At 43.4% G+C, this 57,671-nt stretch carries 48 protein-coding genes (1 of these 48 running past the window's edge); 23 read left to right on the top strand and 25 right to left on the bottom strand.

Features of this window, described 5'->3' with window-relative positions; all coding sequences use genetic code 11:
• Window positions 1-604 carry the 3' portion of a chloride channel protein gene (locus J3U75_RS00710; protein WP_267390053.1) on the top strand. 620 nt of this gene lie to the left of the window's left edge, so 604 of the gene's 1,224 nt are visible here — the last part of the coding sequence; the start codon falls outside the window, past its left edge; its stop codon occupies window positions 602-604.
• A 24-nt stretch (window positions 605-628) separates the two neighbouring features.
• Here J3U75_RS00710 and hemF read toward each other — a convergent pair whose 3' ends face one another.
• A complete protein-coding gene (hemF, locus tag J3U75_RS00705; RefSeq protein ID WP_267390052.1) occupies window positions 629-1,555 on the bottom strand; it encodes an oxygen-dependent coproporphyrinogen oxidase in 927 nt (308 codons plus the stop codon).
• 236 nt (window positions 1,556-1,791) lie between these two features.
• On the opposite strand from hemF, the gene grxB reads away from it, so the two are divergent.
• The gene (grxB, locus tag J3U75_RS00700) at window positions 1,792-2,439 is read left to right on the top strand and encodes a glutaredoxin 2 (RefSeq protein WP_100139904.1); all 648 of its coding nucleotides are present in this window, start codon (window positions 1,792-1,794) and stop codon (window positions 2,437-2,439) included.
• A 274-nt stretch (window positions 2,440-2,713) separates the two neighbouring features.
• Complete coding sequence (locus J3U75_RS00695) at window positions 2,714-4,426, top strand: thiamine pyrophosphate-dependent enzyme (RefSeq protein WP_267390051.1); 1,713 nt, start codon at window positions 2,714-2,716, stop codon at window positions 4,424-4,426.
• Between the two features lie 841 nt (window positions 4,427-5,267).
• Here the strand turns inward: J3U75_RS00695 and J3U75_RS00690 are convergent.
• The 6 genes from J3U75_RS00690 to J3U75_RS00665 all read right to left on the bottom strand — a co-directional run bounded on the left by J3U75_RS00690 (window position 5,268) and on the right by J3U75_RS00665 (window position 13,620).
• Window positions 5,268-7,271: a DUF3488 and transglutaminase-like domain-containing protein gene (locus J3U75_RS00690; RefSeq protein ID WP_267390050.1), complete on the bottom strand. Its 2,004-nt coding sequence runs from the start codon at window positions 7,269-7,271 to the stop codon at window positions 5,268-5,270.
• Complete coding sequence (locus tag J3U75_RS00685) at window positions 7,271-8,206, bottom strand: hypothetical protein (RefSeq protein ID WP_267390049.1); 936 nt, start codon at window positions 8,204-8,206, stop codon at window positions 7,271-7,273. Before J3U75_RS00685 ends, J3U75_RS00690 begins: the two co-directional genes overlap by 1 nt.
• Window positions 8,190-9,101 carry an AAA family ATPase gene (locus J3U75_RS00680; RefSeq protein WP_267390048.1) on the bottom strand — a complete coding sequence of 304 codons (912 nt, stop codon included), beginning with the start codon at window positions 9,099-9,101 and terminating at the stop codon, window positions 8,190-8,192. Before J3U75_RS00680 ends, J3U75_RS00685 begins: the two co-directional genes overlap by 17 nt.
• Before the next feature lie 193 nt (window positions 9,102-9,294).
• A complete protein-coding gene (gene greB, locus J3U75_RS00675) occupies window positions 9,295-9,798 on the bottom strand; it encodes a transcription elongation factor GreB (RefSeq protein ID WP_100139899.1) in 504 nt (167 codons plus the stop codon).
• A gap of 78 nt (window positions 9,799-9,876) precedes the next feature.
• Window positions 9,877-12,147, bottom strand: coding sequence for an NADP-dependent malic enzyme (locus J3U75_RS00670; protein WP_100156808.1), 2,271 nt, complete (start codon window positions 12,145-12,147; stop codon window positions 9,877-9,879).
• A gap of 636 nt (window positions 12,148-12,783) precedes the next feature.
• Complete coding sequence (locus J3U75_RS00665; RefSeq protein WP_267390047.1) at window positions 12,784-13,620, bottom strand: HNH endonuclease; 837 nt, start codon at window positions 13,618-13,620, stop codon at window positions 12,784-12,786.
• A 335-nt stretch (window positions 13,621-13,955) separates the two neighbouring features.
• Here J3U75_RS00665 and J3U75_RS00660 point away from each other — a divergent pair, with 335 nt between their 5' ends.
• Window positions 13,956-14,324 (top strand): hypothetical protein, encoded by a 369-nt coding sequence (locus J3U75_RS00660; protein ID WP_267390046.1) that lies wholly within the window; start codon window positions 13,956-13,958, stop codon window positions 14,322-14,324.
• Between the two features lie 68 nt (window positions 14,325-14,392).
• Here J3U75_RS00660 and J3U75_RS00655 read toward each other — a convergent pair whose 3' ends face one another.
• The 12 genes from J3U75_RS00655 to pcnB all read right to left on the bottom strand — a co-directional run bounded on the left by J3U75_RS00655 (window position 14,393) and on the right by pcnB (window position 27,507).
• Window positions 14,393-14,869 carry a GNAT family N-acetyltransferase gene (locus tag J3U75_RS00655; protein ID WP_267390045.1) on the bottom strand — a complete coding sequence of 159 codons (477 nt, stop codon included), beginning with the start codon at window positions 14,867-14,869 and terminating at the stop codon, window positions 14,393-14,395.
• Window positions 14,870-14,880: 11 nt separating this feature from the next.
• Window positions 14,881-15,546: an HAD family hydrolase gene (locus J3U75_RS00650; RefSeq protein WP_267390044.1), complete on the bottom strand. Its 666-nt coding sequence runs from the start codon at window positions 15,544-15,546 to the stop codon at window positions 14,881-14,883.
• On the bottom strand, window positions 15,543-16,211 hold the full coding sequence (hda, locus tag J3U75_RS00645) for a DnaA regulatory inactivator Hda (protein ID WP_100139895.1): 669 nt from the start codon (window positions 16,209-16,211) through the stop codon (window positions 15,543-15,545). The genes J3U75_RS00650 and hda overlap by 4 nt, the downstream gene beginning before the upstream one ends.
• Before the next feature lie 140 nt (window positions 16,212-16,351).
• On the bottom strand, window positions 16,352-19,081 hold the full coding sequence (gene glnE, locus J3U75_RS00640; protein ID WP_416384686.1) for a bifunctional [glutamate--ammonia ligase]-adenylyl-L-tyrosine phosphorylase/[glutamate--ammonia-ligase] adenylyltransferase: 2,730 nt from the start codon (window positions 19,079-19,081) through the stop codon (window positions 16,352-16,354).
• Window positions 19,082-19,256: 175 nt separating this feature from the next.
• The gene (locus J3U75_RS00635; RefSeq protein WP_100139894.1) at window positions 19,257-19,739 is read right to left on the bottom strand and encodes an FKBP-type peptidyl-prolyl cis-trans isomerase; all 483 of its coding nucleotides are present in this window, start codon (window positions 19,737-19,739) and stop codon (window positions 19,257-19,259) included.
• 95 nt (window positions 19,740-19,834) lie between these two features.
• Window positions 19,835-21,835 (bottom strand): DNA helicase Rep, encoded by a 2,001-nt coding sequence (gene rep / locus J3U75_RS00630; protein WP_267390043.1) that lies wholly within the window; start codon window positions 21,833-21,835, stop codon window positions 19,835-19,837.
• 84 nt (window positions 21,836-21,919) lie between these two features.
• Window positions 21,920-22,579 carry a uracil-DNA glycosylase gene (gene ung / locus J3U75_RS00625; RefSeq protein WP_267390042.1) on the bottom strand — a complete coding sequence of 220 codons (660 nt, stop codon included), beginning with the start codon at window positions 22,577-22,579 and terminating at the stop codon, window positions 21,920-21,922.
• Between the two features lie 85 nt (window positions 22,580-22,664).
• A complete protein-coding gene (gene thiD / locus J3U75_RS00620) occupies window positions 22,665-23,489 on the bottom strand; it encodes a bifunctional hydroxymethylpyrimidine kinase/phosphomethylpyrimidine kinase (RefSeq protein WP_267390041.1) in 825 nt (274 codons plus the stop codon).
• Window positions 23,490-23,662: 173 nt separating this feature from the next.
• Entirely contained in the window at window positions 23,663-24,454 is a 792-nt protein-coding gene (panB, locus tag J3U75_RS00615; RefSeq protein WP_267390040.1) for a 3-methyl-2-oxobutanoate hydroxymethyltransferase, read from the bottom strand.
• Between the two features lie 569 nt (window positions 24,455-25,023).
• Window positions 25,024-25,656, bottom strand: a complete 633-nt coding sequence (locus J3U75_RS00610) for a deoxynucleoside kinase (protein ID WP_267390039.1) — start codon at window positions 25,654-25,656, stop codon at window positions 25,024-25,026.
• A 13-nt stretch (window positions 25,657-25,669) separates the two neighbouring features.
• Window positions 25,670-26,176: a 2-amino-4-hydroxy-6-hydroxymethyldihydropteridine diphosphokinase gene (gene folK, locus J3U75_RS00605; RefSeq protein WP_267390038.1), complete on the bottom strand. Its 507-nt coding sequence runs from the start codon at window positions 26,174-26,176 to the stop codon at window positions 25,670-25,672.
• Window positions 26,173-27,507, bottom strand: coding sequence for a polynucleotide adenylyltransferase PcnB (pcnB, locus tag J3U75_RS00600; protein ID WP_267390037.1), 1,335 nt, complete (start codon window positions 27,505-27,507; stop codon window positions 26,173-26,175). The genes folK and pcnB overlap by 4 nt, the downstream gene beginning before the upstream one ends.
• Before the next feature lie 205 nt (window positions 27,508-27,712).
• On the opposite strand from pcnB, the gene J3U75_RS00595 reads away from it, so the two are divergent.
• The 4 genes from J3U75_RS00595 to purE are packed head-to-tail and all read left to right on the top strand — an operon-like array spanning window position 27,713 to window position 29,806.
• Window positions 27,713-27,898 (top strand): DUF3460 family protein, encoded by a 186-nt coding sequence (locus J3U75_RS00595; protein WP_100139888.1) that lies wholly within the window; start codon window positions 27,713-27,715, stop codon window positions 27,896-27,898.
• A 17-nt stretch (window positions 27,899-27,915) separates the two neighbouring features.
• Window positions 27,916-28,584, top strand: coding sequence for a class I SAM-dependent methyltransferase (locus tag J3U75_RS00590; RefSeq protein ID WP_267390036.1), 669 nt, complete (start codon window positions 27,916-27,918; stop codon window positions 28,582-28,584).
• Window positions 28,585-28,614: 30 nt separating this feature from the next.
• The gene (locus J3U75_RS00585) at window positions 28,615-29,283 is read left to right on the top strand and encodes a tetratricopeptide repeat protein (RefSeq protein WP_267390035.1); all 669 of its coding nucleotides are present in this window, start codon (window positions 28,615-28,617) and stop codon (window positions 29,281-29,283) included.
• Window positions 29,284-29,308: 25 nt separating this feature from the next.
• Window positions 29,309-29,806 (top strand): 5-(carboxyamino)imidazole ribonucleotide mutase, encoded by a 498-nt coding sequence (gene purE / locus J3U75_RS00580; protein WP_100139885.1) that lies wholly within the window; start codon window positions 29,309-29,311, stop codon window positions 29,804-29,806.
• A gap of 240 nt (window positions 29,807-30,046) precedes the next feature.
• On the opposite strand, the gene J3U75_RS00575 is transcribed toward purE, so the two are convergent.
• The 3 genes from J3U75_RS00575 to gltX form a co-directional block, all read right to left on the bottom strand.
• Window positions 30,047-31,711: an AMP-binding protein gene (locus J3U75_RS00575; protein ID WP_267390034.1), complete on the bottom strand. Its 1,665-nt coding sequence runs from the start codon at window positions 31,709-31,711 to the stop codon at window positions 30,047-30,049.
• Between the two features lie 151 nt (window positions 31,712-31,862).
• The gene (gene mnmA / locus J3U75_RS00570) at window positions 31,863-32,969 is read right to left on the bottom strand and encodes a tRNA 2-thiouridine(34) synthase MnmA (protein ID WP_267390033.1); all 1,107 of its coding nucleotides are present in this window, start codon (window positions 32,967-32,969) and stop codon (window positions 31,863-31,865) included.
• Window positions 32,970-33,227: 258 nt separating this feature from the next.
• Window positions 33,228-34,619, bottom strand: coding sequence for a glutamate--tRNA ligase (gltX, locus tag J3U75_RS00565; RefSeq protein ID WP_267390464.1), 1,392 nt, complete (start codon window positions 34,617-34,619; stop codon window positions 33,228-33,230).
• 113 nt (window positions 34,620-34,732) lie between these two features.
• Here gltX and J3U75_RS00560 point away from each other — a divergent pair, with 113 nt between their 5' ends.
• The 7 genes from J3U75_RS00560 to J3U75_RS00530 all read left to right on the top strand — a co-directional run bounded on the left by J3U75_RS00560 (window position 34,733) and on the right by J3U75_RS00530 (window position 44,922).
• On the top strand, window positions 34,733-35,734 hold the full coding sequence (locus J3U75_RS00560) for an asparaginase (protein WP_267390032.1): 1,002 nt from the start codon (window positions 34,733-34,735) through the stop codon (window positions 35,732-35,734).
• A gap of 350 nt (window positions 35,735-36,084) precedes the next feature.
• Window positions 36,085-37,290: a sugar efflux transporter gene (locus tag J3U75_RS00555; protein WP_267390031.1), complete on the top strand. Its 1,206-nt coding sequence runs from the start codon at window positions 36,085-36,087 to the stop codon at window positions 37,288-37,290.
• A 422-nt stretch (window positions 37,291-37,712) separates the two neighbouring features.
• The gene (gabT, locus tag J3U75_RS00550; RefSeq protein ID WP_267390030.1) at window positions 37,713-38,987 is read left to right on the top strand and encodes a 4-aminobutyrate--2-oxoglutarate transaminase; all 1,275 of its coding nucleotides are present in this window, start codon (window positions 37,713-37,715) and stop codon (window positions 38,985-38,987) included.
• A gap of 80 nt (window positions 38,988-39,067) precedes the next feature.
• Window positions 39,068-40,525, top strand: a complete 1,458-nt coding sequence (locus tag J3U75_RS00545) for an NAD-dependent succinate-semialdehyde dehydrogenase (protein ID WP_267390029.1) — start codon at window positions 39,068-39,070, stop codon at window positions 40,523-40,525.
• 155 nt (window positions 40,526-40,680) lie between these two features.
• Window positions 40,681-42,060 carry an amino acid permease gene (locus tag J3U75_RS00540; RefSeq protein WP_267390028.1) on the top strand — a complete coding sequence of 460 codons (1,380 nt, stop codon included), beginning with the start codon at window positions 40,681-40,683 and terminating at the stop codon, window positions 42,058-42,060.
• Between the two features lie 149 nt (window positions 42,061-42,209).
• Window positions 42,210-43,460 (top strand): kynureninase, encoded by a 1,251-nt coding sequence (kynU, locus tag J3U75_RS00535; RefSeq protein ID WP_267390027.1) that lies wholly within the window; start codon window positions 42,210-42,212, stop codon window positions 43,458-43,460.
• An 82-nt stretch (window positions 43,461-43,542) separates the two neighbouring features.
• Entirely contained in the window at window positions 43,543-44,922 is a 1,380-nt protein-coding gene (locus tag J3U75_RS00530; protein WP_267390026.1) for an amino acid permease, read from the top strand.
• Between the two features lie 342 nt (window positions 44,923-45,264).
• On the opposite strand, the gene J3U75_RS00525 is transcribed toward J3U75_RS00530, so the two are convergent.
• Window positions 45,265-45,678, bottom strand: a complete 414-nt coding sequence (locus J3U75_RS00525) for a DUF2628 domain-containing protein (protein WP_267390025.1) — start codon at window positions 45,676-45,678, stop codon at window positions 45,265-45,267.
• Window positions 45,679-45,997: 319 nt separating this feature from the next.
• Window positions 45,998-47,896, bottom strand: a complete 1,899-nt coding sequence (htpG, locus tag J3U75_RS00520) for a molecular chaperone HtpG (RefSeq protein ID WP_267390024.1) — start codon at window positions 47,894-47,896, stop codon at window positions 45,998-46,000.
• Window positions 47,897-48,109: 213 nt separating this feature from the next.
• Between htpG and J3U75_RS00515 the strand changes: the two genes are divergently transcribed.
• The 6 genes from J3U75_RS00515 to J3U75_RS00490 all read left to right on the top strand — a co-directional run bounded on the left by J3U75_RS00515 (window position 48,110) and on the right by J3U75_RS00490 (window position 52,576).
• Entirely contained in the window at window positions 48,110-49,210 is a 1,101-nt protein-coding gene (locus tag J3U75_RS00515; protein ID WP_267390023.1) for a conjugal transfer protein, read from the top strand.
• A 1-nt stretch (window position 49,211) separates the two neighbouring features.
• Window positions 49,212-49,694 carry a low molecular weight protein-tyrosine-phosphatase gene (locus J3U75_RS00510; protein WP_267390022.1) on the top strand — a complete coding sequence of 161 codons (483 nt, stop codon included), beginning with the start codon at window positions 49,212-49,214 and terminating at the stop codon, window positions 49,692-49,694.
• A gap of 166 nt (window positions 49,695-49,860) precedes the next feature.
• Window positions 49,861-50,589 carry a YebC/PmpR family DNA-binding transcriptional regulator gene (locus J3U75_RS00505; RefSeq protein ID WP_267390021.1) on the top strand — a complete coding sequence of 243 codons (729 nt, stop codon included), beginning with the start codon at window positions 49,861-49,863 and terminating at the stop codon, window positions 50,587-50,589.
• Window positions 50,590-50,658: 69 nt separating this feature from the next.
• A complete protein-coding gene (locus tag J3U75_RS00500; RefSeq protein ID WP_100139870.1) occupies window positions 50,659-50,868 on the top strand; it encodes a dioxygenase in 210 nt (69 codons plus the stop codon).
• On the top strand, window positions 50,865-51,251 hold the full coding sequence (locus J3U75_RS00495; RefSeq protein ID WP_267390020.1) for a VanZ family protein: 387 nt from the start codon (window positions 50,865-50,867) through the stop codon (window positions 51,249-51,251). The genes J3U75_RS00500 and J3U75_RS00495 overlap by 4 nt, the downstream gene beginning before the upstream one ends.
• Window positions 51,252-51,253: 2 nt before the next feature.
• Complete coding sequence (locus tag J3U75_RS00490) at window positions 51,254-52,576, top strand: aminopeptidase P N-terminal domain-containing protein (RefSeq protein ID WP_267390019.1); 1,323 nt, start codon at window positions 51,254-51,256, stop codon at window positions 52,574-52,576.
• 74 nt (window positions 52,577-52,650) lie between these two features.
• Here the strand turns inward: J3U75_RS00490 and hslO are convergent, their stop codons facing one another.
• The gene (hslO, locus tag J3U75_RS00485; protein ID WP_100157074.1) at window positions 52,651-53,565 is read right to left on the bottom strand and encodes an Hsp33 family molecular chaperone HslO; all 915 of its coding nucleotides are present in this window, start codon (window positions 53,563-53,565) and stop codon (window positions 52,651-52,653) included.
• A gap of 614 nt (window positions 53,566-54,179) precedes the next feature.
• Here hslO and J3U75_RS00480 point away from each other — a divergent pair.
• Window positions 54,180-55,814, top strand: coding sequence for a calcium-binding protein (locus J3U75_RS00480; protein ID WP_267390018.1), 1,635 nt, complete (start codon window positions 54,180-54,182; stop codon window positions 55,812-55,814).
• A gap of 534 nt (window positions 55,815-56,348) precedes the next feature.
• The gene (locus tag J3U75_RS00475) at window positions 56,349-57,218 is read left to right on the top strand and encodes a hypothetical protein (RefSeq protein WP_267390017.1); all 870 of its coding nucleotides are present in this window, start codon (window positions 56,349-56,351) and stop codon (window positions 57,216-57,218) included.
• Window positions 57,219-57,671 lie beyond the last annotated feature (453 nt).

Raw genomic sequence — 57,671 nt, 5'->3', positions numbered from 1 at the left:
CAGTTCAACTTCCTATCAGCTACCGACACTTACTCTTAATAGTACATTATTAGTTTGGGCGTTATTACTCGGCCCTATTATCACCGCCAGTTCTTGGCTGTTACAACAGCAATTAGCTTACTGTAAACCCGCAAACCGCAGCACACCGCGCCTAATTTTTATCAGTGTTGCCGCTTTTGTACTAATAGGTGTACTGGCAATGTGGCTGCCGGAAATACTGGGCAACGGAAAAGCAGGTAATGAATTATTATTTAATGACAGCATTAGTTGGCAATATGCAGCAGCTCTGCTTATTGGCAAGTGGCTTGCCTTGTTAATGGCTACACGAGCCGGTGCTTATGGCGGTTTTATTACACCCTCAATGATGATTGGTGGCCTTGTTGCCTTACTTGCGGCTACCGCATGGAATAGTATATTGCCTCCTGTGCCCTTGATAGCAGCCGTAGTAGTTGGAGCAACAGTTTTTCTGGCGGTACAGCAAAAAATGCCGCTGACCGCAATATTATTTGTACTAGAAATAACCAACATCACGCCTGATATTATTATGCCAGTCAGCTTGTGTCTGCTGACTGCTCTTCCAGTTCAGCAGGCACTAAACAAATAGAAAAACTGCGCCGAATTCCCTCATTTACACTGAGCAAGTTTCACTCTCTGCCAGCCAGTCGTGTATCTGTAAATACTTGGCTAACTGAGCTTCTGCAGAACCCGTTTCAGGCTCATACTGATATTCGAAACGGGCAGCAGGCGGCATAGACATCAGGATAGATTCCGTACGTCCGCCAGCATTTAAACCAAACTGTGTGCCTCGGTCACAGAGTAGATTAAATTCTATATAACGTCCGCGCCGGTAGAGTTGAAATTGTCGTTCACGCTCGCCATATGATGTATTCTTGCGCCGCGCCACAATTGGCAAATATGCTTGTGTATAGGCTGAGCTCACCGCCTTTATAAAAGCAAAACATTGAGCAAAATCCCATTGGTTTAAGTCATCAAAAAACAAACCGCCCACCCCCCGCTGCTCTCGCCGGTGAGGCAAATAAAAATAGCGGTCACACCACTGTTTGAATTCCGGATACACTGCTTCTCCAAATGGCAGACAAGCTGCCTGAGCTACCCGATGCCAGTGTAAAACATCTTCTTCAAACGGATAAAACGGTGTTAAATCAAAGCCTCCACCAAACCACCATACAGGACTGGCGTGCTCAGGATAGGCCACAAACAGACGCACATTGGCATGGCTAGTAGGCACATAGGGATTACGCGGATGGACTACCAGTGATACCCCCATAGCTTCATAAGGTGCTCCAGCCAGATGCTGACGTTGCCGAGTAGCAGAAACCGGCATTGCTTTACCCTTTACATGGGAAAAATTTACTCCTGCCTGTTCAAATACCGCCCCGTCTTTTAAAACCCTCGTACAACCAGAACCTAAAGCACCAGACCAATTATCTATTACAAAACTGCCCGTTCCATCAGCTCCTGCCAAAGTATCAGCTAAATCGATCTGTAAATTTTTAAAAAAATCTAAAACTTGATTAAATACATCACCACTCATGAAAAAACCACAAACTTTGATTAATTAATATATGTATAATGTTAATTAATTTACAGCACAAAACAACCACAGCAACAGAATTTTTAAATCTGTGGATTATTGTGTAAGAAAAAGTATTTTACTGCACATTTATCAACTGCAATACACCAGTAAAAATATCAATAAACCGATAAATGTCTGAATTGTGTCTTCGGCACTAAATTTATTACGCACACTATTAAAATAAGGAAATTTCAATGCAACTTTATCTTTACGACCATTGCCCTTTTTGCGTCCGTGCGCGGATGATATTTGGAAAAAAAATAGTACCAGTTGAAAATATTTTTCTGCTAAATGATGATGAAAACACACCCATAAAACTCATTGGCAAAAAAATGGTACCCATACTAGTCAAAGATGATGGCAGCGCCATGGGTGAAAGTCTGGATATTGTGCAATACATCGACAATCTTTCAGACAGTACACATTTAAGCCCTACTGTCCGACCAGAAATTCAGGGCTGGATCAAAATCGTTGATACTTACCGAAACTTCCTCACCGCGCCACGTTGTACACAGATTAATCTGCCTGAATTTGCCACCCAAAGTGCCATTGATTATTTCGTCAACAAAAAAACTGCCATCTACGGCGATTTTCAACAGCATCTACTAAACAGCCAAACCTACATCGAACGTCTGAACGCCGACTTAATTGCCTTATCACCACTCATTCACAGCGACCGTGGTGCGAATGGAACTTTTGGCATGGAAGACATCCTGTTGTTCCCGATTCTGCGCAATCTTACTATGGTTAAAGGTATTGAATGGACTGCACCTGTATTAGACTACATGCATAGCATGAGCCGCATTACTCGTATTCCGTTGTTTGATGACCGCGCCATCTGAAACAACCTCTCCCAAAAGTGCAGCCGCTAAATACAGCGGCTGCTTTTTTATTTAAATAATATTTAAAATTATAAACTTATAATGAATTTTATTAACATTATTGTATTGTGTATTTCACAATACTACAATAGATTAAATATTGATAAAGAATTAACATACCTTTAATTTGAATATTTTGAATATAAATTACAGGCATGATATTTAAATGAATATTCAGCCTACTCTATATTTATTCAAAGCATTAATAAGTAATCAACTTTAGAGGAAATACATCATGTCTAAAACCAAAACCGTTTCAGAAATACTTGTTGATGTACTCACCGCAGCAGGAGTAAGCAACTGTTATGGCATCATCGGCGATACTTTGAATTTTGTCGGCAAAGCCATCCAAAAAAGCAGTATAAACTGGGTACATACCCGTCACGAAGAAGCTGCAGCCTTTGCCGCTGGTGCGGAAGCCATGATTACCAACAAGCTTACAGCTTGTGCCGGTTCCTGTGGACCAGGCAGCCTGCATTTGATTAATGGCCTATATGAATCAAATCGAAACAATGCACCTGTGATTGTCATTGCTAGCCAATTAGCCGCTACTTCAATGGGAACTGGCTTTCCGCAAGAAGTTGATTTTCTTAAAGTCTATCAGGATACCAGTGTATTTTGTCAGATGGTAAATCAGCCACAGGAAGCACAACGCATATTTACGCAAGCAGCTCAGGCTGCCATCAATAAACGTGGTGTAGCCGTGGTCATCCTGCCTAGTGACATCAGCAAGATGGAAATAGCCGAACAACCCATACAGATTTGGCAGCCACAGCCGGTAACCAGACCAAATGATCAAGAAATCGAAAAACTAGCTGAAGCCATTAATCAGGGTAAAAAAATCACCATCTACGCCGGCTATGGTAGTAAAGATGCTCATGACGAAGTGATTGCTCTGGCAGAAAAACTAAAAGCGCCGGTGGTACACACTTCACGAGCTAAAGACAGCATTGCCTGGGATAACCCTTATCAAGTAGGCATGACGGGTATGTTCGGCACCAAAGCCGGCTATGAAGCAATCAAGGAATGCGATACGCTTTTATTATTAGGCTGTGGCTTTGCATGGTCTGAATATTATCCTGACCACACCAGCATCATTCAAATTGACCATGATGCGACTCAGCTGGGGTTACGTCATCCAATCAATCTAGGACTAGTTGGAGATGTAAAAACCACTTTGCAAACTGTGCTCCCAAAAATTCAAGCAAGAAGCGACAGCAGCTTTCTGGATCACTACACTGCACTATTTGCCAAAATCATGGAGAAATTTCAATCATTTGCCACCCCGGATGATAAACACCCAATACATCCACAGCAATTAGTTGAATTAATTGATAAATATGCAGATGATGATGCTCTGATTACGGCAGATGTCGGTACACCGATGCTCTGGGGTGCCCGCTATCTAAACATGAACGGTAAACGGCGCTTTCTCACCAGCCTGAAACACGGCACTATGGCTAACAGCATGCCTCAGGCTTATGGCTTTCAAAAAGCATTTCCAGGCCGGCAGGTGATTTCTTTATCAGGTGATGGCGGACTAGCCATGCTGATGGGTGACTTACTTACTGCCAAACAAGAAAATCTGCCCATTAAAATTGTCGTTTTTAACAACAGCTCCCTTAACTTTGTTGAGCAGGAACAAAAAGGTGAAGGACTGGTTGAAGTGTATGTAGACCTGAAAAACGGCGATTTCAAGACTATAGCCGAAGGTTGTGGCTTCAGCGCTCAAAGTGTAAGCAAATCTTCCGAACTGGAAACATCCGTTCAAAGTTTTCTGGCACACAAAGGACCAGCTTTGCTGGACGTGGTTATCAGCGACAAAGAACTGATTATGCCTCCTTCAATCAGCTATGAGAATGTTAAAAACATGGTTTGGTATGGTTCTAAAGCCATTCTTGAAGGCAAAGGTAAAGATGTTATCGACATGATAAAAAATAATATTTAAACCAAAACGAACAAACTTACTGCTCAGCATCCAATTGAGCAGTAAGTTTTATTATATCGGTCAGATTTTGGTAAACCATATAAAATATCTATCTTAACGAAACTGCATCTAAATCAGCCTAAGTTTAGAGTTTGGAATTTTCCCAAATATCACATTTACTAAATACAAAAATAATCAGAAAAAAATAATAACCAGCTAATATCCCAAAAAATATCACTAAATAAACTTAAAATAGCGCAAGGTATCTGACACACCTTGGCTCAGAATCATCAGCTACCTTATAGCCTAGACTCATTCTCAATCGAGCTTTGCCCTAAATTGGTTTTGAGAATTCTGTTTTGAAAATCATTGCGGTTTACAGAATTCACACAGTCTAACAACACTTTATAATTAAAACGTTAACTTATTATGTTCAATAATAGCTTCTTTTTAACAATCCCTTTCAAACAGCAAACATCAAATAATCAATCATCAGTTAATTAACTACGCATAAAAAAAGATATTTCGTTTTTAACAACACTTTATTAAAAATTTATAATTATTAAAATCAAATAGTTAAATATTAACAATAATTAATTCTTTTCAATCAAAATGATTTAACGTATTGTTATTTCATAGCTTTTAATCAAATTGATTAAAAGCTATCTGTCTGCGGGAATTTTGTACGGACTGTTTCACAGACCACACAGAAAAACTTCAGGCTAGAAATTAATATGATCATTCACAGCTGTAATAAGCTACCCAGCGATTGAGTTAAACTCAATAGTTGGGTAGTTTTCGTTTAAAAATCGATTTTAATCCGCATCAACGGAGATATATAAACGGATATACCCGTTTATTCCTATTTATTTAGCTGGCGGACAGCTTTTTTCATCTTACGATACCAAATACGCTGCTGTCGCTTGTCTGGCAATCCACCTGCACCATATTGCCAATCAATATATTGCATCAGCAAAGCTGCCAAATCTGCATTAAGGAGATTATGTTCGGCCAGAAGAGCTTGCAGCTCCAGCGGTCCCATTGCCGCTAATTCATCTTCTTCACCTTCTATTACGGATTGCTTCAGCAAATTAATGCCGTCAATAAGCGGCTGTGACTGCACATCTCCCTGCCGCCGCAACCAAAAAACTAACGGCAATGCCATAATGATGATGACAATAACAATCATCACAACCAGTACCGATACAGGTAAATTTTTCAAATTTAGCCACGTTAGAATTGATTTCTGGCTTCCTGTATCATAATTGACAACCCATTGCTGCCAGTAAAACTGGCCATTATCCAAATATTTCTGCAATAAAGGATAAGAAGATGTCAAACTGGCACGCTGAGCTTCGGGAAGGGCATCTTCAACTCCCTTTTCTACCCTTGAGGCAGCAGCAGCGGTAGTCGGATCCACACGTTGCCATCTGCCTTTTTCTGCAATCCAGATTTCAACCCATGCATGTGCATCCTTGCTTCGAATCTGCCAAAATTTCCCTTCAGGATGATATTCACCCCCCTGATATCCGACTACCACTCGTGCTGGGACACCCACTGCTCTTGCCAGCCACACAGTAGCATCTGCATAATGCTCACAAAACCCCTCCCTACTTTGAAATAAGAAAAAATCTGTACGATTTATAGGTTCATCACTGGTTTGAGGAGTGAGTGTGTATTGAAAGTGATTATTACGAAAATAATCCATTATATGACGAATAAATTCTTCACTACTACCAGATTGTCTGGCCAGCTGCTGTGCCAATTGACGAGTTTGCGGATTTAATCCATCCGGCAGCTGAGTGTAATAATTCAGTAAAGCCTCATCCATCTGCTGATATAAATATGGCGTCAACTGAGAATACAAATGAATACGACGTAAACCTTCTCTGCTACGATTTACCCGCACCACATTGCCAACGCGTCGGTTTAAATCTGGCTGACCGTCAGCCAAGGGTTGATCTAACGCTGGAATACGGCCATGGTCATCCTGAATAATCAGCTGGTAACCCAAAAGCCGATTATTGCTTTGCCGAGCCAAATTATCCTTAGACGGCAATTGCAATGAGTCTTCATCTGTGTATTGTTCTTTTACTGCCCGCCATTCACCATCATAATTTCTACCCATTACCAATACACGCCAGTAAAGATCGGCTTGTCTGGGTTTAACATCATTATCAAAGGTAGCATTGAAAATCAACGCATTGTCTAGGACTAAATTACTGACACTACCCGCAACCAGCGTATCGGATATACCTGTTGTAGCAGCTGATTGCTGCGGCTGGGGTATTCCCCATAAGGGCTTATCCTTACGTGGGACAACTAGAAACAGAATCACCGCCAATGGAAAAGACAGTAACAGAATCAATGCACCCTGACGAATAGCGGCTGATGGCTGAGTAGCAGCGAGTAAACCTAGAGCCGAAATAAGGCAGAATAAAGCCACAATCAGCCAGGGCGCCATCAGTATGCTCTGATTAAACAGTAGGCCGCCACCCATTAAAATCAATTGAGCCAGAAGCAGAATTTGCCAGTCACGCAAGGTTTCTCCCTCGAAGGCTTTCAGCATAATCATCAGCATCAGCAAGGAAACACTAGCATCACGTCCAATGATGGTACCCAGTCGAAAATATATCCATACCGTCGAACCCAGCAATAATATTACCAATGCCCATAATGGCAGCTTTTTGATTTTAGTAAAAAGTAAACCCACTCGTATCAGCCAGAGCAAGGCAAATGCTGCACCAACACTCATAGGTAAATCAAACAGCAATGGTAAAGCTATCCAAGCCAGCATCAGCAACAGAATTAACTGCGTACGCTTAGGGGGAGATTTACGCAAAAATACCGGATCAGCTAGCCACATTACCATCTACCCAGAGCATTCAGACATTGTGTTCGTTGTGCAGTCGCTGCTTCATAGCGCTGACGCGGTAATTCGAGAATATACTTTTCACCACGGGCATCTGCGGCCAATACTCTGAAGCACATTTTACTGGCCATCTGTTCTACACTGGTGCCCTGCGGATAATCGCGATAGGAAATCAGCAATGGATCTGCCAGCGGAGCACCTTGGTCAAAATACTTATCCAATAAATCACCACTTTTAGCATAATGCTTCCATGCAATCTGCCGTGCTGAAATAGCATTTTGGTGTGGAAGTAGATAAGCCGGATCTTGTCCACTCTGGCTGATTTGGCTGTTTTGCTCACCACTAATGCTTTTTACTGACGAAATAGTATGTTCGATCGGTTGTGGAAAAATAACAATTTCATCTGTAAATTCCCACTGTGTTTTAATCATTACCAGACCAAACGGAGCCATACTGGCACCTGCTAACATTAGTGTTGGCAAAATGCCGCGCCGTTGTGGTGGTAAAGTCCAGACAAAATCAGTATTCTCAGGTGTAATTTTCCACAGCTGCCAGTCCTCTGGAGTACCGCTAATTTCCTGTGCCGTCTGTAACCATAACCAACGTGTTCGTTTACTATTGTCACAGGCACGTAAAGTCAGTACACAATCTTTACCGGCAAAATATTCTGATTGCGGCACAACAGCCAAAATCAGACCACTTAGCTGCCGGAAACTGGCCAGCGCCCCAAACACCAATATACCCAGCAGCCAAAATACCAGCGCATAAGCTATATTGATCTGATAATTCACCGCCATAATCCACAGCAGAATACAGGCAATAGCCAATCCCCATCCCATGCGTGTCAGATTAAAACGTATATTTCGAGCACGCAAAGCCGTATGCCCGTCTATCAACGTGGGTATAGACACCTCAGACCACGGCAACATGGTCCAGCATCCCATTAAGCAGCGTACTGCTTCTGGATTGACTCTGCACTGGTTGCAGGCGATGTGCGCCCACAGACACCCAAACCGCTTTTACATCTTCCGGTACCACATGCGCTCGCCCATGTATCCAAGCATAGGCCTTGGCTGCCTGTACCACTGCCAGACCTGCACGTGGACTCAGACCAAGAGCAAACATGCCCGGAGTCCGTGTAGCTGCCACCAGTCGATACACATAATCAGCAGCGGCAACAGATAAATTAACTTTAGCTACTTCTGCCTGCCACTGCTGCAATGTTTCCCCATTACAAACGGCTTTTAGGCGTGGTACAAACTGGCGGCGTCCGCCAGAAACATAAAGCTGCTTCTCTTCTTTTTCAGCAGGATAGCCGATACTCAGACACATCATAAAACGATCAAGCTGCGATTCAGGCAAAGGATAGGTACCGAGCTGTTCGGTCGGATTCTGTGTAGCCACTACCAGAAAGGGCTTAGGCAGTGTATAAGTTTTCCCATCTACAGAAGCCTGCCCTTCTTCCATCGCCTCTAATAAAGCGGATTGCAGCTTGGGTGAAGCACGGTTGATTTCATCGGCCAGTAAAAAGGAATTGAAGACCGGTCCCGGATGAAACACAAATTCGCCACTTTTAGGCTGGAATATACTCACACCAAGCAAATCAGCCGGCAGCATATCGTTGGTGAACTGAACACGCTGGTATTTCAATCCCAGTACTGCAGCCAGTGCATGAGCGAGCGTGGTTTTGCCGACTCCTGGGACATCTTCTAGCAGAATATGCCCGCGAGCTAAAACACAGGTCACAATCTGAATCAGTAATTGTTGTTTACCCAGAATCAGGGCATTAAGCTGTTTGAAAATTGGTTCTAGTTTTGGATTCATGTATTAAAATAGTAGATAAAGGGTATTTGGCAGCAATACTGATAATAGTTACAATGCATTTCTCAAAGATAATAAACACAACAAAAGTTGTTTATTATGTTTTCATGCAAAAAGCATTGATAAAAGTACAGACTGAAAACACAAACTGTATGATTAATAACTAAGTTTAACATTATGTATGCTAAATAGTAAATTAATCAATGCGAATATATTCCACAGCCAGTATCTCAATATTTTCCACCCCATCCGGACCATGCAGGCGTACTTCATCACCTTCATGTGCTTTAAGCAATGTACGTGCCAGCGGCGATACCCATGAAATCTTATTACGACTAGTATCAATCTCGTCGGTACCTACGATGCGTACCGTTTGTTCTATTCCATTGCCGCGTAGAATGGTTACCGTTGCACTGAAAAATACCTGATCACTTGCCTCACGTGTTTCTGGGTCAATCACCTGAGCAGCCTCAAGCCGTTTAGTCAAAAACCGAATACGCCGGTCAATTTCTCGCAACCGGCGTTTACCATACAGATAATCACCATTTTCACTGCGGTCTCCATTACCGGCTGCCCAGTTAACCACGTTCACGATTTCCGGCCGTTCCTTGTGTACCAGTTGATAAAGTTCGTCCTGTAAAGCCTGATGACCGGCTGGTGTAATGTAATTGGGCGCAGGTTGCGTCTGCACATCAGACATAATCTGTCTCCATATTTAACACAAAAAGGCTGTCTGAAAAATACAGACAGCCTGCTTCATTTTCAGCTAAGTCAGTGGTTATTTACGCTGCGCATCCACTGCTGCCAAAGCAACCATATTTACAATACGGCGTACAGAAGCCATAGGCGTAACAATATGCACGGATTCATTCATGCCCATCAGAATCGGGCCAATGGTTACACCATTAGAAGAAGTACGCAACAAATTGTAGCTGATGTTGGCTGCCTCAACATTAGGCATCACCAGCAAATTGGCTGCACCTTTAAGCTTGCAGTCCGGCATTAATTTCTGACGCAGTTTTTCATCCAGAGCCAGATCACCTTGCATTTCACCATCAACATTCAGTTCTGGATCTGCTTCTTTAATCAGAGCCAGAGCTTCCTGCATTTTGCTGCTGCTGGGCTGATCCAGTGAACCAAAGTTGGAATTAGACAACAGCGCTACTTTAGGTTCGATACCGAAACGTTTGATCTCATTCACACACATCAGTGTGTTTGCAGCAATTTGCTCGGCAGTAGGTTCAGGATTGACGTAAGTATCAGCAATGAACATATTGCCTGAAGTCATAATGAGTGCATTCATTGCACAAGCATTCTGCTCAGCATTGTTATAGCCAATTACTTCTTCCAGAATATTGAAATGATCATGGAAGCGGCCAACTGTACCACAAAGCAAGGCATCAGCACTGCCCATTCGTACCATCATGGCACCAATCAGTGTAGAGCTGCTAATCATTCGGCGACGTGCCATCTCTTCAGTAACACCGTGACGTTTGCGCAGCTCATAATAAGCCTGCCAATATTCACGGTAGCGCGGATCATCCTGATTATTGACGATTTCAAAATCCTTGCCTGACTGAATAGTCAGACCTAGCTTTTTCGCCCGTGCTTCAATAACGGCCGGACGGCCGATAAGAATTGGGTAAGCCAGTTTATGATTGACTATATGCTGCGTAGCATGCAAAACGCGCTCATCTTCACCTTCACACAATACCACACGTTTTACATCTTTCTTCGCCTGTGAGAATACCGGTTTCATAAACAGACTGGATTTGTAAACAAACTGACTCAGTTTTTCTACATAAGCATCCATATCTGCAATCGGACGGGTTGCCACACCTGAATCCATCGCTGCTTTGGCAACAGCCGGAGCAACAACCGCAATCAGGCGCGGGTCAAAGGGTTTCGGAATCAGATATTCACGACCAAAAGACAGCTCGGCATTACCATATGCTGCAGAAACTTCGTCACTCAGCTCGGCTTTTGCCAGCTCAGCAATAGCGTGTACACAGGCTAATTTCATCTGTTCATTAATAGTGGTAGCACCGACATCCAGCGCGCCACGGAAAATGAACGGGAAGCACAATACATTGTTTACTTGATTCGGGAAATCAGAACGTCCTGTACCAATTACAGCATCCGGCCGCGCTGCTTTGGCTTCCGGCGGCCATATTTCTGGTGTCGGATTGGCCATAGCCAAAATAATCGGGTCTTTAGCCATGGTTTTGAGCATGTCTACGCTCAGAACATTCGGGCCGGACAAGCCAAGGAAAATATCCTTGCCATGTACGGCATCAGCCAGCTTGCGCTGACCATTATCAGGAATGGCAAATAGTTTTTTCGATTCCACCATGTTTTCTTCGCGATTCTGGTAAATTACACCTTTAGAATCACACACAGTGATGTTTTCGCGTTTCATGCCCAGCGCTACCAAGAGCTCCAGACAAGCAATAGCCGCAGCACCCGCACCAGAGCAGACTAGCTTAACCTGACTGATATCTTTACCTACTACTTCCAAACCATTTTTAATCGCAGCTGCGGTAATGATAGCAGTACCATGCTGATCGTCATGGAATACCGGAATATTGCAACGTTCACGCAGTTTTTTCTCAATATAGAAACATTCCGGTGCTTTGATATCTTCCAGATTGATACCACCGAAAGTGGGCTCTAGAGAAGCAATAATATCAACTAATTTATCTGGGTCAGTTTCGTTTACTTCAATATCGAATACATCAATACCACCAAATTTTTTGAACAGTACCCCTTTGCCTTCCATTACCGGTTTGCCGGCTAATGCACCAATATTGCCCAACCCTAGCACGGCTGTACCATTGGAAATTACAGCCACCAGATTACCGCGAGCAGTATAACGATATGCATTCAAGGGATCACGGTGAATTTCCATACATGGTGCAGCCACACCCGGTGAATAAGCCAGTGACAAATCATATTGAGTAGCCAGCGGCTTGGTTGGCGTAATCTGAATTTTACCGGGACGGGGTTCTTCGTGAAAATGTAATGCTGCTTCTTTGATTAATTCATCCATATCTGTTCTCAGTCTTAGGTTTTTCAACACCAATAAGCTGTTCTTGAAAGAGCACGCTAAAAGTCACTTCTATCAGAGCAATTTATAAATCATAGGCATTGATAAAAGTAGTTCACATTATAGCGTTATTTAACAAAATCATGCACCGTTTTATTATCAGTATAATCAACTGCCATGTGGGATAAATAACAGATTCGGCTCTTGCAAACGTTAATAAAACAAATAGCTGACCAAATTTAGCCAAATTTGAAATTACATTTTTATTTCAAATGCTTATCTAAAATTAACCTAAATCATTTATTTTTATTCATTTATATACTAGCTAAAAACTAAATTTTAACTTTTGCAATTAAGGAAATGATTAGCGCTCACCTTTTACACTGTAACCATAATTGCTTTTCAGTTTTTTGTCATGCAACTTGTAATAAATATTTTCTAATTTGAGTATGAGGGTGTTTATAAACAAATTAAATTTGGAAAGAGGCATAATTCACAATTTAATTGTGAATAAATATAATGGATTTTTTTAAGATCATCTGTTGCAAATAAAAATTAAGAGATTTTTTATTGTATATCTTTTGGTAAGTTAATAGTTTTTATCCTGCTTCATTTCTAATTCAATCATTGTTCCAAGAATCAGTTATTTTCGTTGAATAAGAACAAACGCTTGAAAGCAATTTCTGTTAATTTATTAATATCATTTTTATCTTGTACAATATGCATTTTTCGATGGCAATTGGGGCATAAGGCGACCAGATTGTCTAAAGTATCTGGGCCATTTTGTGATAGCCATACGACATGATGGCATTCTAAATACGGTTGTTGTTCTTGATTGACAAAGGGCGCAAATTGTCCACATAAATCACAATAACCACGCGCTTGGCGTTTTACATATTCCACTAATTCCATACTACGTCGATAGCGCGGTGTTTTTACGGTTATTTTACTGGTTTGTTTAGTTTCTTGATTTTGGCGTTGAATTTTAGCTATGAGCTTTTTATCTGAAAATCTGGATAATGCGGTTAATCTATCTTGCTCAAAATGATTCACCATTTCTACCGGTAATCCACCTTGTTTCAAGCGTAGTGGAAAAATATATACTTGTCGCCATTGGTTTTTAGCATCTAACTGTTGAGTACAATAAGGCTCTCCCGCTTTAAGCATTTCGCCAATATAAGTATATTGATATTCTGCTAACACTTCGAAATAATGTACTTGTACGCCATTATTATCTATATTTGCTAATGTTTTATTTTGAGCAAAATCTAAAGATTGATCACCAATCTGGCCCATTCCGGTGTAATGTAAAATGTCATTTTTCCACACATCTTTATAGACCGACTCAAGATGATTGGTTATCAGAACTAATGTGTTAGTTCGATTTGATTTACGCATGCCCCCTTGTGGTGAACATTGAAATACATCACATAATTGCTCGTTATTTAAAATTGTTCCTTGGGTTAACGTAATCATGGGTTTAGATGGAAGCAAAAACTGATGTTTAACACTTTAAAACAAATTATTTAAAATGCCAACACAATGGTTTAGGTGCAAGCTATATCAATCGACAAATAATTTTTTTAGGATTATGTGTCTATATTTGCTTGTATAAGCTAAATAAAATTTTTATCAATTTATTCTATTAACTGGCATAATTTTTATAATTTTTCTAAAAATATATTGACATATCAACAAGTAAAGGCGGTATTATTTTACAGCTTTTTGTTTAGCAGTCAGTCTTAGCGGACTGGATTTAATGTAGCCAACCGCATAATTTTAATATTTGTGCGGTATTTGCTTATTCCCAAATGCTATTCATAAGCCATATCATTGCCGTCACGCTTTTACTCAACGCTCAAGTCGTTGCTATTATCTGTAATCCCGATTTACCTGTAGCTGAACAGGCGCGCCAACTTAGTGCGCAGGGTTTGACTTTGTTACTTGAGTATTATGAATCTGAAGATTATATCTTTCAGGAAATAACGCAAACTTTGGGCAAACTGATGATTGAACGTGAAAATCTGGGTATTATTGCTGGTGTAGCCATGGATGAAATGTTGAATTTTGCCGGTAATCTGAATGCTTTGATTAGCGGATTAAGGTGTTATCTGGCGGAAATCAGTAAATATGCTGAAATCATCAGCCAGTATCATGCTTATAAGCTCATTCAAGAATAATTTCATTTGAAAAAGCCAGCGGATTTATTGAGCAAATTCACTGGCGTTTGCGCCTATGTTTGATTGTTTTATAGGGTCAGTTCCATCTGGATGTTGACTCTGTTGAATGTACTATGAAGGTTGGTAATTTCTTTAAATCCGGCTTGCTGATAAAGATGGATGGCTGGTTTCAGGCTAGTATGGCTTTCTACATAAAGTTTTTTTGCGCCCTCTTCTCTGGCTTTGGCAATGATTGCCTCTATCAAATGTCTGCCAATATGTTTGCCCTGTGCCTCTGGGGCCACTGCTAATTTGGCTAGCTCATAATCATATGGGTCACCATGCAGCTTTATCAGGGCACATACGCCTACTGGTTTCCCGTTTTCCAGTGCCACCAGTATGTGGCCGCCTTTGTCGAGGATGGCTTGTCTAGGATTATCCAGTAGCTGATAATCACTGTCTTCCATTTCGAAATATTTAGCTATCCACGCTGCATTCAAATCACGAAAAGCAGAATGATAGCGGTCACTGTAATCAACAATTTGCATATTTTCTGCGACATTCATGATGCATCCTTTTACATGAAGTTGAGTATCGGCCAGCCATGGCGGTGGGCATACTTTGCTAGTTTTTCATCAGGATTGACGGCTACTGGGTCAGTTACTAGTTGCAGGAGCGGTAAATCGTTATGTGAATCGCTGTAAAAATAAACTTTGGTAAAATCGCTCAGTTGTTGCCCTCGTTGTGCCAACCATTGTTGCAGACGGATAACTTTGCCTTCTTTAAAGCTGGGTGTGCCTACGTAGCGTCCGGTATAGTTACCTGCTGCATCTGTTTCTAACTGTACGCCGATAATATTCTGAATACCAAATGTTTTTGCAATTGGGGCGATAATAAACTCATTGGTAGCCGATAATAGCAACATTTCATCTCCAGCATCACGATGCCCCTGTACCAGCATTTTTGCCATAGTGGAAATATGCGGTACGATAAAGTCATGCATGTATTCGCTATGCATGCTGTCCAGTTCGGCACGGGTAAATCTTGCCAGCGGTGCAAGCTGGAATTGCAGGAATTCATCTATATCAAGACAGCCATTTAGGTAATCCTGATAGAATTTATTGTTTTTCATGTCAACAAACGCTTTGTCGACCAGTCCTTTCTGCATCAGGTACTTCGGCCATTCGTTATCCGAATCACAATTAATCAGAGTATGGTCAAGGTCAAAAATAGCCAGATTCATGCATGTTCCTGTTGTTTAAGTAGCTGCCGCAGTAAGGTAAGAGTGATGCGCCGCCCCTGCGCAAGTGAATAATCATTTAAGGTATTGAGCATTAGCAATAGACTGTCCAAATCACGGCGCCAGTGAGCCAGCAGGTAACGGATAACTTCAGCATCCACCGGTATTTGCCGTGCCCGTGCCATGCCTACCAATGCGTTAAATTTCTCTTCGTCGCTTAATGGTTTGATTTCATATACCAAACAAAAAGCCATACGGGTACGTAAATCTTCGCGAATCATAAGCTGCTGGGGGGGGATGGCTGAGCTTAAAAGCAGATTGCCCTGACGGGTATTGCGAAAGTGGTTGAATAAAGAAAAAAGCTGCTGCTGCTCGGCAGGGCTGAGTAATTCAATCTGATCCACAGCAACGCAATCGAGGTCAAACAGCCAATAACCAAGGCCTTCGCTCGCAGCGTCAACATATTCGGCTTTCAGACCGCGCGATTGCGCCTGCGCTACCCATGCTTTTAGTAAATGGCTTTTACCGCTACCGGCTTCGCCCCAAACAAAGATAAACGGGTCTGCCTGCTGCTGTAAAACATAAATCAGTTCGGCGTTGGTATGGCCGAGAAATTTGTCAAATCCGGGATAGCTGCGATCATCAAAGTCAAATATCAGTTGGTTCACTACGTTAGACCAGTTTGAAAAGGTAGTGCGGCCTTTGATTGTACGCTGTCTGCTTTGTTTCTTTCAAGCAGCACATTGGAGTAATGCTACTGAGGAATAAGGATTTTACGTTTGCACTTGTCCATGGCAAAAAGATGAAATTATTCTTTTGGCTTTACTCCAAATACTTGTGTCCAAAGCTGCTTTACAACCTGATAATTGGAGAGCAAAGTTGCGTCTATGTTGGTGTTGACAGCGTCGCGCAAACGAGTGTTGTGCTGTTGCTGGCGATAATACCGATAAGCCATGCGACTGCCTTCGGCCATACAGCTGTCTACTAGCCCCAATTCGGCAGCGATGCTAAGCAAAGCAATATTACCGTAATTGTTTAGTAATTGCGGATACTGATGCGCATGTGCCAGTATCAGATACTGCACGATAAATTCCACATCCACTACTCCGCCGCGGGCATATTTTACATTTGTGTCTACGGGTGGATGTGTAGGAAACATTTTTTCGCGCATGGCGATGATTTCGTTGCTTAAAGAGACGGTATCACGTTTGCGGCATAATATTTCGCTACGTACCCCATCAAAACGTATGCCCACGTTGCTGTCGCCACCAATGAAGCGGGCTCGGGTTAGGGCCTGATGCTCCCAAGTCCATGCACTTTCACGTTCATAGCGTTCGAATGCCTGTATATGGGTAACAGTAAAACCTGAATCGCCATTCGGGCGCAGCCGTAAATCAATATCGTAAAGGGTACCTGCACCGGTTGGGACTGTTAGCCAGCTGGTGAGACGGCGGGCCAGACGTGTATATGTATCAATAGCATCGGGATGGTTATCATCAAATACATAAACCAAATCCAAATCTGAGGTATAACCTAATTCTTTACCCCCCAGTTTGCCATAACCAATCACAGCAAAATGCGGGGTTTCAGTGTGACGTCGTGGTAATTGCGCCCATACTCTATTCAGTGCATTTTGTATAATTAAGTCTGCCAGTGCAGAAAGCTGATCTGACAACCCTTCTACTGTCCACAAACCGGCCAAATCCTGTACCGCCAGACGAAAAGTCCATGCATGCTGAAACCGGCGCAGAACATCCATTTGCGCCTCGACATCATCATGGCAATCATCCAACAAATTTGTCAGCTCCTGCGCATGTACTGTCCAATCAGTATCCTTGCGCATTAGTTCATTGCTAAGCAGTTCGTCCAATAATACCGGATGCCGCTGTAAGTATGTAGCAACCCAGCTGCTTTGACTCATGAGTCCGGCCAGTTTATCTAAAGCTTCGGGATGTTCATGCATAAAGGCCAAATATGAACTGCGCCGAGCAATGGTTTCTACAAAATCAAGCAATCGGGTTAATGTAGTATCTGGTTGCGGATATCTGGCTGCTACGCTCAGTACAGACGGAATCATGTCATCAAAACGCTGTTGCGCAGATGACGATAGCTGCCGGTACTGACTACCGTGATGTAGTTGTTGCAGACGCTGAATTACATTTTGAGCATTAAAGCCATGTGCTGTTAGTAAAGAAGTTTTTTCTTCACTATCACTGTCAACCTGCCAAACGCGAACCATATCAGGATCTTGTGCTTTGGCCTTATCGTCCGGCTCAGTGAAAATGGCATTGAAAATCTGGTTAACAGCACAACGGTGCTGATTCAATGCAAAAAGGTAGTGCTCGTAATCGGCATAGCCCATACTTTTCGCTAGCATTTGTTGCTGCTCAGTGCCGGCCGGCAGCATCTGCGTTTGCTGATCATCCCAATATTGTAAGCGGTGTTCGGTATCTCTCAGAAAATGGTAAGCCTGTAGCAAGATATCAACATTTTCTGCTGACAGCATGCCTTGTTCCTGCAAAGCATGCAGGGTTTCCTGTGTGCCTTTTAGTTGCAGGCTGCGTATCTGACCGCCGCGTATCAACTGGAAAATCTGGGCAATAAATTCCACTTCACGAATGCCACCGGCACCCAGTTTGATATTGTCCGCCATGCCTTTGCGGGTCACTTCACGCTGAATTTGCTGATGCAGATTGCGCATGGCATCGTAAGCATTGAAATCCAGATATTTACGGTAAACAAACGGCCGTACAAGTGCAGCGATATGATTCGGATAGTCGGTTACTAATCGGGCCTTAGTCCATGCATAGCGCTCCCATTCGCGTCCTTGCTGTATCAGATATTGTTCCAGTGCGGTTTCATTTATTACCAATGCACCAGCATCACCATCTGGACGCAATCGCATATCTACGCGGAAAACCTGCCCGTCACCAGTAATATCATTCAGTAGCGATATGATTTTCTGGCCAACTTTGGTGAAAAATTCCTGATTGCTTTTCTGGCGTTTACCGTTGGTGTCACCAGCCTCCGGAAAAACAAAAATTAAATCTATATCAGAGGAAACATTCAGTTCATATCCACCCATCTTGCCCATGCCCACTATACTCAGCCGCTGAAATGTATTGCTGTGGGCGCCAATTGGTTCGCCATAAAGTCCAGCATAATAAGCATGTGCATACTGTTCAGCGATATTGATGGTGAAATCAGCTAGATGAGTTATGGTGGTGGTGACTTCCTGTAAATCACTTACCCGTGCCAGATCGCGCGCCATGATATGTGCAACTACATAGCGGCGCAGCAGGCGCAACTGGCGTTTCAACTCTGCCTCATTTTCACCAGCCTGCAATTGTGTCCAGTTGGCAAAACCGTGAAAATCTTCCAACTTCAGGCGTCTTTCCAGCCATGGAAAAAGTTTGTTCTGGTCGAGCAAATGGTTATCTAGCAGACGACTGAGAAACAATGAATATGGACGGGCTGTGGCGAGAATGTGTGCAGGTGTCATGTTGCTGTTGAATTGGTAACAGTTGTGTGTGAGCATGATACCGCCAGACCTAAATACTGTGAACTGACAACTTTCAGATAATTAACAATGGCTCATCCGTACAATACTGTTGGCATCACCCATTAAATACTAATAAAGGGAATATTCATACCATAATGAATATTCCCTTTTCTTTATACAGATTCAGTTACAATTGTATTGATGTAATGTATTAGTGATGATGGTGGTCGTGGGCACCATGTACATGGCCGTGTTCCAGCTCTTCTGCAGTAGCTGGGCGGATGTCTTTTACAGTTGCTTTAAAGCGAATGCGCTGGCCGGCTAAGGGATGATTACCATCCACTACGGCTTTACCATCAGCCACATCGGTGATACGGTATACCATCACTTCACCAGTTTCTGGATCGTCAGCTTCGAACATCATGCCCACTTCTACTTCTACCGGAAACACATCCAGTGGTTCGATGCGAATCAGATCTTCCTCCTGCTCGCCAAAAGCATCATCCGGAGACAATGTAACATCTACTACATCGCCAACTGCTTTATCGTGCAACTGTTCTTCCACCAACGGGAAAATACCATCATAACCACCATGCAGATAGCTGATAGGTTCTTCCGTTTTATCTATCAGCTGGTTATCTGCATCAAACATTTCATAATCCAGCGTCACTACAGAGTTTTTGGCGATTTTCATAATTTTTCCATAATCAATAAACTGCACGAGCAGCAAACAGGATGTAGTTTAACATGGAACCAGTAACATCACATGCCGCTGATGTTAAGGCACCATCAGGATTGCAGACTGTCCAGTCGCGCCATCATTCCGGCCAATATACTTTTGCCTTCCGAGTGACTGACAATGGGTTCACTACCTTTACGCCCAAGCAAACGTATATCATCTGCCGGCATTTCATCTATGAAACGGCTGGGTTCATGAAATTCCCACGTTCCGGCACGTTTGCGCTTATGACAATGAGTCAGCGTGAGCGTCTGGCGAGCACGGGTAATACCAACATACATCAGCCGGCGCTCTTCATCGATATTGCCTTCCTCCACGCTATCCGCATGCGGAAAAACGCCTTCTTCACAACCAACCAGAAACACATATGGGTATTCCAATCCTTTCGAAGCATGAAGTGTGGACATACTCACCATATCCGCATCTTCGTCTTCCTTTCCATCCAGCAAGGTCATCAGTGCAATGGTCTGGGCTATTTCAAGTATATTTCTACCGTCTTCCTCTCCTTTTTTACTAATCCAGCCGAGCAAATCCTGTACATTACGCCACTTGATTTCACCTGCACGCCCTTCTTCTGTGTTGAGTAGATGTGCTTCATAAGCAATATCAGACAACAGATTGTGTAGCAAGTTGCCAGCTGCTTCAGTACGTGCGCGTATTTGATAATCCGCCAGCATCGCCATAAACTGCTGTAAAGGCTCACGACTCTTGGCAGATAGTTCTGCCAAAGCACTCATACTGCGCGCCGCTTCGTACAGGCTGCATTGCGCCACTTTGGCATAATTATTCAGCTTTGCCAGTGTCGTTTCGCCCACTCCACGCCGCGGAGTAGTCACCGCGCGTAAAAAAGCCGGATCATCATCGGGGTTGGCGAGTAAGCGCACATAAGCGAGCACATCCTTAATTTCAGCTTTGTCAAAAAAACTCTGCCCACCAGAAAGACGGTAAGGAATCCGTCTGCTGCGCAAAGCTTCTTCAAATACTCGCGCCTGATGATTACCCCTGTACAGGATGGCAAAATCGCGATAATGCACCGCATCTCCGCCTACCAGTTTCTGGTGCGCAATGCGGCTAACCACCAAATCGGCTTCATGGGTTTCGTTTTTACAGGCAATCACATCAATCATATCGCCAAGCCCATATTCACTCCATAAAGTTTTGGCGAATAACTTAGGGTTATGGGCGATTACTTGATTGGCCACACGCAGAATACGCGCAGTAGAGCGATAATTTTGCTCCAGCTTGATGATTTTTAAATCTGGATAATCCTGCTGCAACAGACGCAGATTTTCCATATTGGCACCACGCCAAGCATAAATGCTCTGGTCATCATCGCCTACAGCAGTAAATTTTCCTTCCGCTCCTGTGAGCAAACGCATTAGCGCATACTGGCAAGTATTGGTATCTTGACATTCATCCACCAGCAGATAACGCAGGCGCAGCTGCCACTTATAGCGGATGTCTGCATCTGATTGCAGCAGCTCAACCGGTATGCGGATTAAATCATCAAAATCAACTGCCTGATAACTTATTAGAGTATCCTGATAAGAGGCGTATAGCTGCCCTATCTGATGTGTCCAGCTATCATCTGCCTGCCGAATAATAGTTTCTGGTGACAATAGGCTGTTTTTCCATAATGAAATTTGGTGCTGTGCCTTAAATACCATTTCACGGCCACTGCTACCCAGCAACTCGCTGATAATTTTGCCCGCATCGGCACTGTCGAGAATAGAAAACTGTTTTTTATAACCAGCTGCGGCCGCTTCTTCGCGCAGAAAACGCATACCCAATGAATGGAATGTGCTGATGTTTAAACCACGGGTCTGCGATTTGTGCAACAAATGCCCTACACGCTCTTGCATTTCCCGAGCCGCTTTATTCGTAAACGTAATCGCGGCAATCTGATGCGGTGGATAACCAGCCTGCTTGATTAGAAAGGCAATTTTTTCAGTAATCACACGCGTTTTACCGCTGCCAGCACCAGCAAGTACCAGTAACGGCCCATCCAAATAATGGATAGCCTGATGTTGTTGTGGATTAAGATTCAACATGATTTACTAGATACTTTCCGGCGCAATAGATGAGACTTCTGCCTAAAACAGCTAATCCTGACATCTGTGAATCGGATAGTAAACTTAAATTTGCCAATCGATTGGCGCCATACCGTGCTGTTGCAGATATGCATTGGCTTTGGAAAAATGCTTACAACCAAAAAAACCACGGTAGGCGGATAAAGGGGAAGGATGGGGCGCAGTCAGTACCAGATGCTTTTGGCGATTTATCATCGCTCCTTTTTTTTGTGCATGACTACCCCAAAGCATAAAAACAACGTTCTGACGTTCTGCATTCAGTGCAGCAATCACATGGTCAGTAAATGTTTCCCAGCCCAGCTCAGCATGAGAATGTGCCTGACCAGCGCGCACGGTTAAAACTGTATTGAGGAGCAATACACCTTGTTCCGCCCAGTGTTGTAGATAGCCATGCTGTGGTATACGAAAACCAGCAATATCGTCAGCTAATTCTTTGTAGATATTAACCAAAGATGGTGGAATAGCAATTCCCTGTCGAACTGAGAAAGATAGGCCATGAGCCTGTTGCGGACCATGGTAAGGATCTTGCCCTAGAATCACCACTTTTACCTGTGCAAACTCAGTAGCCTTAAATGCATTAAAGACATCTGGAGCAGGCGGATAAATAATTTTACCGGCCATTCTTTCGGCACGGACAGTTTCCAGAATATGCTGAAAATATGGTTGCTGTTTTTCTGCACCAATTGCCTGATGCCATGTCTGCATATGTTCTCCCCTATACGATTAGGATAATTTCTGCTTTACCCTGATACTCACTCATGCAGCCAATTTTAGCATACAGATACAACCACTAATCATGCTTGAAACGCCAGAAATGAGCCAGAGGACCATAACCGTGTCCTAAATGCCAATGCTGTCCAGCCTCAATGGCGCCGTGCACATAGCATTTAGCCACAGCTACTGTATTAGCTAAAGTTTCATGCTGTGGACGTAAAGCGGCAATTGCTGCTGAAAGCGTACATCCAGTACCATGTGTATGAGATGTTTTAATACGCAGACTCTTAAAGCAAACTGGTTCGCAATCCTTTTCCAGTAACCAGTCTATGGCTTCTTCATCTTCACTGAGATGCCCGCCTTTGACCAGAACAGCCTGACAACCTTCATCCAGCAGAATTTGCCCCTGCTCCAGCATTTCATCACTAGAAGTAGCCATCGTTTTCTGAGTCAGCAACGCCAGCTCAAACAAATTAGGAGTAAGTATATCGGCAAGCGGCATGAGCATTTGCTTCATAGCTTGCACGGTATTTTCTATAGACAGTGCCGAACCAGAGGTGGCTACCATTACTGGATCTAATACAGTAAAAGGCAGATGAAATTGCTGCAAAGACTCTGCAACGACACGTATACTTTCAATATCCGCAAGCATACCAATTTTGAGCGCATCAATACGGATATCCGACATCACAGCCGAACATTGTGCCTCAATCATATCCGGTGTTACCACCATTACCTTTTGCACACCAAAAGTATTTTGTGCTGTTATTGCAGTAATGACACTGGTACCGTAGGCACCAAGTGCGGCAAAAGTTTTTAAATCCGCTTGTATACCTGCACCACCGCCGGAATCCGAACCGGCTATAGTCAATGCACGAGGGTAAGGCTTGGCCAGGGCCATAAGCGACTCCCAAAATAATTTTTATTAGTCAAGGATTTAATTTATATATACATCCTGCAAAAAAAACAAGCCCATACAAATAAACTAATCAGTTTAAGCAACCTTGTTTGTAAAGGGAAAAACCGCCAGAAATATAATATTTGCAATTAAAAACAGAAATTTAATTCAAACAATCAGTCAGTAAAACTGTGTTCCGCATCAGGAAAAATCTTAGCTTTAACTTCCTGTACATAGGCTCCGACAGCAGCCTGAATACTGGTTTGATTGTGCATGAAATTCTTCACAAATTTTGCTGTTTTGCCTGGATAAATTCCCAGCATATCATGCATCACCAGTACCTGACCGTCACAATCGACACCGGCACCAATACCTATGGTTGGACAGCTTACAGATGCGGTTACTTTTGCTGCCAGAGCAACTGGCACACACTCCATCAGCACCATATCCGCTCCGGCTTGAGCATGTGCCTGAGCATCGGCTAGCAATTGTGCCGCAGCTTCACCGCGACCCTGAACTTTATAACCGCCAAGCGTATGTACTGACTGCGGCGTCAGGCCGATATGTGCACACACAGGAATACCGCGTTGCTGTAAAAATTGCGTAGTTTCAGCGATCCATTCACCGCCTTCCAGTTTTACCATGTGTGCTCCGGCCACCATCAGCCGAACAGCTGCCGCAAAAGCCTGCTCTTTACTTTGCTGATAAGCGCCAAATGGCAGATCTGCCAGTATCAGCGCCTGCTGATTGCCTCGCGCCACAGCCGCAGTGTGATAACAAATATCGTCAACACTAACCGGAATAGTTGAAGCTTGTCCCTGCACTGCCATACCCAAGGAATCACCAATCAGCAGTACGTCAACACCAGCATCGCTCATCAGACGAGCAAAACTGGCATCGTAACAAGTTAGCATAGCGATTTTTTCGCCTGCGGCTTTCATTTTTTTTAAAGTGTGAATGGTATGCATAAATTGATAAATCAAATAATATTAATTAGAAAACACGGCCGGTAGTTATACACAGTCTGTTTCTGCAAGGAAACAACAAATTCATCAATCAGTAAAACTGATAAACAAACGGCCAAATTGAATGTGCGGCAAAATACCACAGACAACCTTTTTACCCGAGCAGATTAACAAATATTTTGCTATAGATAAATTTAACCGGCACGATGATACGTGCGCTTGTCCTCAACATTACTAATCATCCGTATCTGCTCATCTAGCAATCACGCCAAGCATCATTTTTTTACGCTTGAAACCAAACCATGCAAATTGTGTAAATGTGTATACTGATTTTCAATCCAATAAACAAAAACCGTACTTTTTCTACCAAAAAGTACGGTTTCCAAACTGAATAACACATCCATCAGTATGCAAAAAATATCAAACAAACATCATAATGGCATTGATATTTTTTTACCCCGATTAAACTGCGCTGCATACTGAAATAGCAAAATTACTACAGAAAAAATGGCTGAAACTTACTTTCTTACGCAAAAAAATATTCAGCTTTACTCGACAGCACAACACATCAGTTATTCGCTTAAGTTCAGATAATTACGACTTCCCTGCATATTAGCAATGGTATTAAGCAACAACTCAAAATGATCTTCATTACCCAGAAAATCCAGCTCATTGGTATTGGCAATCAGTAATGGAGCATGCTGGTATAAATGGAAAAAACGGCGATATTCAGCATGAATCTGCTGTAAATAACCAGCAGGAAACAAATTAATCATACCATCCTCACGCTGGCGCAGACGCTTGTCCAGCAATTCATCATCCGCTTCCAGATAAATCACCAAATCCGGTACCGGAAATTTAGGCATCACCTTTTGCTTGATTTGCCAATACAACGTCTGCTCTTCTTCACGCAGAATTACCGGTACATATATCTGGTCTTTCTCCAGCAGAAAATCAGCAACAATACGTGAACGCCGTTCATCTTCAGCATAGATAACATTGATGGCTTCACAACGGCGCATTAGAAAATGCATCTCTGTAGCCAGCCCGTGATTGGCAGCATTTAGATAGAATTTTTCTAAAAACGGATTGCTTTCAGGTATCTCTGATAACAGTAAAGCATCAAAATACTGTGCCAGACGACGGCTCAAAGCTGATTTGCCACTGCCAATAGATCCTTCTACGACAATGTAGCGATAATCCATATTTTCCCCTGACTTAGTTTTGATCGCCTTCAATAATCGTGGCTGCATCCGGCTGTGCTTTAAGTAATTTTGCCGCCAGAGTAGAGGCACTGCCATGAGTGCCGATTACATAGTATGGTGCAATAGCAGCTAGTGGGGCCATTACGAATGCACGTTCATGCGCACTTGGATGAGGCAATTTCAAATCAGGTTCATTAATGGTCTGATGATTGTAATCAATTACGTCCAGATCAATCATACGCGGACCATTTGGCACATTGCGCACACGTCCCAGCTTATTTTCCAGTTCTAGCATGGAATGTAGCAATGCCTGTGCACTTAAAGTGGTATGAACCAAAACCACCGCATTGACAAAATCAGGCTGGTCAGTCAATCCCACCGGTTTGGTAAGATAAAGTGGTGAAATTGCCTTTACACGGATACCACTAACCTGATTCAATGCAGCCATAGCCGCTTCAACCTGTTTGCGCGGATTTCCTAGATTAGCGCCCAAAGCAATAACCGCTGTTACTGTTTTCATGCTCCCTCCTGCTTGGATTTGTTAGTGCGTTTATTACGATTTCGTTTTGATTTTGTAGAGGTTGTTTTTACCTGCATCGCAGTGTGAATCAGCTCTTCACGCTCTGCATCCGTTCCCTGCTGAAAATTCTGCCACCACTGCACAGTTTCCTGAGCCACTTCGCCCAGATTGGCGCGAAGACACAGAAAATCAAAAGCAGCACGAAAGCGCGGCTGAGCAAGTAGACGATATGGCCGTCCACCGCGCATTATTTCAAATTGCGGTTGCAGAGACCAGATTTCACGCATAGTAACACCATAGCGCTGTGGTACACCCCAGTGTTTATCTATGTGCTGACGTTCGGAAGCCATGGCAGCATGCATGGCCCCATTACTGCGCATACCGCGCGCCTGTTGTTGTATCCATGCTTCACGCATATGCGGCCACAATACTGCCGCCAGTACAAATCCCATGGAAACGGACTTATCCGCACGCAGACGCTCATCAGTATTTTGCAGAGCCAGCGCAGCTATGTGCCCACTGCCGCCTGCTCCAGGCATCAGTGCATCCAAGAGCGGATGAATATTTTTTAAACCTAATATATCCATCTGACGCAGACATGCTTGTGCATAACCACTGAATAGAATCTTTAACACTTCATCAAATAGCCGTGCCGGTGGCTCCCGCTGAAGCAACTGCGCACATTCGGCAATTGGTTTGGATGTCTGTCTATCAACCGAAAATCCAAGTTTGCCTGAGAGTCTGGCTGCACGCAACATGCGTACTGGATCTTCCTGATAACGCTCCTGCGGATTGCCAATCATAACCAGACGACGATTGCGGATATCTTCCACGCCATGATGAAAATCCAATATGACCTGTCTGTGTGGATCATAATAAAGTGCGTTGGCGGTAAAATCGCGACGCATGGCGTCCTGTTCCAGCGTACCGAAACTTACATCTTTCATAATCCGCCCCAGCTCATTATGGCTATTGACGGCACCACCACGGAAAGTTGTAACTTCAATGGTTTCTGGCCCCACCATGACATGTACAATCGGAAAACGTCGGCCAATGATGCGGCTGCGTCTGAATAGTTTACGCACCTGTTCGGGCGTGGCATTGGTGGCGACATCATAATCTTTGGGAGAAACACCCAATAGCAAATCCCGCACTGCTCCACCTACCACATAAGCCTCATAGCCTTCTTTCTGCAAACGGGATATCACTTTTTCCGCAGCAAAACTCAGCTCATCCGCCTTAATATGATGTTGTGCCAAGGGTATTTCCCGTTTTCTGCCTTTACTGACAGTCTTACGCGGCAAAACCCTGTGTAACCACTTTTTTAGCATAGAAAATACATAAGCTTATGAAAAAATACTCGCGTGCCACAGCAAACACGACCACTAAAACAGCGTAGTATAACCTATCTATTCGTTTCTCATCATCGTTAGCAGACCAAACTCGTACAATTCTGCCTGCTTCTTCACCAGTATGGTGCACTTTGTATATAATAATACACCTGTTTCTAAATAACATATGCAAGAAGAAACTTATATGTATAACTATCAGTCTGACACAACCCAATTTCTGAATAAATACTTAAATGAACACCCTGAGGAAGCTCAGGCTCAGATCCAGCATCGCGGCTTGCTGTGGGATGTTCAGCTAAATCCCGAAGATGAAGCAAATTTTGCTGCCGCCAAACTGCCAAAAAAAGGCTATACCTATTTAACCGAATAATCTCCTGCCGACCTGTCATGAGTCAACGAGCTGGTGTGAATAGTCCTGCGCTTAATACTTATCTGGCGGAGGTAAATCCCCAAGAGCACCCTTTACTGGCACAACTGCGTGCTGAAACAGCTCAGCACCGCAAAGGAAATATGAGTATTGCGCCCGAGCAGGCGCAGTTGATGACATGGTTAGCAACGCTGATACAAGCACGCCATTATCTCGAAATCGGTGTTTTTACCGGCTACAGCAGCACTGCCATGGCACTGGCTTTACCGGAAAACGGTCACATAACTGCCTGTGATATTAATGTCACTTACACCGATATCGCCCGCCGTTACTGGCAAGAAGCCAATGTCAGTCACAAAATACAGCTCTATTTACAACCGGCCTTGATAACGTTAGATAAACTGATTGCGGCAGGACAAAGCAATCAATATGACATAGCTTTGATTGATGCCGATAAACCGCCAACACCTCACTATTATGAACGCTGCCTGCAATTGGTTCGCTCTGGCGGCATTATTGCCATTGATAATGTACTGCTGCATGGGCGTGTGGCTCAACCTGCAAACACGCACGAACCAGAAAGCGTTCAGATTATGCGTTCATTTAATGCCAGCCTGAAACATGATTCGCGAGTGCAGCCACTAACCATCCCTCTGGGTGATGGCCTGACCTTGATGCAGAAAAAATAATAACAATCACTTAGAGGAGAGCAGCACCAAATGTTCTTATTTAATCATCGTCATCTATTGCTGGCTGCACTGGCTATGATGACCATCAGCTCATGCAGTACAATGAGTACCTCCTCTGCCCCTGAAAATACAACTAATTCAGAGGCGCCTGCACCGTATACCCTTCAGACAGCAGACCAATTGAGCCAAATGAAAACCCAGATAATGAGTCTGCAAAGTCAGGTAACCACCCTACAAAATCAATTAAATGATTTACGCCAGCAACAATCAACTCTATCGCGTTATCTGAATGTACATATTCAGCCAGCTCGGGTGAATCCAATAAAAAATACTGGCAATAGCGATACTACCGATGAAGCCCGCCGCCTCTACAACGCCGGACTATATGCTCAGAGTATCAGACTTTTAAAAAATGCAGATAGCGGCAGCAATGGCAGCAAGCTGGCACAGGAGCGCATGTGGCTGCTACTACAAAGCCATATGCGTCTAAATAATTGCGAATCGGTCATCAATATCGGCAAACGCTTCAGCAATTTGTTTCCACAAAATAGCCAAACGCCCAATGCCCTATATCAGGTGGCACAATGCCAGACACATTTACAGCAGCAGGATATTGCCCGTACCACCTATCAACGCATTATCAGCAACTATCCCACTAGTAATGCAGCAAATAAAGCCAAGCATCAACTGAAAAAATAATTTACAAACAGAATAAGAGCAAAACATGAATACTCCTCAAATCGGCATCATCATGGGCAGCAACAGCGATTATCCGGTAATGCAGCAAGCAGAACAGTTTTTACAACAATTCAGCATTCCTTATGAAATAAAAGTTGTTTCTGCACACCGCACCCCAGATTTAATGTTTGAATATGCCGAAAATGCACGCTCCAGAGGACTCAAAGCCATTATTGCTGGTGCCGGTGGTGCGGCGCATTTGCCCGGCATGGTAGCTGCGAAAACCACGCTGCCTGTACTGGGTGTACCGATTCCAAGCAAATATCTGCATGGCGAGGATTCCTTGATGTCTATTGTACAAATGCCCAAAGGGGTACCGGTAGCCACCTTTGCCATCGGCGAGGCCGGTGCAGCCAATGCAGCCTTATTTGCCATTGCAATGCTGGCAAACAACAATCCCCAGCTAGCTCAGAAACTCACGGAATTTCGAGAAAATCAAAGACAAAATGTTTTAGCGATGAATTTACCCAGTCAGCCAGCCTGATAAATCAGGAATTGGCCTGCACCTCATGCTAAGTAGCGTTTATTTTCTTCCAAACAATTGGCATCTTTAACAGACTTTTTCTGATAATAATCGCTTAATACTGTCCATAGCTGCTGTTTCTAAGCCATAAGAGTGAGAAAATTAGCAACAGTAGCTTTTTAGTATCAGCTACCTACCAGTCTATAAATACAAAAGCGGTTGCCGCACCATAGCAGCAACCGCTATTAATCTGCAAAACCATTATTTTTCAGTACGCAAATCCTTACGCAAAATTTTGCCTACCGCTGATTTAGGCAATTCTTCACAAAATTCGATGTCCTTCGGTACTTTATATCCCGTCAGATTCTGGCGACAGTATGCAATAATTTGCTCACGTGTCAGTGCAGGGTCACGCTTAACCACAAATAATTTTATAGCCTCACCTGTTTTCTCATTTGGCACACCGATACAGGCTGCTTCCAATACCTCTGGCATAGCAGCTACTATTTCTTCAATTTCATTCGGATAAACATTAAATCCCGATACCAAAATCATGTCTTTTTTACGGTCAACCAAACGTACATAACCCTTGGCATCGATTTCTGCCATATCACCGGTGGCGACAAAGCCACGGCTATCCAATACTTTGGCCGTTTCCTCAGGGCGGTTCCAGTAGCCCTTCATTACCTGTGGTCCTTGTACCCACAACTCTCCTACTTCACCTATGCCCAGCACTTTACCGTTATCATCTCGAATTTCAATATCGGTATTGGATACTGGTAAACCGGCTGTACCCGTGTATTCAGGATTATTCAACGGATTGGCACACACGCCTGGGCTGGCCTCAGTCAGACCATAGGCATCGATGATTGGCACCCCTGTAATCGCTTTCCATTCCTGCGCCACATTTTTCTGCGTCGCCATCCCGCCACCCAAAACAAGCTTCCATGATGAAAAATCAATTTTTTTGAATTTTTCATTATGAATCAGAGCATTAAATAGCGTATTCACCCCACTCATCACGGTGACACGATTACTTTGGAGTACTTTAACCAGCGCATTGATATCACGCGGATTGGTAATCAGAATATTTTTGGAGCCAGCATTGGCAAATATCATGATATTCACAGTGAGCGAAAAAATATGATAAAGCGGAAGCGGTGTTACTACCACTTCCTGCCCCGGTACCAGATTGGCCTTAATCCACTCTGATGCTTGCTGCATATTGGCAACAATATTTCCATGAGTCAGCATTGCACCTTTGGATATACCAGTTGTTCCACCCGTATACTGCAATAAGGCCAAATCCTCCAGCCCAAGCGGCACTGGTGTAAAGCGCTGCTTTTTACCCAATGCCAGCGCTTGCGGAAAAGTAATGGATTGCGGAATATGAAATGGTTTCACCATTTTTTTGACTTTGCGCAGCATGAAATTCACCAGCGTGCCTTTCAGCCAGCCCAACATATCTCCCATACTGGCGACAATCACCTGTTTTAGTGATGTCTGATCCAGCACTTTTTCCACCGTATGTGCAAAATTTTCCAGCACAATAATGGCCGTCGCACCTGAATCAATTAGCTGATGCGCCAGTTCACGCGGTGTGTACAGAGGATTGACATTAACCACTACGCCGCCAGCCTGCAATACACCGAACACGGCCACTGGATACTGCAACACATTCGGCATCATAATTGCCACGCGCTCACCCTTTTGCAGCTTAAGCACATTCTGCAAATAAGAAGTAAACTGATTCACCAAAGTCGCAGTCTGCGTATACGTCAGAGTGGTACCCATATTAGAAAAACTCGGCTGCGGTCCGAACTTCTTCACACTGGTGTGCAGCACGTCAATAATCGACGAATAAGCACGAACATCCACTTCTGCGCGCACCCCTTCCTGATAACTTTGTAACCAGATTTTTTCCATTATCTTTTTTCCTTTGCAACAATGCGCCTGATTTAATGTGAAGTAAGGGAACATCAGTCAAAACAGACTGTAAAGAAAACATCAAATCAGTACGACTGCATCATTGCTAGCAAGATGATTGCCCAATTATAGGCAATCGGTTGAAATTAAATTAATTATTATTAATACTGTGGCTATCGGTATCGCTGATAATACCACCACCCAAACACATTTCGCCAGCATACAGGACGGCTGACTGGCCTGGTGTCACAGCCCATTGCGGTTCATCAAATACAAGCTCGGCACTGCCGTTATCAAGATAGCGCAAAGTAGCGGAAGCATCCGGCATGCGGTAACGCGTTTTCACTCCGTAGCGACCTTCAGCCGGCTTCTCAGGCGTTGTAAAACTTAGATCGTGCATAATCAGGCTACGGCTGAATAGACGCGGATGGTTATGCCCCTGTACTAACAAAAGTTCATTTCTTTTCAGATTTTTTCCAGCCACAAACCATGGTTCGCCATCACCGCCGATGCCTAGCCCTTTACGCTGACCCAACGTGTAATACATCAGACCTTCATGTTCACCTACTACTTTTCCTTCCGGTGTGACCATTGCACCCGGATTGGTAGGTAAATATCGTTGTAAAAACTGCCTAAACGGCCGTTCTCCGATAAAACAGATACCTGTGCTGTCTTTTTTGGTTGCTGTCGGCAACTGTGCCTGCTCCGCCAAACGGCGTACTTCAGTTTTTTCAAGTTTGCCCAACGGAAATAATGCTCGTTGCAGCTGATAAGGCTGGAGGCGATAGAGAAAATAGCTTTGGTCTTTGTTTTGGTCGAGCCCTTTAAGCAGATAATGCACACCATCGCGCACCTCTTTGCGAGCATAATGACCAGTAGCAATTACATCAGCACCACCTGCCAGAGCATGGTCCAGAAAACATTTGAATTTAATTTCCGCATTGCACAGCACATCCGGATTTGGTGTGCGCCCTGCCTGATATTCCTGTAGAAAGTAGGCAAAGACATTATCTTTATACTCGCTGGCAAAATTGACAATGTCTATATCCATACCAATCACATCGGCAACTGTAACAGCGTCAAGTGAGTCCTGCTTGATGGAGCAATACTCGTCATCGTTATCGTCTTCCCAGTTTTGCATGAAAACACCGCGCACATCATAACCGCCCTGTTTGAGCAGCAAGGCAGTCACCGATGAATCCACACCACCAGACATTCCAACAACAATGCGTTGAGATAAATCAGCTTTTGTATTCATTTACATTTATCCAAAATCGGCGCCGATTTTGCCACAGCCGGAGCATAGCGACAACTTACAGGCAGCATTGATAATGCATAAGGCATGCTAACCGCCAGCATAAACACACAATACACTGCAATAAACATTAATGTGTTTACACAAGCAAACATCAATTTGAGTAGGAACAAAATAAAAAACACAGGCTGTCATCACTGCGTAATCTGCCTTAAGCAAATCAATCACAATCCCGACAGCCTGTGCAAATGCAAATCAGACTCAATTCTGATGCAGGCGGTGCAATACTTCATCCCGCCCCAGTAAAGCCAATACCTGATCAATCGACGGCGTTTTGCCAGTACCACAGACTGCCAGCCGCAATGGCATACCCAATTTACCCATTTTAATATTTTCTGCTTCACAGAATGGCGCAAACAAGGCATGTATACTTTCCGCATCCCACTGTGGTAGCTTTTCCAGCTCAGCGGCAAAACGCTGCATTCGTAACGGTGCATCCATATCCCAGTGTTTGGCCACTTCTTTTTCGCTCGGTGTGGCTTTAACATAAAAATATCTACATTCTGAGGCTAGTTGATTCAAATCCTGTGCTCGTTCCTTTACCAAAGCTATTACATCGGTCAAAGCCGGCTGTCCAGTCACCGCAATGCCCTGCTGTTCTAATCGTGGGCGTACCAGTTCAGCCAGACGTGTATCATCACTGGCTTTGATGTGCTGAGCATTCAGCCACAGCAGCTTTTCATGGTCGAAACGGCTGGCAGAAGGGCTGACATCCTTTAAATCAAACCATTGCACAAACTGAGCCATCGTGAAAAATTCGTCATCACCATGTCCCCAGCCCAAGCGTGCCAGATAATTCAACAGAGCTTCTGGCAGAATACCCTGTTTATCATAATCCACCACACTAACTGCATCACGGCGCTTACTCATTTTGGCGCCTTTTTCATTCAAAATCATTGGCAGATGTGCATACTGTGGCAGCGTGGCTCCCATAGCACGCAGAATATTAATCTGTTTCGGAGTGTTATTAACGTGATCATCACCACGGATAACCTGCGTAATCCCCATATCATAATCATCTACAACCACACAGAAATTATAGGTAGGGGTACCATCGGCGCGGGCAATAATCAGGTCATCTAAATCTTGATTGGCTATAGCAATATGGCCTTTGACCAAATCATCCCATGCCGTTTCACCAGTCAGCGGCATTTTAAAACGCACTACCGGCTGCACACCCTCTGGTATTGCAGGTAGTGTTTTACCCTCGTCGGGACGCCAGCGCCGGTCGTACCAGAAATGTTCGCCACGTGCTTCTGCTTCCTGCCGCATCGCTTCCAGCTCTTCACGGCTGGTGTAGTCATAATAGGCATGGCCAGAAGCCAGTAGCTCACGCAATACTTCAGCATAGCGGTCAAAACGCTGCGTCTGATAAAACGGGCCTTCATCATAGTCCAGACCTACCCAGTGCATCCCATCCAAAATTGCCTGCACCGATTCAGCGGTAGAGCGTTCCAAATCAGTGTCTTCAATGCGTAATACAAATTTACCCTGATGTTTACGCGCAAATGCCCATGAAAACAAAGCCGTGCGCACACCGCCAATATGTAGAAAACCGGTAGGACTGGGAGCAAAACGAGTACGTATCATGATAACCATTTCAGACGCAGAAAAACCGCTATTGTACGCGTAAGCCAGCCTGAACAAAACCCGTTCATGCTATGCTTGCGATTGCTACCCATAAACTTTGGAAAGGCGGAATCTTTATGACAACACCGAAACATCTGGCTGTTTACTACACTGGCGGCACCATCGGCATGCAGTCCACTCCTGCCGGACTAGCGCCGGCAAACGATCTGCCGCGTCTGGCCGCCCCCATTTTTCAGGAATTTAGTAAAGAAGTGCATTGTGACTGGTTTATCAGCGACCCCTTGATTGATTCGTCGGCCATTACCTTGAACAACTGGCAACATTGTTTAGAATGGACAGACAGCAAAGCCACAGATTATGATGGCTTGCTGATTCTGCATGGTACGGACACCATGGCTTATACTGCCAATATCATCTCACTTGCAAGGCCACAGCTAGGTATTCCTCTTATCTTGACTGGCGCCATGCTGCCACTAGCAGCTGATAACAGCGATGCCCCACTGAATCTGCGTACAGCATTGGCCGCGTTTAGCTTGCGCGATTTTAATCAGACCGCTATCGCATTCAACGGCCAGCTCTGGCCAGCAATTGGCAGTGTAAAAATCAGTACCGAGCGGCCGGAGGCTTTTGCCAACCCACAATTTGGCACACTGGCACAATGGTCGGCTACCGAAGGTTGGTTTAACACTAACCTTCCGGCCACACCCCCCTCTACTGCACCAGCAAGCTACCGCATTAGCAACACCGTTCGAATCCATTGTTTTACCCTTACACCGGGAGCCAATCTAGATATGATTAGCGCCAGCCTAAATCAAAACGCGCCGGACGGAGTGGTACTGCAAAGCTACGGCAATGGCAATACACCAACTGATGCAAGCTTTCTGGCAGCCATTCGCCACATCAGTCAACAATCCATACCGGTATTAAATATCAGCCAAGTTTTGCAAGGCAACGCCTCCGCAGTTTATGCCCAAGGACATGAACTGCGCGCTGCTGGCGTGATTAATGGCGGTAAATGCAATCTGGAAACCGCTGTAGCCATTCTGACTCTCGCTGCTAGCAATCATTGGAGTAAAGAAAAAATTGAAAATCTGTTAGAAGAGCAACAGCTGATTTAACCGGTTCTACCATAATGCAGGATAATCTGTCGAAACCAACCTGTTATCCTGCATATCCCGATATACTCAAAAAAATATTATTTTTGTTTTTATCTTAATAACATTATTAATTAAAAAATTTTTTTGATTAACAAATAAAATCTTCAATTTTCATTTTCATGTATTTCCACTATCACCTGTATCCTATTTGAAATATTGTTTATCAAGCATTTATATTCGCTATTTAATTTATTTATTAACAATTTCTCTGATCGCGCTTTACTTATTAAACAGCCTTTGGGTACCAGCTTTTACAATGTATCAGCAGATATGTGATATAACACTTTTATTTCAGTATAGATAAATTAAGCGTGGAAGAAAAAATTAGTTTGAAACAAAAGGCCTATATTATTCTTGGTTCTTTTCTGGTGGCCGCATTCATTATTGGTATTGCCGGTGCGCTACAGGCACCCACTCTCAGCCGTTATCTGGCGAAAGAAGTGCAAGCTAATCCCTATCAGATCGGCCTATTTTATTCAGTCAATGCCATTGCTGGTATTGTTGTGAGTTTTCTTCTGGCGCAGTATTCAGATAATAAAGGTATCCGCCGCAATATTATTTTATTCTGTTGTCTGATGGGCATCGGCAACTGTATTACCTTCGCCTTTTCACGCCACTACCTATTGCTTATCTCTGTGGGTATCTTTTTTTCCGCATTCACGTCAGCTGCAATGCCGCAGATTTTTGCTTCAGCACGCGAATATACCGACCATACCGGACGTAATGTCGTGGTATTCAACGGCATACTCCGCGCCCAGTTATCATTAGCATGGGTTATCGGACCGCCCTTATCCTTTACATTGGCAGTTAAATATGGTTTTACCACCATGTATCTGAGTGCAGCGGCTATGTTCTTGGTTGCTCTCCTAATTATTTTTATGTTTTTTCCTGCTATCAGACGTTCTGCTCCAGCCAGCAAAACTTCAGAACCAAAAGAAAAAATATTTCGCAACCGCAACGTGATGTTTTTATTTATCGCTTCAATCAGCATGGGCACAGCCAATATGATGTATTTAATTGACATGCCGCTGTATCTGAACCAGATTTTGCCATCCGCCCCATCCCTGCCCGGACATTTGATGGGCGTAGCCGCAGCCATTGAAATTCCGGCCATGCTGGTGGCTAGCATGCTGGTACCGCGTTTTGGAAATAAAAACCTAATTTGCTTTGCCGTATTATGTGGCATCATTTTCTATATAGGCATGATTATCAGTCAGAAAGAATGGATACTGATTTCGCTACAACTATTCAATGGCCTGTTTATCGGTATTGTAGCCAGTATTGGACTGATATATTTTCAGGACCTGCTGCCAGGGCGGACAGGAGTAGCCTCAACACTATTTAATAACTGTATTTCGTGTAGCATTATTCTGGCCGGTATGTTGCAAGGCACCGCTTCTGCCAATTTTGGTCATCATTTAATTTATATCCTTGCTTTAATCATGGTATCGGTTTCCCTGATTTTCTGCCTAATAATTACCAATCCGGTACATAAGACCAAACACCTAAAAAATTAATTCATACATCCTGAGCCATTTCTGGCCATCTTTCAGGCTGAACTAAACGGTTCAGCTTTTTTTACAACATATACCTAAACTCAGATTTCTGTATGGCGAGCGCCCATCAAAAAAAGAATATATGCATAAATTAAGCAATTAAATAACCATATTAAATCAGTTTGCAATACTAATTACCAACATTAATACAGATAAAATTATATAATTCCACTCATTCAGCATTTAAAACCATAATTTTTGCACATGCATCTTTCGGTTGCATTGACAGTGCAAATTTAATCCCGTAACTTATCAAAAAAATCCAAATCTTTTTTGGTTGAATAAATACAGTCAGTTAATGACATAGTTACATCGCATTACCATACATTCAGTATGCGAAAACACCAGCTCAGGCCGGTCTACATTTTTCTGGAGAAAATTTTATGAATCAAACAAGCAACGTGCGTCAGCGCCAGCTGGCTGCCGCCCCGCGTGGAGTCGGCTTTATGTGTGACTTTTATATTGATCACGCTAAAAATGCCGAATTTTGGACACCTGAAGGCAAACGTTATATTGATTTTGCCGGTGGCATCGGCGTACTCAATACCGGCCACCTACATCCTAAAGTTCAACAGGCTGTGGCCGACCAGTTGCAGAAATTTTCTCATACCTGCTTTAATACCGTGCCGTATGAGCTGTATGCCAAAGTCGCCGAAAAAATCAATGCACGTGCGCCCATCTCCGGCGATAAACGTACAATGTTTGTTACTTCCGGTGCCGAAGCAGTAGAAAACGCCATCAAAATTGCTCGAGCCTATACCAAACGCCGCGGCGTCATTGCTTTCAATGGTGCTTTTCATGGCCGTACCAATTTAACCATGGCTTTAACCGGTAAAATTGCCCCTTATAAAGTTGATTTTGGGCCATTTCCAGCCGACATCGTTCATGCGCCCTATCCCAACGCTTTACATGGCGTGAGCATAGAGGATGCCCTTTATGGTCTGCATAATATTTTTAAATGCCATCTGGCCGCCAGCGACGTTGCAGCTATCATCATCGAAGTAGTACAAGGTGAAGGAGGCTTCAATGTTACCCCAAATGAATTCCTGCGCGCTTTACGACAGCTGGCAGATGAACACGGCATTGTGCTGATTTTTGATGAAATCCAGTCTGGTTTTGCCCGTAGCGGCAAGCTGTTCGCCACAGAATGGACAGGTGTTGAACCCGATTTAATGACTATTGCCAAATCTCTGGCCGGTGGATTTCCCTTATCCGGCGTAGTAGGCAAAGAAGTTATTATGAACGCACCGGTAGTCGGTGGTCTGGGTGGTACCTATGCAGGCAGCCCGCTGGGTCTGGCTGCGGCTGATGCTGTGATCGATGTGATTGAAACCGAAAAATTGTGTGAACGCGCCACAGTGCTGGGCAACCGTTTAAAGGAACGCTTCAACAGTCTGAAACAAACCATACCAGAAATTGCCGAAGTACGCGGCCCCGGCTCCATGGTTGCACTTGAACTAGTGAAAGCAGGCACGTCCGAACCCAATGCCGAAATGACCAAAAAAGTTCAGCAGTTAGCACTTGAAAACGGACTGATGATTCTCACTTGCGGCCAGTACTATAACGTCATCCGCTGCCTGTACCCGCTCACCATTGAAGACAATGTATTTGATGAAGCACTAAACATACTTGAAGCAGCCGTGCGTCAGGCTCAATAATAACTACTCAGCAAGCTGCCGGTGCTCACCGCATATTCGGCAGCCTGTAATGTCTGATACAGTTAATTTGGAAAAAAATTATGCAACTGCATGATCCTGCACTTTTAAAAACCCAATGTCTGATAAATGGCCAATGGGTAAATGCTGATAACAGCGCTGTTATTTCAGTTATCAATCCGGCCAACGGACACAATCTGGCCGATGTACCACGCATGGGCGCCGCAGAAGCAGAACGTGCCGTCGCCGCGGCACAGGCTGCCTTGAAACCATGGCAGGCCAAATCAGCCAAAGAACGCAGTAATCTGCTGCGCCGCTGGTTTGAGCTGATGATGCAGCATCAGGAAGATTTAGGCATTATCCTAACCTCAGAACAAGGCAAACCTTTAGCCGAAGCCAAAGGTGAAATTGCCTATGGTGCATCTTATCTAGAATGGTATGCCGAAGAAGCCAAACGCATTTACGGCGACACCATACCAGCACCATCCAAAGACAAACGCATTATGGTACTCAAGCAGCCGATAGGTGTGTGTGCCGCGATTACCCCGTGGAACTTTCCCAATGCCATGATTACGCGCAAAATTGCGCCGGCGCTGGCTGCTGGGTGTACTTTTGTTATCCGTCCTGCATCACAAACCCCGCTCTCTGCACTGGCTATTGCCGAACTAGCTCAACGTGCTGGCATTCCAGCCGGCGTAGTGAATGTTATCACTGGCAGCTCAAGTGAAATCGGCAAAGTACTTACCGAAGACGAACGGGTGAAAAAATTCAGCTTCACCGGTTCCACCGAAGTAGGCCGCAAACTGATTGCGCAATGTGCCGGCACCGTGAAAAAAGTTTCCATGGAGCTGGGCGGCAATGCACCATTTATCGTATTTAACGATGCCGATATCGATGCCGCCGTTGAAGGCGCAATGATTTCCAAATTCCGAAATGCCGGCCAGACTTGTGTCTGTGCCAACCGCTTATACGTACAAAGCGCAGTTTACGATGAGTTTGTCAGCAAACTGGCACAGGCCATCGCTAAACTGAAAATCGGCAATGGGCTAGAACAAGATGTCACTGTCGGTCCCTTGATTGACGCCAGTGCTGTAAACAAGGTTCAGGAACACATTGCTGACGCAGTAAGCAAAGGTGCAGAAATTGTAACCGGAGGTACTGCAGACCATCACGGCGAACTCTTCTTTCAGCCCACCCTGCTGAAAAATGTGACACAGGAAATGAAAGTGGCACGTGAAGAAACTTTCGGTCCGTTGGCACCAGTATTTCGCTTCGACAGCGAAGAAGAAGTGGTCAGCTGGGCAAACGATACAGAATTCGGACTGGCCAGCTATTTTTACAGTCGAGACATCGGCCGTATCGTACGTGTCAGCGAAAATCTGGATTATGGCATGGTAGCCATCAATACCGGCCTGTTGTCGAATGAAGCTGCTCCATTTGGTGGCGTCAAACAATCTGGCCTTGGACGTGAAGGGTCCAAATACGGCATTGAAGATTACCTTGAAATCAAATACATATTACTGGCCGGTATCGATCAGTAAATTCTGAATCAGCGGCAGCATTCTTCCATGCTGCCGCATTCCCCGCTGCAATTATAAAAAAACCTGAATGCTCTGCATCGATCAGGAAGACTTTTTGCGGGCTGCAATTGACTTAATTAGTCTGTCTGGCACTAATTCTTTTAGAGGAGAAAACATTGAGTACGTCATCTACATTAAAAAATGGACTGAAATCCCGCCACTTGACCATGATATCTATAGCTGGCGTAATTGGTGGCGCCCTTTTTATCGGTTCGGGTTCAGTAATTTTTCATACCGGTCCGGCTGCCATATTGGCTTATGCTGCTGGTGGTCTATTGGTGATGCTGATTATGCGAATGCTCGGTGAAATGGCCGTGGCTCATCCCGACAGTGGCTCTTTTTCCACATATGCCGATATTGCCATCGGCCGCTGGGCTGGATTCAGTATAGGCTGGCTTTACTGGTATTTTTGGGCTCTACTAATGGGCTGGGAAGCTTATGTAGCCGGTAAAATTCTTAACAACTGGTTTCCGCTGATACCCATCTGGGGCTACATGCTGGCAGTAACCATCGCATTAGTCATCATCAATCTAATGGATGTAAAGAATTACGGCGAATTTGAATTCTGGTTCGCCCTTATCAAAGTAGTCGCCATTGTTCTATTTCTGATTATAGGCAGTCTGGCCATCATGCATTTATGGCCATGGGGACAGGCAGATGCACAAGGATGGTCGCATTTAACCGGTCAGGGCTTTATGCCCAATGGCATCTCATCCGTGGTTACCGCACTGCTTGGGGTTATGTTTGCTTATATAGGAGCTGAAATCGTTACTGTTGCCGCTGCTGAATCCAGCCATCCAGCTACAGAAATCCGCAAAGCAACCAAATCCGTAGTCTGGCGCATTATTCTGTTTTATGTAGGTTCAATTTTTATCACCGTGTGTCTGATTCATTACAACGACCCGCATCTGAAGGATGCCACTTGGGGCACATACAGCGTGGTACTTACTTCTCTCGGTATTCCACAGGCACGTCACATTGTTAACTTCGTTGTACTCACATCCGTACTCAGTTGTTTTAATTCGGCTCTATATACCTGCTCACGCATGCTCTATTCATTAGCCAAACGCGGCGATGCCCACCGGATGATGGCCTATACTTCAAAAAACGGCAGCCCACAAATTGGCGTATTAGTATCCTGTGTTTTTACCTTACTGGCCGTATACCTTACTGCTACAGCTAAAATGAATGTTTACGACGTATTGATGACCGCTACCGGCACCATTGCTCTGTATGTCTATCTGGCTATTAGCTTCTCACAATTATTTTTACGCAAAAAACTGGAAAAGCAGGGCAAAACCATTAATTTTAAAATGTGGTGCTTTCCTTGGCTCACCTATTTGGTTATCGCTCTGATCATTGCATCCATCTTCACCATGATATTCGAAGGTACCTATAAATATGAAGTAATTTACACCAGCATATTGGCTGCCATTATCCTGCTGATGGGTATGTTGGCTCAAATATTCAAAACCGGCAGTCAAAAACTGTATTGAATAAATCAAATGCAACATAGCCTTGCATAGGATTTCATAATCCGAAAAATATTGATACAGCTTAACCAGACTAAATATATTGTGAATTTATTTACCATCACCAGCTGCAATTCAGTACACTATTCATTTTCAGATTCAACCTGAGCACAATGATTACACAAGAACAATGTCAGCAATGGGATGCCAGCGACAAACTGGCAGCATTTAAAACCCAGTTTGAATTACCACAAGGGATAATCTATCTGGATGGAAATTCTCTCGGCGCAAAGCCCCGTCAGTCCTCAGAGCGAGCACAGTCTGTAATTAATCAACAATGGGGCACAGACCTCATTAACAGCTGGAACAAAGCCGGCTGGTGGGATTTGCCGCTGCGGCTTGGCAACAAAATCGGCCAGCTCATAGGAGCTAAAGAAAATGAAACCGTCGTTACAGATACCACCAGCCTTAATCTTTTTAAAGTACTGGCAGCCGCGGTCGATATTCAGCAGCAAAAAGACAACCGCCGTAAAATCATCATAGCCGAACGTGATTCTTTCCCCACAGATATCTACATGATTGAAGGATTCATGGCGCTGATTAATCAGGGCTATCAACTCCAGTTAGTCGATACACCAGCAGATCTGGCCGAAAGCATTAATCAGCATACTGCCGTGGTTGTGCTGTCACATGTCAATTATCGTACCGGCTACCTGCACGATATGGCATCCACCAATGAACTTGTGCATAGTCATGGTGCCCTGCTTATTTGGGACTTATGTCATTCCATCGGTGCCGTACCCATTGATTTAAATAGTAGTAATAGCGACTTTGCAATCGGCTGTACCTACAAATACCTTAATGGTGGCCCTGGTGCTCCTGCCATGCTATGGGTGCATCAGCGCTATCAGACCGCATTCAGCCAGCCATTATCAGGCTGGTGGGGACACGAAAAACCGTTTGAGATGGCAGTCAGCTATACACCTGCCGACAACATTCGCCGTTACCTCTGCGGTACACAGCCAATTGTCTCTATGAGCCTTATAGAGTGTGGTGTTGATATCTTTCTCCAAACTGATATGCAAGCCGTACGACACAAATCACTGCAACTGACCGATTTACTCATCAACCTCACTGAGCAGGAATGTGCCGGCCTTGGACTTACCTTGATTACCCCGCGCAAACATGAGCATCGCGGCAGTCACGTTAGCCTACGCCATCCACATGGTTATGCCATTGTACAGGCTCTGATTGCCCGCGGGGTAATTGGTGACTATCGCGAACCCGAAGTAATCAGGCTCGGCGTCACACCGCTATACCTGAGCTATACCGATATCTGGCAGGCTGTTCAGCATTTGAAACAGGTACTGATCAATCAGGAATGGGCACAGCCTAAGTTTCATACACGTGGGCAAGTAACCTGATAGACCGTTCTTTCATTCAGACAGCTAAAAGCCGAGCGTGAATCTTCTGCTCGGCTTGTGCATCTCATCCTAAGGAAAAAAGATGAGCAATTTCGAGCGTATACAGTCGCGGGAAACCGGCCTGCATAAAAAACTATCTGCCAGCCAGATGAGCATGATTGCCATTGGCGGTGCAATTGGTACCGGCTTGTTTTTAGGCAGCAAATTTGCTATCGGCTTTGCCGGCCCTGCAGTAATTATCAGCTATACCCTTGGCGGACTAATTGCATTGGCACTTATGGGTTGTCTGGCAGAAATGACCGTCCAGCATCCCACATCCGGCTCATTTGGCGCTTATGCTGAATTCTATCTGCACCCACTGGCCGGCTTTCTGGTACGCTACAGTTACTGGGCTTGCATCGTATTAGCCGTGGGTACAGAAGTCACCGCCATTGCCGAATACATGAAATTCTGGTTTCCGCAAGTAGATTCTTGGGTATGGATAGCCCTGTTTTCCTGCTGTTTGATTGGCGTCAATGCTTACAGTGTTAAAGCATTTGGTTCAGTAGAGTACTGGTTCTCAACCATTAAAATATTTGCCATCATAGTATTCATTTTGCTGGCAGTGGCTGTATTGGTATCACAAGGCAGTATCATCCGCATTGAGCACAATCTGTTTGGCAATGGTTTTGCCCCGCACGGATTTTCGGGTATTTGGACAGGTGTGATTATTTCGATATTCAGCTATCTGGGCATCGAAATGATTGCCATTGCCGCCGGAGAAGCCACTCACCCCGAGCAAGCAGTAAAAACAGCTTTCAGAGGTACACTAGCGCGACTGTTGATTTTCTACTTACTTGCACTCAGTCTGATAGTAATGCTGGTACCATGGCAGGAACTAATCAAAACAGGTAGTACCAGCCCTTTTGTCACTGTCATGCAAAACGTCGGCATTCCGTATGCAGATAGCATCCTTAATTTTATTGTTATCGTGGCCGCACTTTCTGCAATGAATAGCATGCTCTACATCGCCACACGTATGATGTTCAGCCTGTCTCGCGCCAACGAAGCACCACAAATTCTTGGTAAAGTGAAAAGCAACGGTGTGCCATTGAATGCGCTGGCTTTATCTTCTGCGGGGATTGCTGTAGCGGCACTGGTATATATGTTTAAACCGGAAAGCGCTTTTCCAGTAATGATAGCGTTATCTATGTTTGGTGCTTTGTTCAGTTGGGGAGCCGTATTTTTGACCCATCTGTGTTTTCGTATCCGCATGCAGAGACAGCAGCAGACACTAAAATTTCGTGTACCCGGATTTCCTTATATTACGCTGGCCGGTTTAATATCCATTATCAGTATTCTGGTAACCACATGGTTTACACCGATTTTCCACGCCACCCTTCTATTTGGTCTTCCTTTTCTAGTGTGCTTAGTACTAGCCTATCTCATTCAGGCCTGTCATAAAAAAAGCACAGCGAAGTAAATCTTTCCTATTCAAATAAAAAAGCAGCTTCGAGGCCTTACTCTGAAGCTGCTTTTTTATTTCTTAAACATTACCACATATTATTACAAATAGATAAAAATAATTTTCTTAATATACTAAATAAAAATATGCTTTTCAAATGCAATATAATGAACAATATTTGCACATTTATCTAAAAAATTGTCATTACTACTTCAGCACAAACTTATCATTTATTCAAAATATATAATTTGACTATTTATTTTCTGAGAAAATAGAATCAATAAATATATGACGGAAATCTATACCAAATAAATATCAGCTAAAGTTTCACAATTATGAGTAGAGTATTATTCAGTCAGCTTAAAACACTCCTTCAAATATATTAAAAGATTTGGATTTTTTTACTCGGTGTAAATAATAAGCCGGATTGGCAAGTACCATTGAGCTAAACATATTTACAAAAATTATAATCGAATTTTTTCCACCAATAGCAGAAAGAAAAGCATCAATAAATATTAAGAGAAACAACAAGACAATAGCTTTCCGCCACATGCCTGTACATAAAAAATACAGTGGACCGAAAAATAATGAACCTATATTATTTGCTAATATAAAACGCTTACCCATAGGTAAAGCTTTAAATGCCTCTTTAAATCTTGATGCATTTTTACGTTCAGGCAAACCATTTTCTTCATAAAATTCAAATCTGAATTGCCAAGCGTTACTTAAACCCCAATTAGAAAAAGCAAAATTTTCCTGACTATTATCATCCATCGTTTCACCTAAAACTATTGTTAAAAAAATAAAATTTTTATTACATTTAATAACGGATAATATTTCAATTTAACCAATTTTTCAATCTATCCTATTATTTTATTTACTGATATTTGAAATTTTGATTCAAAAATAGTCATATGTATATTTTAGAAGATAAATAACTCATGCCTCTGCCATTATCTGCATCAAAACATGAAAAAATTCATTTCATAGCCATTAATACAAATAGCATCACTCAGCAATATATTAAAATCAAAAAATTACTTAGACATAAAAAAGCTGCCTTAAATAAGGCAGCTTAGACTAAAAAATTCTATTACTGATTCATCGTAAGTAACAAATGATTCATACGTTTCACAAATGCAGCCGGATTTTCCAGCTTACCGCCCTCAGCCAACAGTGCCTGGTCATACACCAGCTCAGCCAACTCATTACGCTGAGCTTCGTCTTGTTCCACAGCAATTTTCTTAATCAGCGGATGTTCGGGGTTAATTTCCAGCGTAGGTTTCGTATGCGGAATTTGTCCGGCAGCACCCGAAGCCTCAAGCATGCGTGCAAGATGCTGGCTCATATCATGCTCACCTACTACCAAACAGGCTGGACTATCTGTCAGCCGTGCAGTTGCCCGCACAGCTTCCACCTTATCGCCCAGTGCAGTCTTGATCTGTTCTACCAATTCTTTATTGTCTTCTTCGGTTTTTGCCTGTGCCGCTTTTTCTTCCTCATCGGCCAAATTACCCAGATCCAGTGATCCTTTGGCCACACTCACCAGAGCCTTACCATCAAATTCCGGCAGACTATTTACTACCCATTCATCCACACGGTCAGTCAGTAGTAATACCTCAACACCTTTTTTCAGGAAGATTTCCAAATGTGGACTGTTTTTTGCTGCGGCATAACTATCGGCGGTAATGTAATAAATCTTTTCCTGACCTTCCTTCATGCGGCCAATATAATCAGCTAGTGAAACATTTTGCTCACTACCATCATTATGGGTGGAAGCAAAACGACACAAACCAGCAATCTTTTCCTTATTACTGAAATCTTCAGCAATACCTTCTTTCAGCGTATTCCCGAATACCTGCCAGAATTCAGTATATTTTTCCGGCTGGTTTTTCTTCAAATCTTCAAGCAATGACAAAACTTTTTTCACACTACCTGCACGAATCGTATCCAGATCACGGCTTTCCTGCAGAATTTCACGTGATACATTCAGTGGTAGATCACTGCTGTCTATCACTCCACGGATAAAACGCAAATAAGAAGGCATTAGCTTTTTTGCGTCATCCATAATAAATACACGTTTCACATACAACTGCACCCCATGCTTGGGTTCACGTTCATATAAATCAAATGGTGCATGTTTAGGGATATACAGCAAACCCGTATACTCATGCCGGCCTTCTACCCGAAAATGAGTCCATGCCAACGCATCATCATAATCATGTGAAACATGACGATAAAATGTCTGATACTGCTCATCACTGATTTCATTTTTCGGGCGTTGCCACAGCGCCTGCGCCTGATTCACCACCTCCAGCTCATCAGATGGTTTTACATTACCTTCTTCATCATATTCCGGTGCTTTTTTCATATAAATTGGCACAGAAATGTGGTCACTGTAAGTCGTCACAATGCGACGCAAAGTCCAGTCAGACAGCAAATCCTTCTCATCTTCTTTCAGATGTAAAATCACATCAGTACCACGAGAAGCTTTGCTAATCGGCTCAACAGTAAATTCACCGTCACCGGCACTTACCCAGCGCACCCCTTCATTTTCAGCCACACCAGCTTTACGACTTTCAACAGTTACGCTGTCGGCCACAATGAAAGCAGAATAAAAGCCCACACCAAACTGGCCAATCAAATTGGCATCTTTCTTATCATCACCTGTCAGCTTTTCCAAAAACGCTTTGGTACCCGATTTGGCAATCGTACCCAGATGCTCGATCACATCTGCTTCACTCATACCAATACCATTATCAGAAACCGTAATCGTTTTGGCTTCCGCATCCGCAGTTACCGTGATTCTGAATTCAGCATCATCACCGAGCAAAGAAGCATCATTCAATGATTCAAAGCGCAACTTATCACAGGCATCGGCCGCATTGGAAATCAGCTCTCGCAAAAAAATCTCTTTATTACTGTACAAAGAGTGAATCATCAGGTGTAACAACTGCTTAACTTCAGTCTGAAAACTGTGTGTTTGTTTCATAATTGTTCTCGAATTACCCAAAAATAATTGTTGTTAGATAAAAATAAGGGCAGCCCGATTCAGTTTCAAGCCAAACAGCTAATCAAATCCGCAGCAATCTAAAGTATAAAATTCCACGGGTCACAAACAGAAAATACCCCTGTACTCGTTTCACACAAAACTAATTGCTACAATATCATCTTTACACAAGTCTACTTAAACAGACACAACATCATGAACACACATCACTGTCTGCCTGATACAAGGGCATTTCCAACTGATCCAGTCAAAAACGACCTGCTCATGCATGCAGCCAGCTTGGCCAACCCCACATCCAAAGCACAGACCACCCTTGCCCGCGAAAGCCTGCATGTAGAAATCAGCCGCATGCTGGCTCAAAATCATTACACCAACCTAGCCGTAGCCTTGTCCATGGCAGCCAGCAGCAAGATATACAACATCCTCTGGGAAAGCCTAGAAAACGTCTTACAGGCACACACACCCACAGAAGTACAATGGCTCGCACTGCCTGTCATCGTTGTAGGTGGAGCCAAAGAAAATATTTGTCTTCCCGACACTATCCCAGTAACTGCCATAGCTGAAATCTTTAAAAACCAACCATGGACAGATGCTTGGCAAACCATCCACTGGGCACCACACCTGATCAATGACACCACCCTGACCCACATCAAGGCCAGTCAATGGTTCGCTGCCAAGCAAAATCCACAAAGCGCTGCAGAATTTCTCAGTCAGCTGCCGCACACCCCGCTTATAGTGGAAACGGGCCAGTCAGTACAAGTATTTTACGCACTTGGCTTTGCCGGCTCAGACATCCTACCAGCCCTCGGCCATCAGCTAGCAGATACCGCCCTACCCCTGATGCAGGTTTGGCAAACCCATCTAGCCAGTGCCGGAGCCACATTATTTACTAATCCGCTGCCACCGCAATCACCACTCAATGCCTTACGCAGCGGCAGTGCCATGCGTTTGCGTATGGCGTGTGATGTATTTACCACCAATGCCATCCGTTCTATTCGCTTGCAAAGCCCGCGCGTGGGCGTGGTCATCGCAGCACAAGATGGTGGCAATATCCTGTTTGGATTCAACGCTACCGACAGCGCATTCGAACTTCAGCCGCAGATTTTCCGCTGGCCGCTTACTCAAGCGGATGATATCGATACCATCGTACAAAATTTCATAGATTTACTGGCCGAATGCCATGTTGAAAACATCCACCTACTGCATGAGCCCATCAGTGCGCAAGCACAACTACCCAGCTATGCCCAATCCATCAACATGATCGGGCATAATCCATTATTTCCGCGGAGTCATTGACATGCCGGCCACCAAAGTATTATTTGTCTGTTTAGGTAACATCTGCCGTTCACCCATGGCCGAATATATCCTGCACAAACTCGTAGCAGAAAAAGGGCTGAGTGAACAAATTGAAATAGCCAGTGCCGGTACATCCGGCTGGCACAACGGCGAAGACATGCATCAAGGCACAAAACAAATTCTCTGTGCTCATAATATCAACAGCGATGGATTTCAAAGCAGCGAGGTCAGGCCAGAAGATATCGCCATTTACGATCATATCATCGCCATGGATGACAAAAATCTACATGATTTAGCCCGTATTTTCGGCGATAGCCGTCCAGACAAAGTTTACAAAATTACCGACTTGCTGCCAGAAAGTGAATACGATTATGTCCCCGATCCCTATTTCAGCGGCAATTTTAGCGAAACCTACACCATCATCCATGCAGGCTGCATTGCATGGTTAAATCATTGGCAACGCCAACACATACAAAAACTCTAGCTTGCTTCATCTCAATACAAACCATAGAGCAGCCTACTCAATAAAAAAGCAATATGGTAAAATTAATACCATATTTCAATTATTTGATGGCGTTAAAACCTGCCAAAGCCAAAAGCTTTGGCATTGTTTTGATACATAAAATCATCATAGAAACAAGGATTTTAAAATGGCAGGACACAGCAAGTGGGCCAATATCCAGCATCGTAAAGGGCGTCAGGATGCCAAACGCGGCAAAATCTTCACCCGCCTGATTAAAGAAATTACCATTGCCGCCAGACTAGGTGGCGGTGATCCATCAGCCAATCCGCGCCTGCGTCTGGCAATGGACAAAGCCACCGATGCCAACATGCCTAAAGACAATATTCAGCGTGCCATAGACAAAGGCACTGGCAATCTCGAAGGTGTCGAATATGTAGAACTGCGCTATGAAGGGTATGGTACAGGTGGTGCTGCAGTGATGGTAGACTGTCTCACCGACAACAAAACCCGTACCGTAGCCGATGTACGCCATGCCTTTACCAAGCACGGCGGTAATCTGGGTACAGATGGTTCTGTAGCCTTTCAGTTTGCTCATCAGGGCTATTTACTCTTTAGCCCCGACGTTGATGAAGATAGCCTCATGGAAGCCGCCCTCGAAGCCGGTGCGGATGATGTTATCATACAGGAAGACGGTTCAAAAGAAGTCATTACAGAGCCTTATCAGTACAGCAGCATCAAAGAAGCACTCGAACAAGCAGGATTTCAAGCTGCTGACGGCGAAGTCACCATGCGTCCGGTCAATGAAACGGTACTAGAAGGTGAAGAGGCAGAAAAAATGCAACGCTTACTTGATGCTCTCGAAGATCTCGACGACGTTCAGAACGTCTACACCACCGCGGTACTGGAAACCGAATAAAGCCAAACGGACTGCTATCCAGTCCGTTTTTTCTTACCTCCCCTCAACAGGCACAAAACGCTCAAATTCATGCAAGCCACTACCCAATTTTTTCAAACTGCTTCTGCCGGAGAATGTGCCGAAGTTCTCGATTTTTGGTTAAATGAATGCAGCATAGATGAAGCACCGGATACAGCAACCATACAGCAATGGCAACAGCTATTTTTACAGCGCGGTAATAAATTCATTCGCCTTGCATCTTTGTGCCAGCAATGGCTAAGCGAAGCAGAATCCCGATGAAAGCAACCCTTTTTTTCAACAAATGGCTGCTCATTGCCATCGTGTGGTTTCTAGCTAGCATTTATTTTCTGTTTTTCAAATCCAGCGGCAATCCTGTGCCTATTCCACAGTTCGATAAAATCTGCCACTTCGGCCTGTTTTTTGGCCAATTCTGGTTAATGGCCAAAGCCTATTTCAGTGCTGGCCTCACCATACCCCAACGTCTGTTTCTCATCAGCGCCATTATCTGGGCAGCCACCAGCGAAATCATTCAAGCACTGTTTACCACTCGCAATGGCGATATAATGGATGCCATTGCCGACCTTAGCGGTGCCATACTCGCACTATGGTTGGCTCAACAAATACAAACTGCTCGCCGCAACGGCAGCAGGGAGAAATACTAATAATGGATACTGACACCAACGTTTACCGGCAGCGACGCCAACATGTACTTAGTCAAATTGGCGAAGATGGAGTGGCTATTATTTTTGCCGCACCCGAACAAAGACGCAGTAACGACACCGAATACCCTTACCGACAGGATAGCTATTTTCATTATCTCACCGGTTTTCCCGAACCTGGTTCAGCCCTGATTCTCAACGGGCGCGAGCACAGCGCTACCTTACTGTGCCGCAACAAAGACCCCGAACATGAAATCTGGAATGGTTTCCGCTATGGCTACAGCGCTGCGCGCGAAGTATTTGCGTTTGATTGCGCCGATGACATCAGCCAGTGGCCGGCTTACCTCAAAAAAGCCCTGCCCGGCCATCGCCACCTGTTTGCTCTCTGGGGACTCTATCCCGACAATGATTCGAAAGTGCAGGAATTATGGTATGAAATTGCTCGCATAGCTAATTACCGCAAAACCAACGGCAGTACAATCGCACCTGAGAGCATGGTGAATCTTGCCACCATACTCGACCCTATGCGCCTAATAAAAGATGAGCACGAACAAAAAATCATGCGCATTGCTACCGAAATCAGCGCACAAGCACACATACGAGCCATGCAGACCACACGTCCGGGGCAATTCGAGTATCAGGTAGAAGCAGAAATCCTGCACGAATTCATGCAGCGCGGAGCACGTTTTCCCTCCTACAACAGCATCGTAGCCGGTGGCAAAAACGCCTGCTGTCTTCATTACGTCAGCAATAATTGCCAGCTTAAGCCAAATGAGCTACTCATGATTGACGCCGGTGCTGAGTATCAAATGTACGCCGGAGACATTAGCCGTACCTTTCCCATAAACGGCCGTTTTACAAGTGCTCAAAAAGATGTTTACGACATCGTACTGGCGGTGAATCAAGCCAGCATAGCTTCCACAGTCAAACAAGCAAACTGGCAAACCATCAGCACTTCGGCTATCCAAATGCTTACTCAAGGACTAATCGATCTAGGCATACTGCATGGCAGTCTGGAACAAAACATCGAAGCGCAGACTTACCGCCGTTTTTACATGCATGGCCTTGGCCACTGGCTAGGTCTAGATGTTCATGATGTGGGTGGTCGTTTCGATAATCAAGAACAACCTATATTACTACAGCCAGGCATGGTCACCACTATAGAGCCCGGTTTGTATATCAGCGCCGCAGATGATATACCAAAAGCATTTCACAATACAGGCATCCGCATCGAAGACAACATATTGGTTACAGAAAACGGCAACGAAGTACTCACCGCCTCTGTACCCAAAACCATTCCTGAAATAGAAGCGTTAATGCAACATTAAGTTAGCATCTCAGATACATCAGCGTATAAAAAAGCAGCCAGTTATTGAACTGGCTGTTTTTTCAGCTTAAAGCATTAATGATTGATTTGACGCGCTGCCAGCTCCTGCTGGGCTGTGGCAACCACATTACTGCCAAACAAAGCATTGACATCAGCTTCATCAAATACATAACGTTCATGACAAAAATCACAGTTCACCTCTACACTGCCTTGCTCAGCTACAGCTTCACCCACCTCTTGTCCGCCCAGCAATAACAACATATCGCTAACCTTGCCACGCGAACAAGTACAGGCAAACTCCACATTTTGCGGCGAAAACAGCCGTACCTCATGTTCATGAAACAGGCGAAAAAGTAAAGTCTGCACATCTAACTTTAACAACTCATCCGCCGTCAGCGTTTCTGCCAGAGCACACAATTCAGCCCAGCTATCATCATTGATATCTTGCTCAGGCAGCCTCTGCAATAACAACCCGCCTGCCTTTGATTCATCAGCGGCCAGCGTAATATGCGTGGCCAGCTGCTCAGAACGCGCCATATAATTCATCAGCATCTGTGCAATACTGTTTCCGGCCAGCTCCACCATACCCTGCCAAGATTCACCCTGAGCTGGCTGTAAAGTCAGCACAAACATACCGCCCTCACCCAGCAAATCCACGAGCGACATATTTTCATCGATTTTTGCAGACTCATCCCAGCGTGCTGTAGCTCGGCAGGTAGCAGCCGATGTAGCTTCAGCAACGAGCATCTTCAGCACACCCTTACCCTGCACCTGTACAATCAGATTACCATCAAACTTCAGATTGCTCGCCAGCAGCACCGCTGCAACAGTCAGCTCACCCAGAGCACGGTGAATCGCCTTAGGATAAGCTTTATTCTCTGCTACATGCTGCCATACTTCTTGCAAATTCACATGCAGACCACGCACCGGACAATCATCAAACACAAATCGTGTCAATTGATCCGCCGATATCAACTTAGTTTCTGCCATCATCAAAACCCCGACAAAATAAAGAATTAATATGGCTGCTACAACATAAAAATCAAGTTACGGACCTCAATACAAACAAATGCAAAGCTCATTTTTTAAGCAAAACATCAGTTTGCCTCACAACCTTTAGAACCATCACATATACACTTATAAAAAAATCTTCTCCCATTCTTAAATCAAAAATAATAAGTTTAAACTGAAAAAATCAATTTTAAATAATATTAAATAGATATAAATCTTAAAAACATAAATTCAATTAACACATACTTTAAAATATTTAATTCAGAATTAACCTTAGCACTAACAAACATACATACCAATAGATAGTAAAAATTCATTAGAAATATTAATAGAAACTCAATAAAAAATTAAATATTTCAATACACTAATCCATAATATAACTTGATGGAATAAAACATTTGTGTTATTTTAACAATTCATAACACCAATTAAACACCTATACCTATGAAAAACGAATTGGAGAACGCAATAGAATTTCGTCCAAAATTACCCAAGTCTCATCGGGTATAGACTAACCAACACTCATTTAAAAATTCAGCATAAAAACAGCTGAAATCATTTCTCCCAAGCAACGCAGATATCAGGAAATAATTATGTCCGACATACAAAATACAACAGAAATGAACACCATTATCTTATCTGAAGACAATTGCTATCAGCCAGATCGGCAGTGGAAAAGTGATCGTTATATATTTCAGGGCAGCCAAGGTAAACAGTTTATCCTTTCAGACTGGGGTATTTCTGAATTACCTTTTTTAAATCAATGTAATGAACTTGTACTAAAAGGCGCAAAGGCTTCAGATATTGTATTCACTCGCGAAGATGACGATTTAATCATCCATCCTTATGGCAACGCAGACAGCATCAGGCTACCGAGTTATTTTTTGAGCCCCCTGTACCGTGCATTCACTATTATCTCTGAAGATAAAATACTAGATGTGGTGGATGTAGCCTTAGGCGTGGCACAACAGACGGGCCAAAATGTAGCAGAAATTCTGAATCAACTCAAACAGGGGGAAGTAGAATCTGCTTCAGTGGAAGGGGATACATTAGGCCAATGGCCACTTAATAATACTGTGCCTGCTACCCACTTAATTGGAGGCAAAGGTAACGATACATTATATGGCTTAGGGAGCTATAGCATTCTTGAGGGTGGAGATGGTGATGATTATATAAGCGTTGAAAACTCAGAATATACTTTCATAAATGGTGGAAAGGGTAATGACTATATAAAGACCACTGCCCGAAACAGCTTATGTTTATTCGAAAAAGGTCATGGGCAGGATATTGTTGATGCTGCAGCATACGACAATTATGATTTTAAATACATGAATGAATTTGTATTTAAGGGTGCATCTGCTGATCAAGTACAGTTTATTCAACAAGGAGATAATCTCCTTGTTAAAGCTTATGGCAATGAAGATGTTGTCACTATTTTGAATTTCTTTATTTATGAAAAGGACGATTTCAAATTTACTTTTGATGATCGCTCATTAACCGCTAAAGATATTCCGGCCGATATCAAAGTTATACCTGCCATTGATACCAGCTCTGACAATGTAGCACTTGATGATAATGACCCAAGGCAATATGACGATCTGGTTTTAACTGGCACCGCTGGAGAAGATTTCTTATACGGAAGAAAAGGAAACGATATTCTGACTGGCGGCAGTAATACTGATAGCCTAATGGGTGGCGATGGAAATGATATTTTAGATGGTGGCAGCAACAATGATTATCTGGATGGCGGAAACGGAGATGATATTCTGATTGGTGGTACCGGCAACGATATGCTTTCCGGCGGTACTGGCAACGATACATATATTTTTGGCGCCAAACACGGAATGGATTCTATCTATGAATCTGAGTTTTTAGATGGAGAAATGAATACTCTAAATTTCACCGAATATAACAGTAATGAGCTTTGGTTCAATTTATTCCAAGGCCAGCTAACCATTACACATATTGGTTCATGTGATCAGGTAGTGGTAAGTATGTGGGGAGACTATTCTAACTCTGACCATTACAATATTGTTACTGCTGATGGCAAACAGATAGGAGCCAGCCAAATTAAACAACTGGTTGATGCTATGGCTACATTTGACACAGCTCATGGGATTGATCGTCATGATTATAACAATCAAGCAAACTTATTATTATCAGCTGATATGGTTAGCCAGATGCAGCAATTTACCCAACAATCCCAAGTTTCTTCCATGTGGGGATAAATAGTTACACGTATTTTGTTCAATCACACCTGCCATTTCCATAATGGCAGGTTAATTTATTGCTACCAAAATCTCGGTGTAGATACTAAAAATGATGAGATGTTAGCAAATAATAGTAATAAATATCCTGATAGATGGTACACGTATGATTAGCTATATAAAAGTTCAGGAGCTAATCACTATTTCTTTGCCTTTAATCATAGGCAAATTCACTAGAGCGGCATAAAGAAGTAGATTATATTAGTAAGCTGATTAGTTTTATTACTTAACAGTATTGCTATTAAGTTATATTTATATCTGATTACACATCAAAACAAATAAAACACCGTTATTTCCAGATATCTCAAATCCACATCAGCCTTAGTCTTTGCCATTTTTACAGTATTCTTCTTTTTTCTAGTTATATAAATCAGAATTAACAGTGAATATCTATAGCCTTAAAACTAATATAAAATTACAAGAATAGATATATATTTTTTTGTATCATCTAAATTTTATGCTAATTTATCCAGCAATATGACCGGAGACATCAGTATGAGAAATTTATTAATAACGTATACTAAAACTGTCTGCTTATCTGGCCTACTTTTGCTTACAGGGTGTTCTGATAATAATAAAGATAATGCAGCCAAACACCAAACCATACCTTTCGTCAATCAAGACCGGTTTGGCCGCTTTGATTCCATCGGTAATCTGGGGGGTAAACCGGTCAGTATTCCCAGTGGCGTTCTTTATACTGAAGTGAGCTATATTGGTGCCACAGAAAATTTTGATACAAGCAGTATAAATAAGCAACCGCCTATTACCTATCAGATGCCTATAAAAGAATTAGATTTTGATTATCGACTAACCGATGGTGCAGTAAAAAGCAAAAACGAACAAACTGATAGTGATTATAAACAAGATATCAAAATCTTAATTCCAAAGGCCAAGCATTTTCCATGGGGTTATACTAATGTATATAACTTATTCAGCCCCAATCAACCAAGAACTTTCAACCAGTGGTTTAATAATATTCTGAAATCGACAAAAGAAACTTGGAATTTTGAATATTTCAAACAGGCAAATAAAATATTTGGCTTAACCTATTATCAGGCCAATAACGGTATAAACCCTAAAACCAATCAACCATGGGAAGATAATATTATCGGAAATGATTTATATATTTATCAGGATTCAAATAATGACATTAAAACCCTAATCCTTTGCGATACGGTCGGTCAGATAAAATATTGTAAGCATGATTTTTTCATCAAAAATTTTCCGGTAAAAGTCAGTATTAGTTACGACCGTACCTATCTCAAGTTATGGCAACAAACCGAAAAAAATATCGCTGCCATACTGGATAGCTGGGTGGTGACTAATGATGGCAAATTAATTAAAAAACAGGCAGGCAAGGTATAAATTGAAACAGATGCATACCCTTTATACCACTAATTGAAGTAATGATTTTTGGAACAATGCATGTAATATTGATACAACCTCATTCAGCCAATTTGCCATTTTTTAAAAGAAATTCCGGTTTGCTTGCTATTTTACGCTAATTATATTCAGTAGATAGCATATATATTAAAAACATAATAATCCATTTAGCGTTAATATTTTNATTACATTAGTTAATTTTTGTATATATTTTTGTTTGCATTATCTTAAAATTATGCTAATTTGTACTTTAGTCTGATAGGAGACATCAGTATGAGAAATTTATTGATTTCGTATGCTAAAGCTGTCTGTTTAACTGGCCTGCTTTTGCTGGCTGGCTGTTCTGATAATAATGACAAAGCCAAACAGCAGCCGGTACCTTTCATTAATCAGGATCGATTTGGCCGCTATGATTCCATTGGTAATCTGGGCGGT

The sequence above is a fragment of the Snodgrassella sp. B3088 genome (assembly GCF_026535815.1).
Taxonomy (GTDB): Bacteria; Pseudomonadota; Gammaproteobacteria; order Burkholderiales; family Neisseriaceae; genus Snodgrassella; species Snodgrassella alvi_E.
This window is presented reverse-complemented; position numbering and strand designations above follow the sequence as displayed.

What these genes read in the sequence shown, in the direction of transcription:
- J3U75_RS00495 (WP_267390020.1), top strand. Translation starts at nt 50,865, where the DNA reads ATGAAAGCAACCCTTTTTTTCAACAAATGGCTGCTCATTGCCATCGTG.
- hemF (WP_267390052.1), bottom strand. Translation starts at nt 1,555, where the DNA reads ATGAGTGGTGATGTATTTAATCAAGTTTTAGATTTTTTTAAAAATTTA.
- J3U75_RS00680 (WP_267390048.1), bottom strand. Translation starts at nt 9,101, where the DNA reads ATGAATCCAAAACTAGAACCAATTTTCAAACAGCTTAATGCCCTGATT.
- J3U75_RS00545 (WP_267390029.1), top strand. Translation starts at nt 39,068, where the DNA reads ATGCAACTGCATGATCCTGCACTTTTAAAAACCCAATGTCTGATAAAT.
- J3U75_RS00650 (WP_267390044.1), bottom strand. Translation starts at nt 15,546, where the DNA reads ATGAATCTGGCTATTTTTGACCTTGACCATACTCTGATTAATTGTGAT.
- pcnB (WP_267390037.1), bottom strand. Translation starts at nt 27,507, where the DNA reads ATGCTAAAAAAGTGGTTACACAGGGTTTTGCCGCGTAAGACTGTCAGT.
- J3U75_RS00590 (WP_267390036.1), top strand. Translation starts at nt 27,916, where the DNA reads ATGAGTCAACGAGCTGGTGTGAATAGTCCTGCGCTTAATACTTATCTG.
- J3U75_RS00685 (WP_267390049.1), bottom strand. Translation starts at nt 8,206, where the DNA reads ATGTTGCCGTGGTCTGAGGTGTCTATACCCACGTTGATAGACGGGCAT.
- J3U75_RS00575 (WP_267390034.1), bottom strand. Translation starts at nt 31,711, where the DNA reads ATGGAAAAAATCTGGTTACAAAGTTATCAGGAAGGGGTGCGCGCAGAA.
- greB (WP_100139899.1), bottom strand. Translation starts at nt 9,798, where the DNA reads ATGTCTGATGTGCAGACGCAACCTGCGCCCAATTACATTACACCAGCC.
- glnE (WP_416384686.1), bottom strand. Translation starts at nt 19,081, where the DNA reads ATGCTCACACACAACTGTTACCAATTCAACAGCAACATGACACCTGCA.
- ung (WP_267390042.1), bottom strand. Translation starts at nt 22,579, where the DNA reads ATGCAGACATGGCATCAGGCAATTGGTGCAGAAAAACAGCAACCATAT.
- J3U75_RS00475 (WP_267390017.1), top strand. Translation starts at nt 56,349, where the DNA reads ATGAGAAATTTATTAATAACGTATACTAAAACTGTCTGCTTATCTGGC.
- gabT (WP_267390030.1), top strand. Translation starts at nt 37,713, where the DNA reads ATGAATCAAACAAGCAACGTGCGTCAGCGCCAGCTGGCTGCCGCCCCG.
- purE (WP_100139885.1), top strand. Translation starts at nt 29,309, where the DNA reads ATGAATACTCCTCAAATCGGCATCATCATGGGCAGCAACAGCGATTAT.
- J3U75_RS00510 (WP_267390022.1), top strand. Translation starts at nt 49,212, where the DNA reads ATGCCGGCCACCAAAGTATTATTTGTCTGTTTAGGTAACATCTGCCGT.
- J3U75_RS00515 (WP_267390023.1), top strand. Translation starts at nt 48,110, where the DNA reads ATGAACACACATCACTGTCTGCCTGATACAAGGGCATTTCCAACTGAT.
- J3U75_RS00595 (WP_100139888.1), top strand. Translation starts at nt 27,713, where the DNA reads ATGTATAACTATCAGTCTGACACAACCCAATTTCTGAATAAATACTTA.
- J3U75_RS00655 (WP_267390045.1), bottom strand. Translation starts at nt 14,869, where the DNA reads ATGAATGTCGCAGAAAATATGCAAATTGTTGATTACAGTGACCGCTAT.
- J3U75_RS00690 (WP_267390050.1), bottom strand. Translation starts at nt 7,271, where the DNA reads ATGTGGCTAGCTGATCCGGTATTTTTGCGTAAATCTCCCCCTAAGCGT.
- htpG (WP_267390024.1), bottom strand. Translation starts at nt 47,896, where the DNA reads ATGAAACAAACACACAGTTTTCAGACTGAAGTTAAGCAGTTGTTACAC.
- J3U75_RS00480 (WP_267390018.1), top strand. Translation starts at nt 54,180, where the DNA reads ATGTCCGACATACAAAATACAACAGAAATGAACACCATTATCTTATCT.
- J3U75_RS00525 (WP_267390025.1), bottom strand. Translation starts at nt 45,678, where the DNA reads ATGGATGATAATAGTCAGGAAAATTTTGCTTTTTCTAATTGGGGTTTA.
- panB (WP_267390040.1), bottom strand. Translation starts at nt 24,454, where the DNA reads ATGCATACCATTCACACTTTAAAAAAAATGAAAGCCGCAGGCGAAAAA.
- J3U75_RS00670 (WP_100156808.1), bottom strand. Translation starts at nt 12,147, where the DNA reads ATGGATGAATTAATCAAAGAAGCAGCATTACATTTTCACGAAGAACCC.
- J3U75_RS00660 (WP_267390046.1), top strand. Translation starts at nt 13,956, where the DNA reads ATGCTATTCATAAGCCATATCATTGCCGTCACGCTTTTACTCAACGCT.
- thiD (WP_267390041.1), bottom strand. Translation starts at nt 23,489, where the DNA reads ATGGCCCTGGCCAAGCCTTACCCTCGTGCATTGACTATAGCCGGTTCG.
- kynU (WP_267390027.1), top strand. Translation starts at nt 42,210, where the DNA reads ATGATTACACAAGAACAATGTCAGCAATGGGATGCCAGCGACAAACTG.
- grxB (WP_100139904.1), top strand. Translation starts at nt 1,792, where the DNA reads ATGCAACTTTATCTTTACGACCATTGCCCTTTTTGCGTCCGTGCGCGG.
- J3U75_RS00610 (WP_267390039.1), bottom strand. Translation starts at nt 25,656, where the DNA reads ATGGATTATCGCTACATTGTCGTAGAAGGATCTATTGGCAGTGGCAAA.
- hslO (WP_100157074.1), bottom strand. Translation starts at nt 53,565, where the DNA reads ATGGCAGAAACTAAGTTGATATCGGCGGATCAATTGACACGATTTGTG.
- J3U75_RS00505 (WP_267390021.1), top strand. Translation starts at nt 49,861, where the DNA reads ATGGCAGGACACAGCAAGTGGGCCAATATCCAGCATCGTAAAGGGCGT.
- mnmA (WP_267390033.1), bottom strand. Translation starts at nt 32,969, where the DNA reads ATGAATACAAAAGCTGATTTATCTCAACGCATTGTTGTTGGAATGTCT.
- J3U75_RS00665 (WP_267390047.1), bottom strand. Translation starts at nt 13,620, where the DNA reads ATGATTACGTTAACCCAAGGAACAATTTTAAATAACGAGCAATTATGT.
- J3U75_RS00560 (WP_267390032.1), top strand. Translation starts at nt 34,733, where the DNA reads ATGACAACACCGAAACATCTGGCTGTTTACTACACTGGCGGCACCATC.
- J3U75_RS00500 (WP_100139870.1), top strand. Translation starts at nt 50,659, where the DNA reads ATGCAAGCCACTACCCAATTTTTTCAAACTGCTTCTGCCGGAGAATGT.
- J3U75_RS00585 (WP_267390035.1), top strand. Translation starts at nt 28,615, where the DNA reads ATGTTCTTATTTAATCATCGTCATCTATTGCTGGCTGCACTGGCTATG.
- rep (WP_267390043.1), bottom strand. Translation starts at nt 21,835, where the DNA reads ATGTTGAATCTTAATCCACAACAACATCAGGCTATCCATTATTTGGAT.
- J3U75_RS00490 (WP_267390019.1), top strand. Translation starts at nt 51,254, where the DNA reads ATGGATACTGACACCAACGTTTACCGGCAGCGACGCCAACATGTACTT.
- folK (WP_267390038.1), bottom strand. Translation starts at nt 26,176, where the DNA reads ATGAAAACAGTAACAGCGGTTATTGCTTTGGGCGCTAATCTAGGAAAT.
- J3U75_RS00695 (WP_267390051.1), top strand. Translation starts at nt 2,714, where the DNA reads ATGTCTAAAACCAAAACCGTTTCAGAAATACTTGTTGATGTACTCACC.
- J3U75_RS00635 (WP_100139894.1), bottom strand. Translation starts at nt 19,739, where the DNA reads ATGAAAATCGCCAAAAACTCTGTAGTGACGCTGGATTATGAAATGTTT.
- J3U75_RS00530 (WP_267390026.1), top strand. Translation starts at nt 43,543, where the DNA reads ATGAGCAATTTCGAGCGTATACAGTCGCGGGAAACCGGCCTGCATAAA.